Genomic DNA, 56632 nt, shown 5'->3' on the forward strand with positions numbered 1-56632 from the left:
CACGCGACGCCCCCCGCCTCCGGCGACGAGACCCGGCCGCCGTCCGGGCGCCTCGTCAGGGCCGGCTCCGCGCACGTCACGCCCGACGTCGCGCCGCGGGGCGCCCCGCGCGGGCGCGCTCCGCCCGCCTCCACAGGGATCTGAGCTCTCTGTCCCCGGTGCCGCACGTCGACGTGCGGCACCGAAACCCCTGTGTGGAGGTTCCCCTTGACTCGCGCCAACGTGGTGCGGGCGGTACTGGCGTTCGCCGTGCTCGCCACATCGTTCTACTTCGCCTGGTCCAAACCCGCCCGCCTCGGCCTCGACCTCCGCGGCGGCACCCAGATCGTCCTGGAGACGCAGGACTCCCCGGCCGTGATGGCCGACCGGGAGTCCACCGACCGCGCCCGCGAGGTGCTGCAACGGCGCGTCGACGCGCTCGGGGTCGCCGAGTCGTCCATCACCCGCTCCGGCGACCGGCGCCTGATCGTCGAACTGCCGGACGTCCAGGACCCGACCCGCGCCGCCGCCGCCATCGGCAAGACCGCGCAGCTCACGGCGCACCCGGTGCTGCCCGCCGCCGGCACGCCCGCGGCGGGGCAGCAGCTGATCCCCGATGAGAGCGGTCAGCAGATCCTGATCGGCCCCGCGGCGCTCACCGGTGCCGGGATCGGGTCGGCGAGCGCCTCCTACGACCCGCAGAACCTCGGCGGCTGGGCCGTCGACGTCCGGTTCAAGGGCGGCGGGGGCGCCACCTGGGAGCGGCTGACCGCCAAGGCCGCCTGCGCGGCGGGGGACGAGCGCCGCGTCGCCATCGTGCTGGACGGCAAGGTGATCTCCTCTCCGCAGGTCACCGAGAGCGTCGCCTGCGGCGTCGGCATCACCGGCGGCTCCACCCAGATCACCGGGGACTTCAGCCCTACCGAGGCCAAGGACCTCGCGGCCCTCATCCAGGGCGGCTCGCTGCCCGTCCCCGTGAAGATCATCGAGCAGCGGGTGGTCGGCCCGACGCTCGGCGACGAGGCGATCGACGCCAGCGCCCGCGCCGCCGTCATCGGCATCGTCCTCACCGGCCTGTTCATCGTGGCCGTCTACCGGCTGGCGGGCCTGCTCGCCACGGTCGCGCTCGCCGGGTACGCGCTCATCTCCTACGGGGCTCTCGTCGCGGTCGGCGCCACCCTGACGCTGCCGGGGCTCGCCGGGTTCGTCCTGGCCATCGGCATGGCGATCGACGCCAACGTGCTGGCCTTCGAGCGCGCGAGAGAGGAGCGCGCCGCCGCGCCGGGGCGCAGCGCGCGGACGGCGCTGGCCGTCGGGTTCACCAAGGCGTGGTCGGCGATCGCCGACTCCGCCGCCACCACCGTGCTGGCCGCGGGCCTGCTGTTCTTCCTGGCCTCCGGGCCGGTCAGGGGCTTCGGCGTCACGCTGACCATCGGCGTGCTGGGCTCCCTCGTCTCGGCGATGCTGCTGAGCCGGGTCCTCACCGACGCCGCCGCCGCGCGCATGCCCCGGCTCAGCAAGGGCAGGGCGGGCGGCATCGGCGGCGCCGGCCGCATCCGGCGGTGGCTGGAGGACAGCGGCCCCGACCTGATGAAGCGCAGCCGCCTGTGGCTCGGCGTCTCCGCGCTCGCCGTCGTCCTCGCCGTCACGGGGATCTTCGCCCGCGGCCTGAACTACGGCGTGGAGTTCACCGGCGGCCGCCTGGTCGAGTACTCCACCTCCAGGCACGTCGACATCGACGCCGCCCGCGCTGCCGTCGCCGAGGCCGGATTCCCGCGCGCCGTCGTCCAGACCTCGGGGAAGGACGACATCTCGGTCCGGACGGCCGACCTCGGCAACGCGGAGGAGAAGCGCATCCGGGACGCCCTCGCGAAGGAGGGCGGCGGCGCCGTCAAGCAGCGCGACGAGCTGATCGGCCCCAGCCTGGGGGAGGAGTTGCGGACCAAGGCCCTCATCGCCCTCGGCGTGGCCCTGCTGGCCCAGCTCGCCTACCTGACGATCCGGTTCCGCTGGACGTTCGCGGCGGGCTCGGTGCTCGCCATGTTCCACGACATCGCGATCGTCACCGGGATCTTCGCCTGGCTGGGCAAGCCGATCGACGGCGTCTTCCTCGCCGCACTGCTCACGATCATCGGCTACTCGGTGAACGACTCGGTCGTCGTGTTCGACCGGGTCCGGGAGATGTGGGCGGCGAACCCCAGGGGGAGGTTCGCCGACATCGCCAACCGCGGCACGCTGCAGACGGTCCCGCGGACGATCAACACCGGCGTGGGCGCCCTGTTCATCCTGGCGGCGCTGGCCGTCCTCGGCGGCGACTCCCTGACCGACTTCGCCGTCGCGCTCCTGATCGGCATCGTCGTCGGCACGTACTCCAGCGTCTTCACGGCGACGCCGCTGGCCGTCGTCCTGGAGCGCCACGCCAAGACCCCGCCGCCCCAGAGCAAGCAGAAGTCCAGGCCGGTCCGCCGGACCCCGGGCAGCTCGGGCGCGGTCGTCTGACGCCCCCCGGGCCGCCGCCCTCCCCGGCGGCGGCCCGGAGGGGGACGTCACTTCTTCGGCACGAACGACCGCTTGAGCGGCCCGTTATTGCCGCCCGTGATCAGGCAGTACACGTCCCGATAGCCGAGTCTCCACTGCTGCTTGGTCGGCGTGGCGAACGTGGCGGAGACGCGGTCGGGCGGCGGATCGCCCTTCCAGATGTCCGCCGCCCGCCTCGCGCAGCCCTCCGAGGCCATCTTTTCGAGTTTCTTTATGCCCGGGTACTCCTTGCCCTGGAGCTTGTACGTCGCCAGCACCTGGAACTGATGCGGCAGATCGCAGTCCACGACCGGAGGGGTCATGCTCTCGTCCCACTTCTCCAGGCATTCGCCCTGCTCGAACATCGCCTCGTGCCGGGGAGTGATCACGGCGCGGCTGAGCGGTGCGGTGAGCGACTTGTCCTCGCCGACGTAGACGAGCGTGCACGTCACAGTCCGCTTCCCGCTCTCCCAGTCCTTGCGCTTGGGGAGCTCGGTCCGCGCGTCGAAATCGTCGTCCACGATCTTCTTGACGTTGTCCGGGGTGCGTTCCTCGCACAGCGCCGCCGCCTGGGCGGCGAGCCGTTGGACTCCGGGGAAGGGGCCGGCGGGGAGCGTCGCCTTGGCGACCACCTCACCGTTATGGGGGCTGGCGCAGGGGCTGGGATACACGTTCGGATCGGCCGGGTCATGGGTCTGCGCCGTGAAGCAGTCACCCACCTTCAGGGTCGACGACAGCACGTAGCCGTCCCGCTGACGCGGATCGGCCTCTGCTTCTCCGGCCGAGAACAGCGAGTCGCCGAACAGCGTCGCGATGATCGCCGCCGCCGCGAGCCAGGCCGCCGAGGCGCCGAGCCCGCCGAGCGCGAGACCCCTGCCGCCGCCTCCCCGGCGGCGGATCTGCACCAGGGCGGCGACGGCGAAGGCGATCGCGAACAGGACCAGGCCCACGGCACCGGTGACCAGGGCGGCGATGGCTAAGCCGTTCGTCCGCGCCCGGCCGGGCCGCTCGCCCGCGGTGGGCGAGGGCTCCGGATCGTCCGCGGGCGAGGTCTCGTCCGGTGGGGCGGCCGGGGCTTCGGCGGCGGGTGCGCGCGTGTCGGGGAGCGCCCAGGCGGGAGGCGGTTCGGGGACGGCCGGGTCGTCGTCAGGAGATGGTGGCGTGGTCACGGCGAAACGGTAGGCCGGACAATTCGGTAAAAACCGGTGTTCTGGGTGGTCGTCGCCGAGTCGTGATGAAGGAATCCCGTGGCCGGGGACCGGCCCGGCCACGGGTCCGGGGGTCAGGCGAGGGGCGGCTGGTCCGAGGGATTCTCCGCCCTGATCACCTGCATGACGGCGTTGATCAGCGCCAGGTGGGTGAAGGCCTGCGGGAAGTTGCCGAGGTGGCGGCCGGTGTGCGGGTCGATCTCCTCGGCGTACAGCTGCAGGGGGCTCGCGTAGGACAGCAGCTTCTCGCACAGGGCGCGGGCCCGCTCCAGCTCGCCGACCATCACCAGGGTGCTGACCAGCCAGAAGGAGCAGATCGTGAAGGTGCCCTCGTCCGATTCGAACCCGTCGTCGGTCTCCGACGCGCGGTAGCGCAGGACGAGGTCGTCCTCCGACAGCTCGTCGGCGATGGCGAGGACGGTCTCCCGGACGCGCTTGTCGTCGGCGGGCAGGAAGCCGAGCAGCGGGATCAGCAGCGCCGAGGCGTCCAGGGCCGTCGCGCCGTAGTGGGCGGTGAAGACGCCGCGCTCGTCCAGCGCGTTGGCGAGCACGTCGGCGTGGATCTCGTCGGCCGCGGCCTGCCAGCGCAGCGCCCGCTCCTGGTCGCCGCGGATGCGGGCGAGCCGCGCCCCGCGGTCGGCCGCGACCCAGCAGAACACCTTGGAGGAGGTGAAGTGCTGCGGTTCGCCGCGCACCTCCCACATGCCGCAGTCGGGCGTCCGCCAGTTGGCGAGGGCGTCCTCGACCTGCTTGACGACGATCTTCCACAGCCGGTCGTCGAGCCGGTCCCGCTTGCGCACGAACAGGTAGATGGAGCCGATGATCGCGCCCCACACGTCGTGCTGCGCCTGCATGTACGCCTCGTTGCCGATGCGCACCGGGCGGGCGTTGTCGTAGCCGGTGAGGTGGTCGAGCGTGGACTCGGGCAGCTCCTCGCGCCCGTCCAGCCCGTACATGATCTGCAGCTTGCCCTCGGCGGCCTCGGCGACGTCGGTGATGAAGTAGAAGAAGTCGTTGGCCTCCCAGTCGTAGCCGAGCGTGTAGAACGCCCAGAGGGCCATCGTGGAGTCGCGGATCCAGGTGTAGCGGTAGTCCCAGTTCCGGTCGCCGCCCGGCGTCTCCGGCAGCGACGTCGTCGCCGCGGCCGCGACCGCGCCGGACGGGGCGAACGTCAGCCCCTTCAGCGTCAGCGCGCTGCGCTGCAGGTGGCTGCGCCACGGGTGGTCGGGGAACCGGCCCCGGTCAAGCCAGTGCTGCCAGTGGTGGACGGTCCAGACGAGCCGCTCCTGCGCCTCCTCCCACGAGGAGGGCGCCGCGTGCTCGCTCCAGGACAGCGCCACGAAACGGGACTCGCCCTGCTTCAGCAGCGTCCGGGACGTGGCGAGCGACCCCTCGAACCCGACGTTCATGTCGGTGGTGAGCCGCAGGCCGACGCCGTTGCCGCGCGCGGCGGCCTCGTGGTAGCCGGAGCCGGTGTGCTCCCAGCGCGCCGGCGTCTGCCCGTAGTCGAACACCGGCATGCAGTCGAGGCGGACCTGCACCTGCCCGTTCACGCAACGCACCATCCGCAGCAGGACGTGGTCGGCGTCGTAGTCGGTCGGCGCCCTGCGGTGCGTGTGGGACCGTTCCGTCTCGTGGTGCCACGGGCCCATGAGCAGCGCGTCCGTCACGACCAGCCAGCCGCCGTGCACCCACCAGGTGGTCTCCATCACCATGGTCCCCGGGATGTAGCGCTGCGCGGCGGGCACCTCCACGCCCGCGGGGCCGACCCGGAAGTATCCGGCGTCCCGGTCCAGGATGGAGCCGAACACGCTGGGCGAGTCCATCCTGGGCAGGCACATCCACTCGATGTTGCCGCTGGGCGCGACCAGGGCGGTCGTCTCGCAGTCGGACAGGAACCCGAAATCGGCGATGGGGGCGAACGGATCTCCCGCCCGGCCGCCGGCGACCTTCGGCCTCACAACGTCACCTCCTTGATTCATCATTCCCTCTCCCACGCGATGGGCGTGTCTTGGGTACGGGCCGCCCCCCGGGACGGGGCGCCCGGGCGGTGCGGTTGGAGCGGTGTGTCCCTGGTCTCCCTATTGGAATAGACCATTATCCGCGGTCTGAGCTGGGATAACTCCCCTCGGCGCACCGGGCGCCGAGCAAGTCTCGGGTTCGCGGGTACAGTCCCGGCAAACAGGGCAGCGGACCCGCCGCCGCCTGGGGTGACGCGACGCCGCGCGCCCCGCGGAGGCGGGCCCGGAACTGCCACTGGGTGGAACCGGAGCGAGAAGGAGCTCCCCGTGCGGAAGTTCGTGTACGACTTCACTGAGGGAAACAAGGACCTCAAGGACCTCCTGGGGGGCAAGGGCGCCAACCTGGCCGAGATGACCAATCTCGGCCTGCCCGTGCCGCCGGGGTTCACGATCACCGCGGAGGCCTGCCGGCACTACCTCGAGCACGGGAGCCTGCCCGACGGCCTGGCGGACGAGGTGAACCGGCACCTGGCCGACCTGGAGTCCGCGATGGGCAAGAAGCTCGGCCAGAGCGACGACCCTCTCCTGGTCAGCGTGCGGTCCGGCGCCAAGTTCAGCATGCCGGGCATGATGGAGACCGTCCTCAACGTCGGGTTGAACGACGAGTCCGTCCACGGCCTCGCCTCGCAGGCGGGCGACGAGCGGTTCGCGTGGGACTCCTACCGCCGGCTGATCCAGATGTTCGGCAAGACCGTCATGGACATCGACGGCGACCTGTTCGAGGACGCCGTCGAGGACGTCAAGCGGGCCAGGGGCAGCGACGACGACGGCGACCTGACCGCCGGGGACCTCAGGGAGCTCGTCGACCGGTTCAAGGTCATCGTACGGGAGAAGACGGGCCGCGAGTTCCCGACCGATCCGCGCGAGCAGATGGACCTGGCCATCGAGGCGGTGTTCAACTCCTGGAACGCGCCCCGCGCCATCCTCTACCGGCGGCAGGAGCGCATTCCCGTCGACCTCGGCACGGCCGTCAACATCTGCTCGATGGTCTTCGGCAACATGGGCCTGGACTCGGGGACGGGTGTCGCCTTCACCCGGGACCCCGCGTCCGGGCAGCAGGGCATCTACGGCGACTACCTCCAGAACGCCCAGGGCGAGGACGTCGTCGCGGGCATCCGCAACACCGTCCCGCTGAAGGAACTGGAGCGCATCGACAAGGCGTCCTACGACCGGCTGCTCGAGATCATGGAGACGCTGGAGAACCACTACCGCGACATGTGCGACATCGAGTTCACGATCGAGCGCGGGAAGCTGTGGATGCTGCAGACCCGGGTCGGCAAGCGGACCGCCGGCGCGGCGTTCCGGATCGCCTGCCAGCTGCTCGACCAGGGCCTCATCGACCTGGACGAGGCCGCCCGCCGCGTCACCGGCGACCAGCTCGCCCAGCTGATGTTCCCCCGCTTCACCGACCGGGTGGACGGGGTCAAGAAGATCACCAAGGGCATGAACGCCTCGCCCGGCGCGGCCGTCGGCAAGGCCGTGTTCACCTCCGAACGCGCGGTGGAGCTGGCCGAGCGGGGCGAGGACGTGATCCTCGTCCGCCGCGAGACCAACCCCGACGACCTCGCCGGCATGGTCGCCGCCAAGGGCGTCCTGACCTCCCGCGGCGGCAAGACCTCGCACGCCGCGGTCGTCGCGCGCGGCATGGGCAAGACGTGCGTCTGCGGCGCCGAGGAGCTCGACGTCGACGTCAAGGGCGGCCACTTCACCGCGCCCGGCGGCGTCACGGTCCGGGAGGGCGACGTCATCTCGATCGACGGGTCGTCCGGCGAGGTCTACCTCGGGGAGGTGGCGGTCGAGGACTCGCCCGTCGTCCGCTACTTCGAGGGGCAGCTGGCGGTCGAGGACGGCGACGACCTCGTCAAGGCCGTGGACCGGGTCATGCGGCACGCCGACGCGCGGGCCGCGCTGAAGGTCCGCGCGAACTCCGACAACCCGGAGGACTCCGCCCGGGCCCGCCGGTTCGGCGCCGCCGGCATCGGGCTGTGCCGCACCGAGCACATGTTCCTCGGCGACCGGCGGCAGCTCGTCGAGCAGCTCATCCTCGCCGAGGACGACGACGAGCGGCAGGCCGCGCTGGACGCCCTGGAGCCGCTCCAGAAGAGCGACTTCGAGGGCATCTTCGAGGCGATGGACGGACTGCCCGTCACCATCCGGCTCATCGACCCGCCGCTGCACGAGTTCCTCCCCGACATCACCGAGCTGTCGGTCAGGGTCGCGCTCGCGGGCGACGAAGCGGACGCCAAGGACCGGAGACTGCTCGAAGCAGTCAACCGACTGCACGAGCAGAACCCTATGCTGGGCCTGCGCGGCGTGCGGCTGGGTTTGGTGATTCCCGGTCTGTTCGCGATGCAGGTGCGCGCGATCGCCGAGGCCGCGGCGGCGCGCAGGCGGGCCGGCGGCGACCCGCGCCCGGAGATCATGATCCCGCTGGTCGGGGCGGTCCAGGAGCTGGAGGCCGTGCGCGACGAGGCGCGCGACATCCTCGCCGCGGTCAGGGAGTCGAGCGGGGTCGACGTCCCGGCGCTGATCGGCACGATGATCGAGCTGCCCCGGGCGGCGCTGACCGCCGGGCAGATCGCCGAGGCCGCCGAGTTCTTCTCCTTCGGCACCAACGACCTCACCCAGACGACCTGGGGCTTCTCCCGCGACGACGTGGAGGCGGCGTTCTTCTCGCGCTACCTGGAGCTCGGGATCTTCGGGGTGTCGCCGTTCGAGACCCTCGACCGCGAGGGGGTCGGCAGGCTCGTGCGCATCGCCGCCGAGGAGGGCCGCCGGGCGCGGCCCGGTCTCAAGCTCGGCATCTGCGGCGAGCACGGCGGCGACCCCGACTCGGTGCACTTCTGCCACGAGGTGGGCCTCGACTACGTGTCCTGCTCGCCGTTCCGCATCCCCGTGGCGCGGCTGGAGGCGGGCCGCGCGGCCATCGAGGCCGCCGACGCCTCCGGGGGCAGCGACAGCCGCTGACGTCCCGCCCGGCGGCCGGGGCCACCGCGCCCGGCCGCCGGGACCGATGTGGGACGGATGACACGCCGTCCTGGCGAACCTGGCGCGCATGCCGGAACATCTCACTAACGTGTCCGATGCGATGACGTTGGAAGCGGAGTTGCCGGAGTTCACGCCGGAAGACGATGAGACGGACGGTCCCGACGAGCGGGCGGACGGGCCGCGGCGGCGCCGTGGGCGCGGCCGGTGGCGCCGGTCGCCCTGGTTCGCGATCCCGGCCGGGATCCTTACCGGGCTGCTGGCGATCGCGGTGCTGACGCCGCTCGCCGTCGGCGCGCGGATCTGGCACCAGGCCCGCCAGGACGAGCGGCCCCGCTCGGACGCGATCATCGTGCTGGGCGCCGCGCAGTACAACGGGGTGCCGTCCCCGACGCTGAAATGGCGGCTCCAGCACGCCCTGGACCTGTACCGCCACGGGGTCGCGCCGGCCATCGTGACGGTGGGGGGCAAGGCCCCCGGCGACAACTACACCGAGGCGGGGGCCGGCCGGAACTGGCTGATCACCAAGGGCGGCGTGCCCGCCTCCCGGGTCTTCGAGGTGCCCGTCGGTCGCGACACGCTGGAGAGCATGAAGGCCGTCGGCAAGGAGTTCGACCGGCACCACTGGTCCTCGGGCGTGATCGTCACCGACCCGTGGCACGGGCTGCGGTCCAAGAAGATGGCCGAGGACAGCGGCATCAAGGCCGCCGCGTCGCCGACCCGCAGCGGCCCCAGCGTGCAGACCCGCGACACCCAGTTCCACTACATCGTTCGCGAGACCGGCGGGTACCTGTCGTACGTGCTGCTGGGCAAGAGCGTCCAGGTGCCGGACGAGACCATCAAGCGGATCCACATCGACCCGTCCGCGACGCCCTCGTCGTCCGCGCCCTCGTCGTCGTCCCCGCCCCCGTCCTCGCCGTCGCCGGGCCGCTGAGGACCCTCGCGGCCCTCTACCCTGGATAGGGACATGACGATCAACGTGACCACGGGCTACCACGGCCGTGACAAGGAACGCTGGGCGCCCGAGCCCCCCAAGCGGCGCGACCGCACGGCGTTCGAACGCGACCGGGCCCGGGTGCTGCACAGCGCCGCCCTCCGCCGGCTGGCCGCCAAGACGCAGGTCGCCTCGCCCGGCGCCGACGCCGTGGCCGACACCGTGCAGAGCCTGCGCACCCGCCTCACCCACTCGCTGGAGTGCGCGCAGGTCGGCCGCGAACTGGGCAAGTCGCTCGGCTGCGACCCCGACCTGGTGGAGACGGCCTGCCTGTCGCACGACATCGGGCATCCGCCGTTCGGGCACAACGGCGAGTACGCGCTCGACATCGTCGCCCGCGACTGCGGCGGGTTCGAGGGCAACGCGCAGAGCCTGCGCGTCCTGACCAGGCTGGAGCCGAAGTCCTTCGCCGCCGACGGCCCGCCCCTGCACGGACGCAGCGTCGGCCTCAACCTGACCCGCGCCGCGCTGGACGCCGCGATGAAGTACCCGTGGTCGCAGGCCGAGGCCGTGAACGGCAAGTTCGGCGTCTACGACGACGACGCGGACGTGGCGCGCTGGGTGCGCGACGGCGCCGAGCCGGGCCGCGCCTGCTTCGAGGCCCAGGTCATGGACTGGAGCGACGACGTCGCCTACTCCGTCCACGACCTGGAGGACGCGCTGGTCGCCGGGCACGTCGACTTCAACCGCCTCGCCGACCCCGCCGAGCGCCGCCTCGTCGCCGCCACGGCGGCGAAGCTGTACTGCCCCGACGCCGGCCAGGCCGAGCTGGAGGAGCGCTTCGCCGCGCTGCTCGCCGAGCCCTGCTGGCCCGACCGCTACGACGGCACCCCGCGCAGCCACGCCGCCCTCAAGAACCTGACCAGCACCCTGATCGGGCGGTTCTGCCTGGCCGCCGAGACCGCCACGCGGGAGGCCTACGGCGACCGCCCGCTCACCCGCTACGCGGCGGAACTGATCGTGCCGCGGCGGCAGCGGCTGGAGAACGCCCTGCTCAAGGGCATCACGGCGCACTACGTGTGGATCAGCCACGAGGAGGTCAGGGCCCGCCAGCGGACGCTGATCACCGAACTCGCGGAGATGATGCTCGCGGGCGCGCCGGAGACCCTCGACCCGGGCTTCCGCGACGCGTTCACGGACGCCTCCGACGACGCCGCCCGGCTGCGCGCCGTGATCGACCAGATCGCCTCCCTGACCGACCTGTCGGCGATGGCCCGCCACCGCATGCTGGGCGGACGCGGGTACTGACCCGGGGGACGGCCCGGCGCGGGCGGGGGACACGCCTCGACGCGCCAGCCGACGGACCCTTGTCTCGTGGCAGGCGCCGCTGTAGGGATAGCTACAGGTCCACTACAGGAGGTCACCATGCCCGAGGAGACGTTCGTCATCGCCGGCGCCGGCCTGGCCGGGGCCAAGGCGGCCGAGACGCTCCGTGAGGAGGGCTTCGCGGGAAGGGTGCTGCTGGTCGGGGAGGAGATCGAGCGGCCGTACGAGCGGCCTCCGCTGTCCAAGGGGTTCCTGCTGGACAAGGAGCCCCGGGACAAGGCCCACGTCCACGAGGCGGACTGGTACGACAAGCACGATGTGGAACTGCGGGCCGGCACGTCCGTCGCGGCCGTCGACCGGGGGGCGCACCAGGTCCGGCTGTCCACCGACGAGCCGGTCGCCTACGACAAGCTGCTGCTGGCGACGGGCGCGTCCCCGCGCCGGCTGGACGTGCCGGGCTCCAAGCTCCAGGGCATCCACTACCTGCGGACGATGGCCGACTCGGCCGCGCTGAAGCAGGCGCTGGCGCCCGGCGGCCGCCGGGTCGTGGTGGCCGGGGCGGGCTGGATCGGGCTGGAGACGGCGGCCGCCGCCCGCGCGCACGGCAACGAGGTGACGGTGATCGAGCCGGAGCCGGTGCCGCTGCACGCCGCGATGGGGCCCGAGCTCGGCGGCATGTTCGCCGACCTGCACCGCGAGCACGGAGTGGTCCTGCGGATGGACGAGGGCGTGGCCGGGTTCTGGGGCGCCGGCCAGGTCTCGGCGGTGGTGACCTCGGGCGGCGCGGAGGTGCCCGCGGACGTCGTGATCGTCGGCATCGGGGTGCGGCCCAACAGCGGGCTCGCCGAGGCGGCCGGGCTGGAGGTGTCCGACGGGATCCTCGTCGACCAGTCGCTGCGCACGTCCGATCCCGACATCTACGCGGCCGGGGACGTCGCCAACGCCTACCACCCGCTGCTCGGCCGCCGGATCCGCGTGGAGCACTGGGCGAACGCGCTGAACGGAGGTCCCGCCGCGGCCCGCGCGATGCTCGGCCGGGACGTCGTCCACGACCAGCTCCCCTACTTCTTCAGCGACCAGTACGACCTCGGCATGGAGATGTCGGGCGTCGCGGCGCCGGGGGAGTACGACGAGGTCGTGTACCGCGGGGACGTCCCGGGACGGGAGTTCATCGCGTTCTGGCTGTCGGGCGGGCGGGTCGTCGCCGGCATGAACGTCAACGTGTGGGACGTCACCGGGGACGTCCAGGCACTGATCCGCTCCGAGCGCCCCGTGGACGCCGCCCGCCTCGCCGACCCGGGGGTGCCGCTCGCGGACCTGGCGTGAGGCGGCCGGGCCGGCCCGGCCGCGCCGGCGACGTACAGTCTGCCGAGTGGTTACCGACAAGATCACGACGCTGTCCCGGGCGCGCGCCGCGGTGACGCTGGCGTTCGCCGCGCACGGCCTGCTCGGCGCCGCCTGGGTCGCCCGCATCCCCCAGATCAAGGAGCATCTCGGGCTGGGCGAGGGCGCGATGGGCGTGGCGCTGCTCGGCGCGCCCGTGGGCGTCGTCGCGGCGGTCCGGTTCGCGGGGCGGATCGTCGGCCGGTGGGGCAGCCGCGCGACGACGATCGCGGCGGGGGCCGCGGGCGCGCTGGCGCTGGTCCCGCTCGGCCTGGCCTGGAACCTCGGCGCGCTGATCCTCTCGCTGCTGCTGATGGGCGCCTCGCTCGGCCTCATGGACGTGGCGATGAACGCGCAGGGCGTCGCCGTGGAGCGCGGCTACGGCCGTCCCCTGATGTCCGGGCTGCACGGCTCCTACAGCATCGGGACGCTGCTGGCGGCGCTGGCCGGGTCGGCGGCCGCGCACGCGGGCGTCCCCGTCCCGCTGCATCTGGCGGTCGCGGCGGCGGCGCTGATCGCCTTGCTGGCCCTCGGCTGCCGCGGCCTGCTGGACCGCTCCGCCGACGAGCTCCCCGAACCGGGCGGGGACGCCCCGGCCCCCGCCCGCTCCCCGCGCCGGCCGCTGATCATGCTCGGCGTCATCGGGCTGTGCTCGTTCGTCGGGGAGGGCGCCATGGCCGACTGGAGCGCGATCTACCTGAGGGAGAACCTCGGCACGGGCCCCGGCGTGGCCGGGCTCGGCTACGCCGGGTGCGCGGTGGCGATGACCGTGGGCCGGCTCACCGGCGACCAGGTCGTCGCGCGCTTCGGGCCCGTCCCGGTGCTGCGGGGCGGCTCGCTGGCCGCCGCCCTCGGACTCGGCCTCGGGCTCGCGGCGGGCGACCCCACGGCGGCGGTGGCCGGATTCACGCTGTTCGGCCTCGGCGTGGCGGTCGTGGCGCCCGTCACCTTCAGCGCGGCGGGCAACGTGCCCGGCGTGCCGGCCGCGGCCGGGATCTCCCGGGTGACCGGCGTCGGCTACCTCGGCCTGCTCGGCGGCCCGCCCGTCATCGGGTTCATCGCGCAGGGCGTGGGGCTGACGTGGGCGCTGGCCGTCCCGGTCGCGCTGGTCGGGCTGATCGTCCTGCTGGCCCCGGCGGCGGTGACGGCCGAGCGGTGAGGCGGCGCCTGTTGATCTTTTGCGGGGGTTGCGACCTTCGTATATGTCCTACTCAGGTAAGGTCTGGGCGAGTGAGCACCATCCAGCGGTCGGGACCGGCCGAAACGGTCGCGTCCGCCCCGGCGCTGCGGACATTCCTCGGCGAACTGCTCAGTTTCGGTTTCGTGGGGTGCCTCGGCACGCTGATCATGATCTTCGGCGCCAACCTGATGCGCGCGTGGCTCGGCGGCAGCCCGGTCACGAGCGTCGTCGTGCCGACCGTGGTGTCCACGCTGTCCTCCTACCTGCTCAACCGGTTCTGGACGTTCCGGCACCGCGACAGCGACGGCTCCGGCCGGGAGGTCGCGATCTTCTTCGCGCTGAACGGCGTCGGGCTGCTGATCCAGGTGCTGTGCACCGGCTTCACCTACTACACCCTCGGGCTGCACGGCGGGGTCGCCTACAACCTGGGGCTCCTCGCGGGCGTCGGCCTCGGGTCGGCGTTCCGCTACTGGTCGTACAAGAAGTGGGTGTTCACCCCCGCCGCGGCATGAAACGCGGGGGCGCGGGGGTTGTCTCCTCACGCAGGCACAGCCGAGGCACGGAGCGGGCGTGAGCCGACTCGACGATGAATGGGCCGAGCACCGGCCGGCGGTGTTCGGCGCCGCGTACCGGATCACCGGGAGCGTCGCCGACGCCGAGGACATCACCCAGGACGTGTGGCTGCGCGCCTCCGCCCGGGAACCGCTGGACGACGTCCGCGACCTGCGCGCCTGGCTCCTCACGGTGGCCGCGCGCCGCGCGTACGACGTGCTGGGCTCGGCCCGCGCGCGGCGCGTGGAGTACGTGGGGCCGTGGCTGCCCGAGCCGCTGCTGACCGGGCCGGACGCCGCCGAGCCGGTGCTGATGGACGAGACGGCCGGGACCGCGATGCTGCTGGTCATGGAGGAGCTGTCGCCGCCGGAGCGCGTGGCGTTCGTCCTGCACCAGGCGTTCGAGGTGCCCTACGAGCAGATCGCCGGCGTGCTCGGCAGGTCGGCCGCCGCGTGCCGGCAGCTCGCGTCCCGCGCCCGCCGCAAGATCGCAGCTGCGCTGCCGTCCCGCCCGGCCCCGGCGGCCGAGCGCGACCGGGTGCTCGCGGCCTTCCGGTCCGCCTACGAGCGCGGCGACGAGGCCGCGCTGCTCGCGCTGCTGGACCCGGACGCCGTCTACACCACCGACGGCGGCGGGCAGGTCTTCGCCGCCCGCAAGGTCATCGCCGGGGCGGAGCGGGTGGCGACCGTGCTGCTGCGCGTCGGCGCCCGCAACCTGCTGCGGCTGGAGTTCGCGGAGGTCAACGGGCGCCGCGAGCTGCTGGTGCGGCGGGACGGCCGGGCGGCCGGGGTCGACACCGTGGAGGTCGAGGGCGGCCGCGTCACCGCCGTCCGCCGTGTCCTCAACCCCGCGAAGCTCACGTCCCTGCGCGGGATCTGAGCCGGGCCTCACCGCCCCGCTGGGACGATCTTCTCGGTCTGGGCCAGGGCCTCGGCGAGGATGCCCGCCAGGTCCTGGCCGGTGCCCTGCGAGAAGATCACCTGGTCGACGCCCCGCTCGGCGAGCCGCCCGACGGTGTCGACGGCGGCGCCGACCGAGGGTGTCCCGGTGAAGAAGGTCAGCGAGGTCTTCTCGATCTCGGCGTAGTCGCGGCCCTCGCGCTCGCAGTGCTCCTTCAGGACCTCCAGCTTGCGGGGCAGCTCGTCGCCGTCGAAGAGGTTGCAGGCGTCGGCGTACTTCGCGACGAACCGCAGCGTCTTCTTCTCCCCGCCCCCGCCGACGAGGATCGGCGGGTGGGGGCGCCGCAGCGCGGGCGGCGAGTTGAGCGGGCGCTCCAGCCTGTAGTGCTCGCCCTCGAACGGCGACTCGTCGCCGTCCCACATCCGGTGGGCGATCCGCAGCGTCTCCTCCAGCCGCTCGAACCGCTCCGCGGTCGGCGGGAACGGGATGCCGAGGCCGCGCGACTCCTCGTCGTTCCAGGCCGCGCCGACGCCGAGCCACGCGCGCCCGCCCGACAGGACGTCCAGCGTGGTCACGGTCTTGACCAGCACGCCGGGGTGCCGGTAGGTGACGCCGGTGACCATCGTCCCGAGCGTGATCCGCTCCGTCAGCGCCGCCGCGTACGCGAGCGCGGAGTAGCCCTCCAGCATGGGCTCCTCCGGCCGTCCCACGGCGCCGATCTGGAAGAAGTGGTCCATCACCCAGAGCGAGTGCAGCCCGCCCTGGTCCGCCTCGCGGGCGACGCGGCCGAACGTGGGGCCGATCTGCTCCGGCCCTCCGGGAAAGGTGAAGCTCGGAACCTGGAGTCCAATGCGCATGGCGAGTCCTTCGCGTGCCTCGTGGTGTAAGCCTCTCCTTCCCACTCTGCGACCTGGAGCGCACTCCAGGTCAAGCGCGCGGACCGGCCGGACGTTGACCTGGAGTGCGCTCCAGGTGCGATCCTGGAGTGCGTGAGCTCCTACTCTCCCGCCGAGACCGCCGAGAAGAGCGGTTTCAGCATCGACACGCTGCGTTACTACGAGAAGATCGGGCTGCTGTCCGGGATCGCGCGGAACGCGTCGGGACGGCGCGTGTTCTCCGACGACGACCTGCAGTGGCTCGGGATGCTGCGCTGCCTGCGCGGCACCGGCATGCCGATCGCCGAGATGCTGCGCTACTCCGAGCTGGCCCGCGGCGGCGGCGAGACCGTCCAGGAGCGGCTCGACCTGCTGCAGGAGCACGACCGCCGGGTCGAGGAGCAGATCGCCATCCTGCGCGCGCAGCAGCGGCAGATCAAGGTGAAGATCGGCTTCTACCGGGAGGCGTCGCTGACCTGCGAGGCCGCTCCCGCCCCGGCCTGAGCGAGGACGCGCTCCGCGCGCGCCCACGTCTCGGCCGGCTCGAAGGCGTCCGCCCACCAGGTGTCGGCGCGGATCGTCCCGCGCCGCCGGAACCTGCGCATGACGGCGACGTGCGGCGGCCAGGCAACGAAGCCGCGCAGCGCGGCGTCGCCGGTCCAGACCGAGACGGAGCCGCACCTGCGCCGGCGGAGGTCGGTCCACAGCCACAGGCCGACGGCCCCCTCCAGGTCGGGCCACGACCGGCGCAGCGCCATGCCCGCGTGGAAGGCCCTCGGCAGGTCGAGCGGACGCGCGCAGGTGAAATCGGTGACGCTGACGAGGACCGGGCCCGTCGCCCGGACCGGCCCGCCGCGCCACGCGGTCCTCAGGAGCGCCATGAGGGGTCCCGGCCGAGGAGGGTGAGCAGGCGGTCCCGCGACTCCGCGCCGGCCGGGGAGGGGACGGCCGGGGCGAACGAGTCGCCGGGCCCCCGGCCGTCCTCGGGGACGATGGCGGCCACCTTGAGGGACGCCTCCACGAGGTCGCCGGAGGGCTCCCAGGCGGCTCCGATCGAGGCGGCGACGTCCCAGGCGTGCACGACGAGGTCGACGAAGTGGAAGCTGATCGCCAGCGCCGCGGGGAAGGCGCCGCCGTCGCGGATCTCGGGGAGGACGAGTTCGGCGTCCGGGGCCGCCTCCGCGAACGCCCTCGTCACGAGGTCGGCGGAGGCCCGCGCCGCGGCGAGGGGGTCGTCGCCGAGGTCGCCGCCGCGCCACGCGGACAGCCGCGCGCCCTCGCCCCGGGCGGCGGCCGCGAAGCCCTCGTCCTGGCTCACCTGGTGGCGCAGCAGGCCGTGCAGCGTCCAGTCGGGGCACGGCGTCGGCAGCCGCAGCGCGTCCGGCTTCACCTGCGCGACGAGGGACAGGTAGAGATCGGCCGCTTTCCGGTCGAGTGGCCGGAAATCGGTGGTGAGGAGTTCGTTGAGCAGGTCCATACCGCCACGCTAGGGACGCGCAGAGGCCCAGGTACAGGTCCAAAATTGCGCATAATGACTGAGCCGATTTAGGCTCGGCGCCGTGGACCTCCACGTGAGCCTGGTGGGGCGCCGCGACCTCGCCGGGCAGATCTACGGCCAGCTGCGCGCCGCGATCCTGGACGGCCGGCTGCGCGCGGGGGAGGCGCTGCCGCCGACGCGCGAGCTGGCCCGGCGCCTGGCGATCTCCCGCAACACGGTCGGCGTCGCCTACGACCGGCTCGCGGCCGAGGGGTTCCTGACGAGCCGGGTCGGCGCGGGGACGTTCGTCCGGGAGACCGGGTCCGCCGCGCGGGGCGCGCCCGCCGCCTCGCCGCTGCGCCCGCGCGGCGTGTGGGCCGGGGTGTCCGCCTGGCCGGCGCCGATGCCCGGGATCCGGTGGGACTTCCGCGCTGGGCTGCCCGACGTGCGGCTGTTCCCCTACGAGGCATGGCGGCGGATCATGTCGGGGCTGCTGCGGCCGTCGGCGCTGGCCGATCCCGCCTCGGCGGCCGACCCGGCGGGGCTGCCCGCCCTGCGCGAGGCCGTCGCCCGCCACGTGGGCGTCTCGCGGTCGGTGCGGGCGAGCGGGGCCGACGTCGTCGTCACGTCCGGCGTCCAGCAGGCCCTCGACCTCATCGTCCGGGTCCTGCTGGAACCGGGCGACGTGGTCGCCGTGGAGGACCCCGGGTACCCGCCCGTGCGGATGCTCCTCGCCGCGGCCGGGATGCGGGTGCGCGGCGTGCCGGTCGACGCCGAGGGGCTCCGGGTGGACGCGCTGCCCGGCGACGCGCGGGCCGTCTACGTCACGCCCTCGCACCAGTTCCCGCTCGGCATGCCGATGTCGCTGCCGCGCCGCAGGGCGCTGCTCGACTGGGCGCGGCGGCGGGACGTGGTGATCGTCGAGGACGACTACGACACCGAGTACCGGTACGGCGGGCGGCCCGTCGAGCCGCTGCAGAGCCTCGACGAGGACGGCCGCGTCCTGTACACCGGCACCTTCTCCAAGATCATGCGGCCGGTGCTGCGCCTGGGGTTCCTGGTGGCGCCGCCGTCGCTGCACCACGCGTTCCGCATGGCGCGCTACGTCTCGTCCTGGCATGCCGAACTGCCCGCGCAGGCGGCCCTCGCCCGGTTCATCGACGAGGGCCTGCTCGCCCGCCACATCCGCAGGTCCCGCCGCGAGTACCGGGCGCGGCACGAGCGCGTCGCCGAGCGGGTGGCCGGGCTGCCGGGGGACCGGCTCGACCTCGTCCCGTCCGAGGCGGGGCTGCATCTGAGCGCGGTGTTCCGGGACGGCGCGGACGACGCCGCCGTCGCCGCGAGGGCGCTCACCGAGGGCGTCGGGCTGTTCGCGCTGTCGGAGTTCGCCGTGACCGGGCCGCCCGGCGCGGGCCTGGTCTTCGGGTACGGCGCCGTGACGCCGCCCGAGATCGACGAGGGGATGCGCCGGCTCGCCGGCGTCCTGCGCGGCCGCTCGTGACTAGCGGTGGACGGGCGTGATGCGCCGGCCGTCCGCGCCGAAGAACAGGATCCGGTCCAGGTCGACCGCCAGCGCGACGCGGTCGCCCCGGTCGGGCCGCCCGCCGGGCGCGATGCGGAAGACGAGGTCGGACCGCCGGTGGTGGCCCGCGTGCTCCTCGACCGGCTCCTGCGCCTCGGCCGGCCTGCCGAACAGCGCCCGGACCCGATCGCGCAGCCCGGGCCGCTCCGCCGCGGGGGCCTGCGGCCGCTCGGGCCGGCCGACCTCGTTCGCGTCCACCGTGGGGATGCCGGCCTCGGCGTAGGCGAGCCACTCGTGGCCGTGGAACTCCAGCGCGCGGACCTGCCCGGACAGGACGGTCCCGGCCGGGGCGGGCGAGCCCGGGGCGATCGGCATCATCGTGTCGGGGCGGATCCCGACGATCACGGGCCGGCCCTGGTGGCTGATCAGCGCGGACGCCCGCGGGTCGTTCCAGGGCAGCGTGAGCCGCTGCGGTCCGAGGTCGAGCATCAGCCCCTGGCCCTCGACCGCCCACAGGGTGGCCTGCAGCAGGTTGATCGGAGGGGAGCTGAGGAACGCGGCCACGAACACGGTCGCCGGGTCCTCGTAGATCTGCTCGGGGGTGCCGACGTCCTCCAGGACGCCGTCGCGCAGCACGGCCATCCGGTCGGCCATCGTCATGGCCTCGACCTGGTCGTGCGTGACGTAGACGGTGGTGGTGCGGCTGGAGCGCACCAGCGCGGCGATCTCCACGCGCAGCTCCGCGCGCAGGCCCGCGTCCAGGCTCGACAGCGGCTCGTCCATCAGGAACAGCGACGGCTCGCGGATCAGCGCCCGGCCGATCGCGGCCCGCTGCCGCTGGCCCCCCGACAGCGTGCGCGGCAGCCGGTCGATCATCGTGTTGATGCCGAGCGCGCGCGCCAGCTCGACGACCTTCGCGGACGCCTCGGCGCGGTCGTCCCCGGACACCTCCAGCGGGAACATCATGTTGCCCTTGACCGTGCGGTGCGGGTAGAGCGCGCCCTCCTGGAAGACCATCGCCACGTTCCGTTCGCGCGGCGGCAGGTCGTTGGCGACGGTGCCGTTCAGCCACAGGTCCCCGCCGGTGATCTCCTCCAGCCCGGCGATCATGCGCAGGATGGTCGACTTGCCGCAGCCGGACGGTCCGAGCAGGACGAAGAGCTCCCCGTCGCTGATGCGCAGGCGGACGTCGCGGACCGCCACCTGCCCGCCGGGATACACCTTGTCGACGCCGTCCAGCACAACATCCGTCATCGAGTCCGCCTGGGGGTGGGCAAATCTACGGTGGGCCATCTCATCGCGGCGCGGTCCACATTGTCCAGAGTAAAACCAGGGTTACCCGCCGTTAATCCGTCCGAGTCCGGCCACCGGATCGTATATTCCCGGCATTGCTGGATGTTCCCGACTTCGACCTGTTCGGCGCCGTGCCGGGGGTCCGGCGGGCCGCCGCCCTGGAGATCGGCGGCCCGCCGTGTCACCTTTGATCACGAAGCCCGTCCAGGGTTCGAAGGAGGAGCTCCCATGCCCGACTCCCCACCCCCCGTCACCCGCCGAACCTTCCTGCACCGCACCGGCGCGGGCGCCGTCCTGCTCGCGGGCGGCGTGCTCGCCGGCGGCACCGCCGCCGCGGCGCCGGCCGGCCGGTCCGCCCTCGCCGGCCCCGCCCGCAGGCCCGCGCCCGCCGACCTCGACCCGCTGGCCCTGCTGAAGAAGATGCTGTCGTTCGACACCCAGAACTTCGGGGAGGGCGGCGTCACCCGGCCCCACGCCGAGATGCTCAAGGCCGTCTGGGACTCCGCGGGGGTCCCCGCGGAGATCATCCCCACGCCGAAGAAGGACAACGTCCACCTCGTCGCCCGGATCGAGGGCGGCACCGCGGCGCCGCCGCTGCTCCTGCTCGGACATTCCGACGTAGTCCCGGTGGAACGTGACAAATGGTCGGTCGACCCGTTCGCCGGGACCGTCCGCGACGGCGAGGTCTACGGCCGCGGCGCCCTGGACATGAAGGGCGCCAACTCCGCCAACATCAGCGCCCTGCTCCGGCACGTCAAGGAGGGCGCGAGGTTCGACCGCGACATCATCGTCCTCACCGACTGCGACGAGGAGGCCGGGCAGTACGGCTCCCACTGGCTCGCCGAGCACCACTGGGACAAGGTCAACGCCGGCATGGTGCTCACCGAGGGCGGCTGGTTCCTCGCCCAGAAGGACCGGCGGACGCCGATGCTCATCACGGTGACGCGCCAGGACAAGGTCTACTTCAACCTCGACCTCGCCGCCGGCGGCACCGCCACCCACTCCTCCAAGCCCAATCCCGACTCGGCCATCGCCCGGCTCTCCCGCGCCGTCGCCGACCTCGACGCCTGGCTCGCGCCGGTCGCGCTCACCCCCGTGACGCGGGAGTACTTCGGCGCGCTCGCCAAGGCCACCGACGACCGCCCGTTCGAACGGGCGCTGCGGCTGCTGCTGTCCGCGCGGTCCCAGCAGGCCCGTGAGCGGGCGGCCGCGCTCGTCGTCAAGCGCAGCTCCTACCCGTGGCTGCACCAGGCCCTCCTCCGCACGACGCACGCCTTCGTGATCGAGGACGCGGGCTACAAGGAGAACGTCATCCCGTCCAAGGCCACGCTGCGCGTCAACTGCCGGGGCGTCCCCGGCGGCCAGCGGCCGCGCGACTTCCTGGCCGCGATCCGGCGGCGCCTCGCCGGCCGCGAGGTGACCGTCACGCTCGCGGGCAACCCGGGGGAGTCGGAGGAGGACGCCCTCAGGAGGCTGGACGAGACCTGGGCCAAGCCGCCGTCCAGGCTGGACTCGCCGCTGTACGAGGCCATCGGCGCCGCGGCCGCCGCGACCTATCCGGACGCGGTCTTCGCGCCCGCCCTCTTCGAGGCCGGGACGAGCCTGGCGCCGTGGACCTCCAAGGGCGTCCCCGGTTACGGCGTCTACCCCTACGTCGTCGACAACGACCAATTGATCGCGATGCACGGCAACGACGAGCGCATCGCCGTCGAGGCCCTCAAGCAGGGCACGGAGTTCATGTACCGGCTCTTCGGCCGCTTCCGGATGGGCTGATCTACAGGCGCCCCCGGCCCCGCGGCCCGCGCGGGGCCGGGGGCGCACCCATGCCCGTCGCGGCGCGATGCTCTCGATGTCGCAAGCCCGCCGTAGACTCCTTGGTCGTGGCAGGCCGGATTCGCAATGAGGACATCGCACTCGTACGGGAGCGCTCGTCCATCGCCGACGTGATCGGCGAGTACCTGCAGCTGCGCAGCGCGGGCGGCGGCAATCTCAAGGGCCTGTGCCCCTTCCACGACGAGAAGTCCCCGTCGTTCAACGTGACGCCCTCGCGCGGGCTGTACTTCTGCTTCGGCTGCGAGGCGGGCGGCGACGTCATCAAGTTCGTCCAGGAGATCGAGCACCTGACCTTCACCGAGTCGGTGGAGCGGCTCGCCGCCCAGGCCGGGATCCAGCTGCGCTACGAGGAGGGCGGCGGGCGCGGCCCCCGCCAGGACGGCGGGCAGCGCGCCCGGCTGGTCGAGGCCCACCGGGCGGCCGCCGAGTACTACGCCGAGCAGCTGAACTCCGCCGCCGGCGCGCCCGGCCGCACGTTCCTGTCCGAGCGCGGCTTCGAGGCCGCCGACGCCGAGCGCTTCGGGGTCGGCTTCGCGCCCCGCGAGTGGGAGGGCCTCGTCAGGCACCTGCGCGGGCGCGGCTTCGCCGACCGCGACATCGTCGCCGGCGGCCTGGCCAAGGAGGGGCGGCGCGGCCCGATGGACCGGTTCCGCGGCCGGCTGATGTGGCCGATCCGCGACCTGTCCGGCGACGTCATCGGGTTCGGCGCGCGGCGGCTCTTCGAGGACGACGACGGCCCCAAGTACCTGAACACCCCCGAGTCGCCGCTGTTCCACAAGAGCTCGGTGCTGTACGGGGCCGACCTCGCCAAGAAGGAGATCGCCCGGCGGCGGCAGGCCGTGGTGGTCGAGGGCTACACCGACGTGATGGCCTGCCACCTGGCGGGCGTCCCGACGGCCATCGCCACCTGCGGCACGGCGTTCGGCGACGAGCACATCAAGGTCCTGCGCCGCCTGCTGATGGACCAGGACGAGTTCCGCGGCGAGGTGATCTTCACCTTCGACGGCGACGCGGCCGGGCGCAAGGCGGCGCTGCGCGCCTTCGACGACGAGCAGAAGTTCGTGTCCCAGACGTTCGTGGCCGTCCAGCCCGACGGCCTCGACCCGTGCGACCTGCGCATCCGGCACGGCGACGCGGCGGTGCGCGACCTCGTGGCGTCCCGGCTGCCCCTGTTCGAGTTCGCCGTGCGCAGCGCGATCGAGCAGCACGACCTCGACACGGTCGAGGGGCGGCTCGGCGCCCTGGACGCGGCCGCCCCCGTCGTCGCCGCCATCAAGGACCGCTCCCGCCGCCACATGTACGCGGTCAACCTGGACCGCTGGCTCGGCATCATGGACGAGCAGTTCGTGCTGCGCCGCGTCCGCGAGCTGGCGAACCGGCAGCACGGCCGCGCGCAGGCGGGGAACGGCCGCAACCAGAACGGGCGCGGCCAGAACGGGCACGGGCGCCCCCAGAACGGCGACGGCCGGGCGAACGGCCCCGCCGCGGAGAACGGGCGCCGCGGCGACGCGGAGCCGCAGGCGCCGCGGCGGCCCGCCTTCGACCCCGCCGACCCCGAGGTCCAGCGCGAGCGCGAGCTGCTGAAACTGGCGGTCCAGCGCCCGGCGCTGCTCGGCCCGGCGTTCGACGAGCTCCCGGTCGAGGCGTTCCTCGCGCCCCCGCACACGGCGGTGCGCGCGGTGATCGCGGATGCGGGCGGCGTCACCGCGGCGGGGAGCGTGCCGGAGTGGGTCGCCCGCCTTCTGGAGCGGGCGCCGAACGACCAGGTCAGGGATCTGCTCACCAAGCTCGGGGTGGAGCCGGTCCGGTCCGCCCAGGAATCGGACGACCGCTATGCCGCGGAATTGCTCGCCCGAATTCAGGAGCGCCAGCTCACCCGCATGATCGCGAGCGTGAAATCTAAACTCGGGCGGCTGAATCCGGTCGAGGCGGCCGAGGAGTACAACCGGCTCTTCGGTGATCTTGTCGCGCTTGAGCAGCAGAGACGGGTGTTGCGGGATCGGGGGCTTGGGTCGCAATAGGCGTCCGTCCCGCGAAAATGGGTCCTGTGATCTAGGCCCCATTTGACGCAGACTGTCTGCGTGGGCCCTTCGGTGCTGCCAAGCGAGGCGCCATCGGTTGATCAGGTGGCGGACCTCGTCGCACGCGGCAGAGAGCGCGGCGGTGTGACCGTCGAGGACGTCGCTGCCGCGCTCGATCGCTCGGACTTGCCGGACGACTCGCTGGAGCGGGTCGTCCGGATGCTCGCAGAGCAGGGGGTGGACGTCCTCGACTCTCAGCAGGAGACCGAGGACGTCACGCGAGCGGATGAGGGAGACCTCGGCAAGCGGGCGCCGACGAGCGACCTGGTTCGGATCTACCTGAGAGAGATCGGTCGCGTACCGCTGCTCACGGCAGAAGATGAGGTAGAACTCGCGAAATCGATCGAGGCGGGACTGTTCGCCGAGGAGAAGATGGCGCGCACCGCCGTCCTCGCCCGCGGCGAACTGCTCGACCTCGAACTGCTCTCCCGCGAAGGGGCGCGGGCGAAGCAACGGCTGATCGAGGCCAATCTCCGGCTCGTCGTCTCGATCGCCAAACGCTACGTCGGCAGGGGAATGCTGTTCCTCGACCTGATCCAGGAGGGAAATCTCGGACTGATCCGCGCGGTCGAGAAATTCGACTACACCAAGGGGTTCAAGTTCTCGACCTACGCCACCTGGTGGATCCGGCAGGCGATCACCCGGGCGATCGCCGACCAGGCCCGGACGATCCGCATCCCGGTGCACATGGTGGAGACGATCAACAAGCTGGTCCGCGTGCAGCGCCAGATGCACCAGGACCTCGGCCGGGAGCCGAGCCCCGAGGAGATCGGCCTGGAGATGGGCCTGTCGCCCGTCCGGGTCGTGGAGATCCAGCGCATCGCGCAGGAACCGGTCTCGCTGCAGTCGCCGATCGGCGAGGAGGACTCCGACCTCGGCGACTTCATCGAGGACGCCGACGCGGTCGTGCCGATGGAGGCGGCGGCCTTCCTCCTGCTGCAGGACCAGCTGGAGGACATCCTCGCCACGCTGTCGGAACGGGAGCAGCGCATCATCCAGCTGCGCTTCGGCCTGGTCGACGGCCACCCGCGCACCCTGGAGGAGGTGGGGCGCGAGTTCGGCGTGACGAGGGAGCGGATCCGCCAGATCGAGTCCAAGACGCTGGCGAAGCTGCGCCACCCGTCCCGGGCCCAGATGCTCCGCGAGTACCTGGACTGAGGCGCGGCCCGGACGGCGGGCCGTCCTCCCGGCCGTCCGCCGGGAGGACGGCCGCCGCAGGGCCGGCGCGCTGCGCCCGGCGCGGCGTCCGGCGGTGCGAAGAGATACGCGTTACCGCCGTTACGTCGCATTTCGTCCGGATGGTGTCCTACCGTGGTGACCATGCTGATCGTGACGACTGATGGCGTGGCGGGGTACGAGATCAGGAGCGTGCTCGGAGAGGTCCTCGGGCTGGCCGTCCGGGCCGATCAGGGCGCGGTCCACGCGCCCGGGCAGGGCGGGAGCAGCGCGACGTTCCGGGTGACGGGGGAGCAGCCGGGCGCGGGCCTGGCCGCGGCGCGCCGCGAGGCGGTGGACCGGCTCGGCGAGGAGGCCCGCCGCAAGGGCGCGAACACGGTGGTGGGCATGCGTTTCGACACCGCCCTGATCGGCGGCGGCGTCGAGGTGTGCGCGTACGGGACGGCCGTCTGGGCGGAGCCGGCGGCGCAGCAGCGCGAGCAGGCGCCCCAGCACCAGCAGCGCCCGCAGCACCCGGGGCACCTGCCCCCGTACGGCGACCCGCAGGCCGGCGGCCCGCCGATGGCCGCCCGCAACCTCACGATGGGGCTGCACGACCGGCCGCGCTGAGCGGCTCCGCCGGTCCGCCCGGAACGAGGCGGCGCGGCGTGGGATGACTCACTGTCTCCGACCCCACTTGACGTGCTGAGGTTAGCTTTCGCTAATTTAGGTAAGCCTAACCATTTGCACGCTCCTGGAGACCCTGATGCGTCCTGTGTCCGTCCTCGCGCTCGCCGGCGCCGCCGCGGTGTCGATGTCCCTTCTGACGGCGTGCGGCGGTGACGGGGACGAGGCGGGCGCGGCGGGCGCCGTGGCCGTGACGGCCACCGACGACGCCTGCGAGGTCGCCAAGACCGACCTCCCCGCGGGCAAGACCACCTTCAAGGTCGCCAACAAGGGCTCCAAGGTCAACGAGTTCGAGGTGCTCAAGCCGGACGGCAAGATCCTCGCCGAGCGGGAGAACATCGGCCCCGGCACCAGCGTCGACTTCGTCGTGAACCTGCCCGCGGGCACGTACAAGCTGCTGTGCAGCGCCGGGCAGACCGGCAAGGGGCCGTCCCAGGACGTCACGGTCACCGGCGGCGCCGCCGCCGGCGGCGCGGACCCGCGCCTGAGCAAGGCCGCGGCCGACTACAAGGCCTTCGTCATCGTCCAGACCGACGACACGATCGCCAAGACGCGGAAGTTCGTGGACGCGGTGAAGGCCGGCGACGTCGAGAAGGCCAAGGAGCTGTACGCGCCGTCCCGCGTCGGCTGGGAGACGATCGAGCCCGTCGCCGAGAAGTTCGGCGACCTCGACCCCAAGGTCGACGCGCGCGAGGCCGACCTCAAGCCGGAGGAGAAGAAGGACTGGTCCGGCTGGCACCTGCTGGAGAAGGCCCTCTGGAAGGACGGCTCGGTCAAGGGCAAGGAGAAGTACGGCGACCAGCTGCTGGCCGACCTCGGCACGCTGAAGTCGCGGCTGCCCGGCCTCACGCTGGACCCCGTCAACGACATGGCGGGCGGCGCGAAGGAGCTGCTGGACGAGGTCGCCACCGGCAAGGTCACCGGCGAGGAGGAGGCGTTCAGCCACACCGACCTCGTCGACTTCAAGGCCAACGTGGACGGCGCCAGGAAGATCTACGAGCTGCTCAAGCCGGTCGTCCAGGAGCACGACGCGCAGCTCGCCAAGGACCTCGACGACAACTTCGCGGGCGTCGAGGCGCTGCTGAAGAAGCACGAGAAGGGCGACGGCTACGTGTCCTACGACAAGGTCGGCGAGGACGAGCGCAAGGAGCTGGCCGACGCGGTGAACGCGCTGGGCGAGCCCCTGTCCAAGCTCGCCGCCGCCGTCGCCAAGTGATCCGGACGAGAGGAACGGCAGCGGCATGACGGGCGAAGGGACGCAGGAGCGGCCGGGCATGTCCCGGCGGCGGATGCTGGGGTTCTCCGGCGCGAGCCTGCTCGTCGGGGCCGCCGCCGGGGCCGGTCTGGACCGGGTCGCCTCCGCGGAGGAGGACGACGACGCGGGTGACGCGATCGCCTTCCACGGCGCGCACCAGGCGGGCATCGCCACCCCCGTGCAGGACCGGCTGCACTTCGCGGCCTTCGACGTGACGACGGGCGACCGCGACCGGCTCGTGCGGATGCTGAAGGAGTGGACGGCCGCGGCCGCCGCCATGACCGCCGGCCGGCCGGTCGGCGACGGCGCGGTCGGCGGCCCCTCGGTCGCGCCGCCCGACGACACCGGCGAGGCGCTCGGGCTGCCGCCGTCCCGGCTCACGCTGACGATCGGCTTCGGCCCGTCGCTGTTCGAGAAGGACGGCAAGGACCGGTTCGGCCTCAGGGCGCGCCGTCCCGCCGCGCTGGTCGACCTGCCGCACTTCCCCGGCGACAACCTCGACCCGGCCCGCAGCGGCGGCGACATCGCCGTCCAGGCCTGCGCGGACGACCCGCAGGTCGCGGTGCACGCCGTCCGGAACCTGGCGCGCATCGGGTTCGGGGTGGTCGCGGTCCGGTGGTCCCAGCTCGGCTTCGGCAAGACGTCCTCGACGACGCCGGACGCGCAGACCCCGCGCAACCTGTTCGGGTTCAAGGACGGCACCGAGAACATCGCCGGAACCGAGGCGGACCTGCTCGACCGCCACGTGTGGGCGGCCGGGGGCGACGGGGCCGACTGGATGGCGGGCGGCTCCTACCTCGTCGCCCGCCGCATCCGGATGCACATCGAGACCTGGGACCGCACGTCACTGCGCGAGCAGGAGGACGTCTTCGGGCGGAACAAGGGCGAGGGCGCGCCGGCCGGGCTGCGGAAGGAGCGCGACAAGCCCGTCCTGTCCCAGATGAAGCCGGACGCGCACGTGCGGCTCGCCCACCCCGACTCCAACCAGGGGACGCGCATCCTGCGGCGGGGCTACTCGTTCACCGACGGGTCGGACGGCCTCGGCCGGCTGGACGCGGGCCTGTTCTTCATCGCGTTCCAGCGCGACCCGCGGACGGGGTTCATCCGCGTGCAGAACTCGCTGGCCACCGACGCTCTGAACGAGTACATCCAGCACGTCGGGTCGGGCGTCTACGCGTGCCCGCCCGGCGTCCGCAAGGGCGGTTACTGGGGCGACACCCTCTTCGCCTGACGGGCCGCGGGCTAGCCCTGCCCGGCCCGCTCCGAGCGGATCCGCGCCACCACGTCGCCGGCGGCCGTCCTGATGGACTCCAGCTCCTGCAGGTAGGCCCAGTAGTCGGGGTGGGCGCCCGTGAGCCGCTGCGGCGCCCTTTCCAGCCGCTCGACGAGGGAGTCGAGCACGCGGGCATGCTGGGGCGGGGCGCCGCCCGGCTGCGCCATGGCGAGCCGCTGGGCGTCGCGCACCGCGAACCGGACGCCCTCGACGGGCCCGGCCGGGTCCTCGGCGACCGCTCTCAGCTCCTCCACCCGCCCGGTGACCTGCCCGGCGCGGCGGTCGGCCGCGTTCAGCTCGGTGCGCGCGGCGGTGAGCGCCTGCTGCGCCCGCTTCCACTCGGAGCGGCCCGCGTGCGCGGACGCCTCGTTCAGCCGCTCGCGGGCCCGGGTGACGGCCGCCTCGATCGACTCGGGGGCGCCCTTGAGGTCCTGCCAGCACGCCTGCGAGTAGCCGCGCACGAGGACGCGCATCGCCTCCCGGACGCCCGCCGCGCGGTTCGCGACGGCGTCGGCGCGCGTCCGGACGGAGGAGAGCGAGTCGCGGACCTTCTGCGCCTGCCGGGGCAGCTCCGCGGCCGCCTCCCGCGCCCGCTCGGCGATCTCGCGGACCTCGTCGGCCGCGCGGATGGCGCCGTCGAGGCCGAACCCGCCGAGCCCCTGGGAACCGAGCTGCGCCAGGACCTGCTTGGCGCGGTCCAGCTCCTGCTCCGGGTCGGCGGCGTCCATCCCGGCGGCCCTGGCCGCGGACACGGCGGCGTCCGCGGCGGCCACGGCGTCGCGGGCGGCGGTGAGGCGGGGCGGGAGCTGGTCGAGCGCGGACTCCAGCCGGGCCATCCGCGGGGCGAGGCGCTCGGCGAAGCCGTTGAGGTCCCCGGTGATCTTCTGGAGCCGCTCGGTGGAGGCGACGAACGCGCGCCGCGCGGCGTCGTACTCGGCCGGTGACCGGTCCCGGTCATCGAGGTCGTGGGCGTCCAGGACGGAGATGTAGGCCACCGAGGCGGCGTCGGCGGCCTCGGCGAGCCGGGTGAACTCCCGGCGGGCGGGCTCGGCCGCCTTGGCGTCCAGGTCCTCGAACACGGTGACGCGGCCGTCGATGTACTTCTGCGCCTGGTCCATGTCGTAGAAGGCGGCCGCGGCCGCCTCCCGCGCCTCGACGGCCCCGGCCGCCGCCTGTGCCCCGCGGCCGCCCCGGCGGCGCTGGTCGCCCGGTCCCCGCAACGCAGCCTCCCTTCGTCCGCCCCCCAGTCTGGCGCAACCGGCCCGGGTTTCGTCCACGCGGGAAGGCGGGCGGGTGCGCGGCGACGGCGGGGTGGCGACCGAATCACAAAGATTGTCGCCATCCCTTCATAAAGGATGGAACGGATAGCATCGCTGCAACGTCGATAAGGCTGGGCGCCCGTTCGGCGTCCGATCCGGCATGCGATCTTGGAGGCTCATCGTGCCCGTCAGCCTGAGCAAAGGCGGCAACGTCTCGCTCACCAAGCAGGCCCCCGGCCTGTCCGCGGTGACCGTCGGTCTCGGCTGGGACCTGCGCACGACGACCGGGACCGATTTCGACCTCGACGCCTCCGCCATGGTCCTGGACGCCTCCGGAAAGATCATTACGGACCAGCACTTCGTCTTCTTCAACAATCTGCGCACGCCGGACGGCGCGGTCGAGCACACCGGCGACAACACCACCGGCGCGGGCGAGGGCGACGACGAGCAGCTCAAGGTCAACTTCGGCGCGATGCCCGCCACGGCCGAACGGGTCGCGTTCGCCGTGTCGATCTACGACGCCGACAGCCGCGGGCAGAACTTCGGGCAGGTCCGCAACGCCTTCATCCGGGTGCTGAACCAGGCCGACGGTGCGGAGATGGCGCGCTACGACCTGACCGAGGACGCGTCCATGGAGACCGCCATGGTCTTCGGTGAGCTGTACCGCAACGGGACGGAATGGAAGTTCAGGGCGGTGGGCCAGGGGTACGCGTCGGGACTGGCCGGCATCGCGGCCGACTTCGGCGTCAACATCTGAACAGTCCGAGCAGTCTGGACAGGAAGGGAGCAGCCCGCACATGGGGGTCTCACTCGCCAAGGGCGGCAACGTCTCGCTGACGAAGGCCGCGCCGAACCTCACCGCGGTCACCGTCGGCCTCGGCTGGGACGTGCGCGCCACCACCGGCGCCGACTTCGACCTGGACGCCTCCGCGCTGATGCTGGCGAGCACCGGCAAGGTCATGTCGGACCAGCACTTCGTCTTCTTCAACAACCTGCGCAGCCCGGACGGCTCGGTGGAGCACACCGGCGACAACCTGACCGGCGAGGGCGAGGGCGACGACGAGTCGATCAACGTCGACCTCACCTCGGTGCCGGCCGAGTGCGAGCGCATCGTGTTCCCGGTCTCGATCTACGACGCCGACAACCGGCAGCAGAGCTTCGGGCAGGTCCGCAACGCCTTCATCCGGATCGTCAACCGGAACGACGGCAACGAGCTCGCGCGCTTCGACCTCACCGAGGACGCCTCCACCGAGACGGCCATGGTCTTCGGTGAGCTTTACCGCCACAACGGCGAATGGAAGTTCAGGGCCGTCGGCCAGGGGTACGCCTCCGGTCTGGCGGGCATCGCGATGGACTTCGGCGTCAACGTCGGCTGACCGCCGGCGCCCCCGCACCCCGGCCGCTCCGCCCGGCCGCCCTTCCTAGCAGAAATACGCGCATGATTCTTCGCACCTTCGGGTGGTCCTTCGGCGTCACGGTCGTCGGCCTGCTCCTCGCCCTGCTCTACGACGGGCCGACCGGGCTCGCCCTGGTCGCCGTACTGGCCGTCCTCGAGGTCTCGCTGTCGTTCGACAACGCCGTCGTGAACGCCAAGGTGCTCGACCGCATGAGCGCCTTCTGGCAGAAGATCTTCCTCACCGTCGGCATCGCGATCGCGGTGTTCGGCATGCGGCTGGTCTTCCCCCTGCTGATCGTGGGGATCACGGCCAAGCTGAGCCCGGTCGAGGCGTTCGACCTCGCCCTCAACGACTCGCACCGCTACCACCAGCTGATGAACGACGCCTACCCGATGATCGCGGCGTTCGGCGGCATGTTCCTGATGATGCTGTTCCTGGACTTCGTGTTCGAGGAGCGCGCCGACAAGTGGCTGCCGTGGCTGGAGCGGCCGCTCGCCCGCATCGGCAAGCTGGACCAGCTGTCGGTCGTCGTGGCGGGCGGCTCGCTGGCGCTCGTGGCGTGGCTGTCGGCCTCCGACCCGGGCAGCGTCATGATCGCCGGCGTGCTCGGGATGGTGACCTACATCCTGGTCAACGGGCTCGGGGAGCTGTTCTCCGAGGCGAGCGAGGACGACGACGAGGACGAGGAGGACGGCGCGGAAGCCGGGAAGAGCGGCGGGCGGAGCGGGCCGAGCTCCCTGGCCCTCGCCACCGGCAAGGCGGGCTTCTTCCTCTTCCTGTACCTGGAGGTGCTGGACGCCTCGTTCAGCTTCGACGGCGTCATCGGCGCCTTCGCGATCAGCACCGACCCGATCGTCATCGCGCTGGGCCTCGGCATCGGCGCCATGTACATCCGGTCGCTGACAGTGTTCCTGGTCCGCAAGGGCACGCTGCACGAGTACGTCTACCTGGAGCACGGCGCGCACTGGGCGATCGGCGCCCTCGCGGTCTGCATGCTGGTGAGCATCGGCCACCACGTCCCCGAGTGGATCACCGGCGGGCTCGGCGCCGGGCTGATCATCGCCGCGTTCGCCAGCTCCGTCGTCCGCAACCGCAACCAGGGCGGGGACTCTCCCGACTCGGCGGCGGGCGGCGGGCGGCCGCTGCACTCCAGCCAGGTCTGACCCGCGCCACGCGTACCCGGAACCCCGCGACACACATCGATCACTGGAGGAGCCGAACGATGTCCATATCGCTGCAGAAGGGGCAGAAGGTCTCGCTGGCCAAGCCGGGCGGCGGCACCCTGACGAGGGTCAGGATGGGCCTCGGCTGGGACGCCGTGGTCAAGAAGGGGCTGTTCGGCAAGGGCAAGGCGCAGTCCATCGACCTGGACGCCTCGTGCCTGCTGTTCGACGCGTCCGGCGACCTCGCCGACCAGGTGTGGTTCCGGCAGCTGCGCAGCAAGGACGGCTCCGTCCAGCACACCGGCGACAACCTCACCGGCGAGGGCGAGGGAGACGACGAGGTCATCAACGTCGACCTGCAGAGCGTTCCGGCGGGCGTCGCCCAGCTGGTGTTCACGGTGAACTCGTTCACCGGCCAGGACTTCTCCCAGATCGCGGGCGCGTTCTGCCGGCTGGTGGACGAGAGCACCGGCGAGGAGATCGCGCGCTACGAGCTGAGCGGCGCCGGGCAGCACAACGCGCAGATCATGGCCAAGGTGTCGCGGGACGGGCAGGGCTGGTCGATGACGGCGATCGGGGCGACCGCCACCGGCCGCACGTTCCAGCAGCTGCTCCCGGCCGTGGCGACCCACCTGTGACCCGGACACCTGTGCTCCGGACACCAGTGATCCGGCGCGGCCAGTCCGCCCGGGGGCGGCCCCCCTCGCCCCCTGTCGAGAGCACCGTCTGACGAGGGGTAAATGCGGCATTTCGACCATATTGACGCCGCGCGTCGCAAGCACCTGTTCTACCGGCACCCGCGCCCGTTCGGCCGGCACGACGATCCGGACGTGCTGGCGGTCGCGCTCGGCGCGACCCTGTACTGCCCGGCCACCCGCCCGGCCCTCGCCGCCGACGTCGAGCGCGCGGCGGGGCGCGGCGTGATGAGCATGGTGGTGTGCCTGGAGGACGCGATCGCCGACGACGAGGTCGAGGCCGGGGAGGCCAACCTCGTGGCGCACCTGCGGGCTCTGCACGCCCGCTCCGCACCGGACGGCGCGGAGGTCCCCCTGCTGTTCGTCCGCGTCCGCGACCCCCGGCAGATCGGCGACCTGGTCGGCCGGCTCGGCGACGCGGCGGAGCTCGTCACCGGGTTCGTCCTGCCGAAGTTCACCGCGTCCGGCGGTGGAGCGTTCCTGGACGCGCTGGAGGACGCGGCCGACCGCTCCGGGCGCCGGCTGCTCGCCATGCCGGTGATCGAGAGCCCGGAGGCCGTCTACGCCGAGACGCGCGCGGAGATGCTGCACGACGTGGCGCGGCTCCTCGCCAAGCACCGGTCCCGGGTCCTCGCCGTCCGGCTGGGGGCGACCGACATGTCCGCCGCGTACGGGCTGCGGCGCCCGCCCGACCTGACGATCTACGACATCCGGCCCGTCGCGGGCGTGATCTGCGACGTGGTCAACATCCTCGGCCGCGCCGACGGCACCGGCCACGTGGTGACCGGCCCCGTGTGGGAGTACTTCTCGCAGGGGGAGCGGATGTTCAAGCCGCAGCTGCGGCAGTCGCCGTTCGAACGGCAGAGCGCCGCCCCGCTGCGGCAGCGGCTCATCACCTCCGATCTGGACGGGCTGATCCGTGAGGTGCACCTGGACAAGGCCAACGGGCTCACCGGCAAGACCGTCATCCATCCGAGCCATGTGGCCGCCGTCCACGCCCTGTCGGTGGTGACGCACGAGGAGTACAGCGACGCGGCCGACATCCTGGGCGTCACCGGGGGCGGCGCGATGGCCAGCTCGTACGCGAACAAGATGAACGAGGCCAAGCCGCACCGCGCGTGGGCACAGCGGCTGATGCTGCGCGCCCAGGTGTTCGGGGTGGCCGCGGAAGGCGTCACGTTCGTCGAGCTTCTCGAAGCGGCGGACAGCCGGTGACGGGTTCCTGGGTGGGTTCGCGTCTGGGCGTCCGCCTCGTGGACGGCGCGCGGCCGGCGGGTGCCGGGCTCTCGTCGCTCGTGGGGCTCGCCGTGCGCCGCAATCCGAAGCGCGCGCATCTGCTGGTGTCCGCAGTGCTGGGCAAGCACGTGCCGACCGATCCGCGCCTGGTGTACGGGTCGGGGCTGCTGCTGGGCGAGCTTGTGCGCGCGCGCCTGCGGGGCGGCGAGCCGTCCCGCCCTGGTTCGCTCCTCCTGGACGGGCTGCGGGGCGAGCCGAACGCCGCCGCCGGGCTACGTGACCTCGTGCGCACTCCCCAGAACCCTGTGGACGCGATCGTGCTGGGTTACGCCGAGACCGCCACGGCCCTGGGGCATTCGGTGGCGGACGCTCTGGGCGGCGCGTACTACCTGCACTCCACACGGCGTCCCGTCGAGGGGTTCGCCACCTACGGCGGATTCGAAGAAGAGCACAGCCACGCCACGAGCCATCTGCTGCTCCCCGCCGACACCGCCCCGCTCGATCGCGACGTACCGATGGTTCTGGTGGACGACGAGCTCTCGACGGGCCGGACGGTGCTGAACACCATCGAGGCCCTGCATGCCGTCCGTCCCAGGAGCCACTACGTACTGGCGGCCCTGGTCGACTTGCGAGACCCCGACGACCGGGCCCGGATGGACGATCTCGCCGTCCGGCTGGGTGCCCGCATAGACGCGGTGGCTCTGGCCGAGGGACGGGTCGGGCTTCCGGAGGGCGTCCTTGAGGCGGGCAAGGCACTCGTCGCCGGGATACCGTCACCGCCCTTCATCCCCGAGGGAGGATCGGCGTTCGGAGTCTCCCGGGTCGAGCTGGAATGGCCTGCCGCACTGCCGGACGGCGGACGCCACGGTTTCCTGCCCGAGCACCGGACGCGGCTGGAGAAGGAACTGGCCCGGATGGGCGACGTCCTCTGGGGCAACCTCGGCGAAGAAGCCTCCCGTGTCCTCGTCCTTGGATTCGAGGAGCTGATGTACGCGCCGCTGCGCCTCGCGGAGGCGCTCGCCGATGCCCGGCCGGACGTGGACGTCCGCTACTCCACGACGACGCGTTCCCCTGTCCTGGCCGTCGATGACCCCGGTTACGCCATCAGGACCCGCCTGGTGTTCCCCTCCCATGACGACCCCGCCGACGGGCCGGGGGAGCGGTACGCCTACAACGTCGCCCCTGGGGCCGGTCAACGCCGCTTCGACAGGATCGTGTTCGTGGTGGACGACGTCGGCGACACCCCGGCGCTCGCCAGCGGCCTGCTGGAACGGCTTCGCGCGCTAGCCCCCGTGACGGTCGCCACCGTCCCGTCCTACAGGAGAGCGTCGTGAAGCCGCTTTACGGGCCCGAGTTCGGCAGCTACCCCAGGGAAGACGTCGCCTGGCTGCTCAAAGACCTGTCCGGCGCACGGCTCGAAGCGCCCACCGAGGAACGTGAGGCGGCGATCCAGTCGGGACGGGCGCACTACGCCGAGTCGCTTCCGGTCGAGTACCAGCCGGGCCCTGAGTACCGGCGCCTGTTCCACGACGCGCTGGAGGCGTCCGCCGAGCGGCTCGCCTACGCCACCGGGCTGGTCACCGAGATGATCCTCGCCGAGCGCGGCCCGGACGCCGTCCTGGTGTCGCTGGCGCGGGCCGGGACGCCCGTCGGCATCCTGATGCGCCGCTGGGCCCGGTACGCGCACGGCCTGGACGTCCCGCACTACGCGGTCAGCATCGTCCGCGGCCGGGGCATCGACACGGTCGCGCTGCGGTATCTCGCCGAGCACCACGACCCGGCGTCCGTGATGTTCGTGGACGGCTGGACGGGCAAGGGCGCCATCACCAAGGAACTGACCGCCGCCCTGGCGGAGCACCCGTCCCCCTCCGATCTCGCCGTCCTGGCGGACCCGGGCCGGTGCACGTCCCTGTACGGCACCCGGGACGACTTCCTGATCCCGTCCGCCTGCCTCAACTCGACCGTGTCGGGCCTGGTGAGCCGGACGGTCCTGAACGACTCCCTCATCGGGCCCGGCGACTTCCACGGCGCGAAGTTCTACGCCGAACTGGCCGGCGACGACGTGTCGCGCGTCTTCCTCGACGCGGTCTGCGCGCGCTTCGGGCACGTGGCCGAACGCGTCGCGAAGGACCTGCCGGAGCTCCGCGCCGCCGACCGCGCGCCCGACTGGTCGGGATGGGAGGCCGTCCGGCGCAGCGCCGAGGCGGAGGGCATCGACGACCTGAACCTCGTCAAACCGGGGATCGGCGAGACCACGCGAGTGCTGCTGCGCCGCGTCCCGTGGAAGGTGCTCGTGCGGGCCGACGCTGGGCCGGAAGTCACCCACATCAGGCTGCTCGCCCGCGAACGCGGCGTGCCCGTCCATGAGGTCGAGCCCGGACGGTTCCCCTACGCGTGCATGGGTTTCATCCATCCCCGGTTCGGCAAGGGGGCCGTGCAGTGACCGTCCTGGTGTGCTCCGACCTGGACCGCACGCTCATCTACTCGACTGCGGCCTTCGCCTTGGAGGGCCCAGACGAGACCATGCCGCGCCTACTGTGCGTGGAGTTCTACCAGGGCGCGCCGCTCTCCTACATGACCGAGACGACCGCGCGCACCCTGGAGGCACTCGCGACGGCCTCCACGTTCGTCCCGACGACGACGCGCACCCCCGAGCAGTATCGACGCGTCCACCTCCTGGAGAAGCCGCCCCCGTACGCCATCTGCGCGAACGGCGGCCACATCCTGGTGGACGGCGAGGACGACCCGGATTGGGCGGCGTCCGTCCGGACCCGGATCGCCGACGGATGCGCCCCGCTCGCGGACGTCCAGCGGCGCCTCGCGACCAACGGCGGCGACTTCGTCCTCAAGCGGCGCACCGCGTCCGACCTGTTCGCCTACACGGTCGTGGACAAGGCCGCGCTGCCGTCCGGCTGGGTCGAGGACCTCACCGGATGGTGCGCCGAACGCGGCTGGCGGACGTCCCTCCAGGGCCGCAAGGTCTACTGCCTGCCCGCGGGCCTGACCAAGGCCGCCGCCGCCGAGGAGGTCGCCCGCCGCGCCGGCGCCTCCACCATGCTCGCCGCCGGCGACGCGCTCCTGGACGCCGAGCTGCTGGAGGCCGCCGACCTGTCGATCCGCCCCGCCCACGGGGAACTGCACGAAACCGGCTGGACGGCCCCCGCCACCGCCGTCACCGCAGCGCGGGGCGTCGCCGCCGGCGAGGAGATCGCGCACTGGCTCCTGGCCCGGGCCGCGGCGCCGCAAATGTTCACAGACCGACCTCCCGGCCGGTAGACAACCGTCGCCGCCCCAGGGGTCGCCGTGACGGCGATCTAGGGCCACAATCAAGGGTGCACCCTTCTCTCGCCCAGGAGGAGGTCACCTGGACCACATGAGCTCCCGTCTCACCGGCGACGAGACCGCGCTGTGGAAGGCCGCGGCCCGGGTCCTCGACGCGAACTGGACGGGCAACGCCACCGCCGCCTCGCCCGGCCTCTACCCGCACCAGTGGAGCTGGGACTCGGCCTTCATCAGCATGGGCCTGGCCCGCCACCGCCGCGACCGCGCCGAAGCCGAGCTGATCTCCCTGTTCCGGGGCCAGTGGGCGGACGGGATGCTGCCCCACATCGTGTTCAACACGCGGCTCGACCGGCGCGCCTTCTTCCCCGGCCCCGAACTGTGGCGCAGCGACCGGCAGCCCGACGCCCCGCACGGCGTGCACACCTCCGCCCTCACCCAGCCGCCGCTGCACGCACTCAGCGCCCTGCGCCTGCACGAGTGCGCCGTCGACGGGGAGAGCAGCCGGGCGTTCCTGGCCCGCCTGTACCCGATGCTGACCGCCCAGCACCGCTACCTGGCCCGCTGCCGCGACCTGGACTCCAGCGGCCTCATCGCCATCTGCCACCCCTGGGAGTCGGGCCTCGACAACAGCCCCGCCTGGGACCGCCCCCTCGGCGCGCTCCCGCTGCCCCCGTCCTCCTACGCCCCCGGCCTGCGCTCCCACGGCCTGCCGACCGGCGAGGACTACGACCGCTACGTGCGGCTCGTCGCGCTCATGCGGGAGGCCGCCTACCGGCCCGGCTACCTCCGCGACGCGCACCCGTTCGCGGTCGAGGACCCCCTCGTCAACGCCGTCTACCTGGCCTCCACGCACGCCCTCGCCGCCATCGCCGAGATCATCGGCGCCGACCCCGTCCCGCACCGCGAACGCGCCGAGCGCGTCCACGAGGCCGTCCTGCACCGCCTCTGGGACGCCGACACCGGCTGCTTCCGCGCCCGCGACCTGCGCGACGACCGCCTGCTCCCCGTCATCACCGCCGGCTCCTTCGGCCCCCTCCTGGACCCCGAACTCCCGGCCCCGATCGTCCGCAACCTCGTCGACCTGCTGCTGTCGGCCCGCTTCGCCGGCGCCGCCGGCTACCCCATCCCCACCTGCGACATCCAGGCGCCCGCCTTCGACCGCGCCGGCTACTGGCGCGGCCCCACCTGGATCAGCACCAACTGGCTCGTCTGGTACGGCGCCCTCGGCCACGACCTGCCCGTCGTCGCCGACCTGCTCTACGGCTCCACCATGCGGCTCGTCCGCCAGTCCGGCTTCCGCGAGTTCTTCGACCCGTTCGACGGCACCGGCCGCGGCAGCCACGACTTCGCCTGGTCCGCGGCCCTCGTCCTGGACCTCCTCGGGGCCCGCCGCGCCCCCCAGGCGGCCTGATCGCCTACCGTGGGGGCATGCGCCTGAACCGGGGTCCCCTGCCCGCCGCGGTCCGCGACGAACTCGCGCTGGAACGCGGCGAACGCGTCCTCGCGGCGGCCCCCACCCGCGGCGGCTCGTACGTCACCGCCACCCTCCTCGCCCTGCACGTGCCGACCCCCTCGGGCGGCTTCACCCGCATCCCCTGGGAGCGCGTCGACCACGCCACCTGGAAGGACGGCTGGCTGCACGTCAAGGAGACCTCCGGCGGCGCCGAGCACCACGTCCGCCTCACCGACCCCGGCTCGGTGCCCGAGACCGTCCGGGAGCGCGTCACCGCCACCATCGCCGTCACCCACCACGCGACCCTCCCCGGAGGCGGGAAGGTGCGCATCGCCGGCCGGCGCCCCGCAGCCGGCGGCGATGTACGCTGGACGTTCGTCTTCGACGCCGGGCTGGACCCGTCCGACCCGGGCCTGCGGGCCCAGGCCGAACAGGTCCTCGAAGACCTGCGCCGTCAGACCGGCCTCTAGCCGGGGTACGGCTGCTCCTCCTTGCGGCCGCCCGTGACCTGCTCGGGCACCCGGTCCTTCAGGTGCCCCGCCTTGTCCCGCGCGGCCCCGGCGAACGTCTCACCCTTCGACCGGATCTTCCCGGCCGCCTCCTGCACGTTCGGGTTCTCCGACACCTGCTTGGAGAGCTGCTTGATCTGCTCGTACCGCTCGCGCCCGGCCTTCGTCCCGAAGACGTAGCCGACCGCGGCGCCTGCTATGAACATCGTGCGAGCCTTCATGTCCAACTCCTACTGACGGCGGAATCGTGACACCCCCTATACCCGCCCTCGCCGCCTCAATCCCCGCGCGTGCGCGAACAGCCCCGGACATGCGCTAACCTAGACCCGCCGCCAGGGGCCGCCAGGCACCGGCGGACGCACGATCCCGCGTAGCTCAATCGGCAGAGCAGCCGGCTGTTAACCGGCAGGTTATTGGTTCGAGTCCAATCGCGGGAGCCGAGGCGGCTTCGCCTGCTCGCCGACCTTTGGTCGGCTTCGCCGGGGCCCGCTGTGCCAGTCCGGGGGGCGACCCCCCGGAACCCCCCGGTGGGGAGCTTCGCTCCCCGGCTCCCGGTTGCGGTCTCTGATTCTGTTCAGGTGTACTGCCGGTTGCCGCCTTTGAAGCTCTTCGGATGCGCCGTTAGATTTTCCTTCCCTCTCGGAGATACCCAGGTCGGACGCCATTCCACCTTGTCATTGGTGAGGTTTGGTCAGCATAGGGAGGCGGCCAGGGCCAGGAGGTCCGCTTGTTCGCCGCGGGGGCTGATGAGGAGGTCGGTGACGCCTGCTTCGGCGAAGCGGCGTAGTTCGCGGGTGATCGTTCTCTCGTCTCCGGCGATGACCGTCTCGTGGACGCCGGACAGGCCCTGACGGTCGAGGACCGCGCGGTAGGCGGGGAAGTCCGACACGGCGCCAAGCTGGTCGGCCAGGTCGCGGCGGACGGCGTCCGGGTCATCGGTGAGGGCCACTATGGTGCCCGCCAGTACGCGTGGCGCGGGGCGTCCTGCGGCCTCGGCGGCCTTGGTGATGGACGGGACGATGTGGTCGGCGATCGCGTCCGCGCCCACCCAGGTCGTCACGGTGCCGTCGGCCAGTTCGCCCGCGATGCGCAGCATGGCCGGACCAAGGGCTGACACCAGCACGGGCGGCGGGGTCACGCCGGGTGCGTCCAGTGTGCCTACCGCGGTCAGCGTCTCGCCGCGGTAGTCGACTTCCTCGCCGCGCAGCAGAGGGCGCAGGGCCGACAGGTACTCGCGGACGTGTCGCGCTGGGCGTTCGTAGGCGATGCCGTGCGATCCCTCGATGACCTGCGGGTGGCTCGGGCCGATGCCGAGAGTGAAGCGACCGCCCGTCATGGCCTGTGCGGTGAGCGCCTGGCTGGCCAGCGCGAGGGGGTGGCGCGGGTAGGTCGGGACGATCGCCGTGCCCACCTCGATGCCGGGGACCTCGCGGCCGGCGAGCGCGGCGGTCATGAGTGCGTCCCAGGAGCCCGCGTGCCCGAAGAAGACGCTGTCGAGCCCGGTGTCCCGGGCCAGGCGGACCTGCGTCACCAGGTCGTCCAAGGGGGCCAGTCCGGCGATGGTGAACAGTCCGATGCGCATGAGCCGCTCCAAGGTGAATCGGATCTTCCGGTTCTGGTTGTGCAGGATAACCTGAATCCTCTGTTCCGGTTACTTCGGGAGGAGGACGATGCGGGCCGACGCCAAGCGCAACCGCGAGCGGATCGTCTCCTGTGCCCTCGACCTGTTCGCCGAGCGGGGGCCCGGCGTCAGCATGGAGGAGATCGCGCGGGCGGCGGGCCTCGGCGTGGGGACCCTCTACCGGCATTTCCCCGACCGGCGAGCACTGGTCGAGGAGATCGCGACCAGTTCGCTCCGGTGCCTGGGAGCGGAGATCCGGCGGCTTCGCGGGCAGGAGCTTCCGCGCTGGGAGGCGCTGACCCGGGTCGTCGCCTTCTGCGCCGGTCAGCCGTTCGCGCTCGTGAAGGCCGTCGCGGACGGGGATTCGCCGCCGGAGGAGCGGCTTGCCCTGCAGGACGAGGTAGACGGCCTCCTCCGGGAGCTCATGCGAGAGGTGCAGGAGGAAGGCGCGATGCGCGATGACATCAGCCCGGTGGAGGCCGTCGAGATCCTCAGCACCGCCGTCTGCCGTCCTGGAGCCCGGGAGGACGACGCCGTCACCCGCGTGATGCTGGACGGGCTCCGGGCGAAGGCGTCGGGCCGATGACGGACCGGGTTTGCACGGTGCTCCGAATGATCTGATATGTCAGGCGGGGCGCGGCCGGTCGGCAGTTGGGCGCCAATTCGATCTCATTTCCCCGTGAAAACTCTGGCGGTGTTTTCCCCGTATCGCGCGCTCGGGCCGGTGGATCTTATGGCCGGAGGCGGACGTCGTCCGCCCGGTGCGCGCGGGCTTCGCGCGAGTAGCGTGTTTCGCAGGCTTCTATGAGTCCCTCGGTCAAGTGGCTTGCGGGGTGCGGGTGGCTATGGGGAGTAAAGAAGATCAAGAAATGCGGCGGAAGGTTCTCGCGGAACTCCAGGAGGAGCTCCGGCAGAAGCCGCTGACAATCGGCGTGGTCGGTGTTTCCGGGGTCGGGAAATCCACTCTGGTGAACACCCTGTGCGACACCGAGCTGCCGACGAGCCCTACCGTGGCCTGTACGAGGGAATTCGAGAGCCAGGACGTCAGCATCACCGTGCGGGGCGGGATCGTCGACGGCCACCGGACGAAACTGAGGGTCGTCGACGCGCCGGGGCTCGGGGAGAGCGTCGAGCAGGATCCCGGCTACCTGGAGATGTACCGGAGCGAGCTTCCGAAGTGCGACGTCGTGCTCTGGCTCAGCGCCGCCCGGAACCGGGCGATCGCCCTGGAGCAGCAGTACATCGCGGAACTCCTCGGAGTGAACGACCGGATCGTCTTCGGTCTCAGCCAGGTCGACCTGATCGACCCCCTCGACTGGAACACCGAGGTGAACCTCCCTTCCGGCGAGCAGCTGAAGAACATGCGGGAGATCTGTCGCGACAGGGCGGACCGTTTCTCGCGGACGATCGGGGCGCCCGTCGAGTTCGTGCCCGTCTCCGCCGGCAGGCGGTACAACCTCCAGCCGCTCTTCTCGGCTCTTCTGGAAAAGGTTCCCGACGAGCGCGCCTGGATATTCTCGGGCGTCAAGGCGTTCACCGCGGGGGACTGGGTCCCGGAGAAGTACCGGGGAAAGGTCATGAGGGGTGCGGACGGGGTCGGAACTTCCAGGAAGGGGGCGGGGCTGCTGAAGTTCCTCCGCGGTGAGTGACGGGGCGAGACTTCGGCGGTTTTTCTCTGGTGCGGTGGTGGCGGAGGCTCCCCGATGGAGATCCGTCGCTGACGGAGTTGCAAGGGGTGAACAATGGCGGGCTCCGAAGAGAACATGATCCGCAATGAGCTGGATCGCTACAGCGCGAGCGAGCAGCTGGAGATCGCGCGCACGCGGTCCTCGCTTGAGGAATGGGCCAGGAGGATCAAGATGCTCAAGGACATCGCGATGTCGGTCGCGGACATCGTGAAGGTGGCCAAAGAGCTGCTGGACTGGTGGAACAACCGGAGGTGACGGGGTACTCCACCACCGTCTCCTGACGCCCCGGGCGGACGTCCCGGTTGCGGCGCTCATGCCAGGCTGTGATCTCGCAGCCTGGCATGGCGGTTCTCCAGGCGACGACGGCGAACCGGACGTGTCACGGCGGGCCGGACAGGTCGGGTCCGCAGGAGTCCAGGTCGGGCACGACACCGAGCCAGGCGCGTACCTCCGCCGCCAGTCCGGTGTCCGCGATGAGGTCGACGATGGGTGCGAGGCCGGTCAGTGCTCGCTGCATGTCGATGAGCCGATGCGTGTCGCGGTACTCGTCGGTTTGGGCCAGGGCCCGCAACATGGCGCCGATGTCCTCGCCGGGGCGGGCGAAGTCGTCCTCGGTCAGCGGGATCGAGCGGAGATGCGCGGCGCGGTCGACCGCCTCCTGTCGGCTCATCGTGAAGCCGCCGAGGACCCGCCGGGCGATGCCGTCCGGCCGGAGGACCTCCGGCAGACCCGCGATCTCGTCGCCGGCCTCCAGGGCCGCCAGCGACAGCCAGACGAGGTCCTCGACGGCGTGCGCCAGCGGGAACCCCTGTTCCAGTGCCCACTCGATGAGCGAGGCGGCGAGTTCCGCATCGGCGGCCGGTCTCTGGAGCGGCCATCCCGCGCGCTGCCAGCGGACGTCCCGCACCCCTGCCTCGACCAGGCTCAGCCACCAGTAGAACGGGCTGATGTTCGGTGGCTGGTTGTCCAGCAGCCACTGCTTGCGCAGAGGCGGGTCGATGTCGAGAAGGCGGTAGAACACGAAGTCGGTCATGTCGCCAGCCGATCTTCCTGGGGGCCGCAGCGGTGAGGTCCCACGCATTATCCCCACGAATCGGATCCCTCGGCAGACCGTCGGGGGTTCGGGCGTTCCCTGGTCCGTGCCGTCGGGGCGCCTCGCGGTCCTCCCATACGGCGGGATGGTCGTTTCGGGGGTGATGATCGGGTAAGTGGGAGGCGACGTGCCATGCGGAGGGGGGCTGCGGCGGCATGCTCGCGCTGGTTCTCGCTTATGCCGTCGTCGCGGTCGCCGTGCCCTGGGCGCTCGGGCGTCGCCGGCGTGTGATGGCGTGCGCCGCGGCGGTGCTGCCGGCGGTGACGGCCGGGTGGGCCGCGGCGCGGGTCGGGAGGGGCGCGCTCACGGCGAGGCTGGACTGGGCGCCGGAGCTCGGGCTGGTGTTCGACTTCCGCCTGGACGCGCTGTCCATCGTGATGCTGCTGCTGATCGGCGGGGTGGGGGCCGTCGTCCTGTGCTACGCGGGCTGGTACTTCGACCGTCCCGAGAGGCTGATGATCGGGACGCTGGTCGCCTTCGCCGGGGCGATGACGGGCCTGGTGCTGGCCGACAACCTGCTCGTCCTGTACGTGTTCTGGGAGCTCACCACGGTCAGTTCGTTCGTGCTCATCGGCGCGACCCGGCCGGAGCGGGCGGAGGACCGCCGGGCGGCCGCGCAGGCGCTGCTGACGACCACCGCGTTCGGGCTGGTCATGCTCGCCGGGTTCGTGCTGCTCGGACAGACCGCCGGGACGTACCGGATCTCGGCGATGGCCGCCGATCCGCCGAGCGGTTCCCTGGCGACGGCCGGGCTGGTGCTGGTGCTGCTCGGGGCGTTCGCCAAGTCGGCGCAGGTGCCGTTGCACGCGTGGCTGCCCGCCGCGATGGTGGCGCCCACTCCGGTCAGCGCCTACCTGCACGCCGCGGCCATGGTGAAGGCCGGCGTCTACCTGGTGGCGCGGCTGACGCCCGCGTTCGCCGGCGCCGGGGTGTGGCGTCCGCTGGTGGTCGGGGTCGGGCTGCTGAGCCTGCTGACGGGCGGGGTCCTCGCGCTGCGGCAGCATGATCTGAAGCGCCTGCTCGCCTACGGGACGGTGAGCCAGCTCGGTCTGCTGATGGTCCTGCTGGGGGACGGGACGCGGACGGCCGCGCTGGCGGGCACGGCACTGCTGCTGGCCCACGGCCTGTTCAAGGCGCCGCTGTTCCTCACGGTCGGGACGGTCGAGCACGAGACGGGGACGCGGCGCGCCGATCGGCTCTCGGGGGCCTGGCGGCGGCTGCCGGTGCTGGCGGTCGCGGCGACGGCGGCCACGGCGTCGATGATCGGGCTGCCGCCCTTCCTCGGCTTCGTGGCCAAGGAGGCCGCTCTGGAGGCTTTCGCTCATGGCGGCGTGGACATCGCCGTCCTCATCGGGGTCGTGGCGGGATCTGCGCTGACCGTGGCCTACGGCTTGCGGTTCCTGTTCGGTGCGTTCGGCGGGCGGGCCGAGGTCACACCTGGAGGGCACTGGGGTCTGGTCGGGCCCGTCGTGGTCCTCGCTGGGGCCGGGTTCGCCCTGGGCGTTGCTCCTGGCGCGATGCAGAAGCTCGCCGGACCCTACGCGGACACGCTGCCCGGGGACGGCGAGTACGAGCTCGCCCTGTGGCACGGGCCCGGATCGGCGCTGTGGCTCTCCGTTGCCGCGCTTGTGGCGGGTGCCGCGGTGTTCGTCTTCTTCGGACGGACGTTCCCCGTCAGGCGGCCGCGGTGGCGGTTCCTGGACGCGCAGCGCGGCTACGACGGGACGGTGGAGGGGATCCTCGCCGGGGCGCACGGGGTCACCGCGCGCGTGCAGATCGGTTCGCTGCCCTTCTACCTCGGGGTGATCGGGGCGATGGCGCTGGTGGTGCCCGGCTCGGCGCTGGTGGCGGCTCTGGTCCGGGGGACGGGGCCGGACGTTCCGTGGGACCGGCTGCGGGCGTGGGACGACCCGGCGCAGGTCGTCCTCGCCGTGGTCGTGATCGGCTGCGCGCTCGCGGCGCTGCGGGCCCGCCGGAGGCTGACGGCCGCGCTGCTGCTCGCCGGGACGGGCTACGGGGTCGGCGGGCTGTTCGTGGTGCAGGGCGGTCCCGATCTCGCGCTGACGCTCTTCGTCGTGGAGACCCTCTCGCTGATCATGCTGGTGCTGGTGCTGCGGCGGCTGCCCGTCCGGTATCCGCCGAGGCGCCGCACGGGGTCGGCCAGGGCGGTCGCCGGGGCGGTCAGCGTGTGCCTGGGCGGATTCGTCGCGCTGTTCCTGGTGGTGGCGGCGCTGAGCCGGGACACCCGCCCGGTCGGGCCCGGATACGCCCGGCTCGCGAGCGAGACGGGGGCCAAGAACGTCGTGAACGCGATCCTCGTCGAGATGCGGGCGCTCGACACGCTCGGCGAGATCGCGGTGCTGGGCGTCGCGGCGATGGGCGTCGTCGGGCTGGTGACCAGCGGGCGGCGGCTGCCGAGCCCGTCCGGCGGCGAGCGCGGCCCGGGGGAGGCGGGGAGCCGCTGGCTGGCGACGCCGGGGCGGCCGCCGCTGGGCGGATCCTCGGTGGTGCTGGAGGCGGCGGCGCGGCTCCTCGGCCCGACGATCCTGGTGTTCTCCCTCTACCTGCTCGTCGCGGGGCACGGCTCCCCGGGAGGCGGGTTCGTGGGCGGGCTCGTGGCGGGCATGGCGTTCGTGCTGCGCTACCTTCCGGGCGGCCGGCGGGAGCTGGCGACCGCGCTGCCGGTGCGGCCGAGCGTCCTGATCGGCGGCGGCCTCGGGCTCGCGGTCGCCACGGGCGCGGCCGGCTGGACGGCGGGCGGGTTCCCGCACGGCGAGTTCCTCCAGGGCGAGGTCTGGCACGCGTCACCGCCCGTCCTCGGCGAGGTCGAGGTGCCGACCAGCCTGTTCTTCGACATCGGCGTGTACCTGGTGGTCCTCGGGCTGGTGCTGACGATCCTCACCACGCTCGGGGCGAGCCTGGAGGACGAGCCGGACGGGGAGGAGGCGTGACCGGGCCCGCGCTCGTCCTCGTGCTGACCGTCGCCGTGCTGTTCGCGGCCGGGTTCGACCTGCTGATGCAGCGGTCCCTGATCCGCGTCGTGGTCGGGTTCATGCTGCTCGGGCACGGGGCCAACCTCGTCCTGCTGCTGGCGGGCGGGGCCGCGGGCGCGCCGCCGCTGCTCGGCGGGAAGCGGGAGGGGGCGATGGCCGACCCGCTGCCGCAGGCCATGGCGCTCACCGCCATCGTGATCACGTTCGGCGTCACGGCGTTCCTGCTGGCGCTGGCCTACCGGAGCCGGCGGCTGCTCGGCGAGGACGAGGTGCAGGACGACGTCGAGGACCGCCGGATCTGCGCCGAGCGCCGCCGCGCGTCGTGGGACGCCCCGCCGGAGCGGCACGACCCGCTGGAGGAGGACGAGTGAACGTCCTGCTCCCCCTGCCGTTCGCGCTGCCGCTGCTGGGCGCGGCGCTCGCGATGATCAGCCGTCGCCGCCGGTCCTGGCTGCGGGTGCTCGCGCCGCTCGTCGGGGCGGGGGCCGTGGCGGCCTCCGTGGCGGTGCTGGTCGCCGTGGCGCGGGACGGCGTCGTCGCCGTCCAGGTCGGGGGATGGGCCGCCCCGCTCGGGATCACGCTCGTCGCCGACCGGCTGTCGGCGCTGCTGCTCGTGGTGGCCGGCACCGTGCTGCTGGCGATCATGCTGCACGCGGTGGCGGAGGGCGCGGGCGCGCTGGAGCGCCGGAGCGAGCCGGGGGTGTTCCATCCCGCGTACCTGGCGCTGACCGGCGGCGTCGGCCTGGTGTTCCTCGCCGGTGACCTGTTCAACCTGTTCGTCGCGTTCGAGGTGATGCTCGCGTCGAGCTACGTGCTGATGACCCTCCAGCCCACGGCCGAGCGCCTCCGGGCGGGCATGACCTATACGGTCGTCAGCCTCACGTCCTCGATCATGTTCCTCACCGCGCTCGGCCTGACCTACGCGGCGGCCGGGACGGTGAACCTCGCCGACCTGTCCGAGCGCGTCCCGGCGCTCCCGGCGGGCACCCGCACGGCGCTCGGGCTGCTGTTCCTCGTGGTGTTCGGCATCAAGGGCGCGATCGTGCCGATGCACCTGTGGCTGCCCGACGCCTACCCGGCCGCCCTCACCAAGGTCACCGCCGTGTTCGCCGCGCTGCTGACCAAGGCCGCGGTGTACGCGCTCATCCGCGTCGAGACGCTGGTGTTCCCCCGCGAGCACGGGTCGTGGGTGATGCTCGTCCTCGCCGCCGGGACGATGGTCGTGGGCACCCTCGGCGCGCTGGCGAACGAGGACATCCACCGGGTGTTCTCGTTCACCCTCGTCGGCCACATCGGCTACATGCTCTTCGGCCTGGCGCTGTTCAGCGTCGCCGGGCTCACCGGGGCGATCCTCTACCTCGTCCACCACATCGTCGTGCAGGCGACGCTGTTCCTCGTCAGCGACCTCATCCAGGCCCGCACGGGGGAGACGTCGCTGCACCGGCTCGGCGGCCTCGCCCGGCTGTCGGCCCTCATCGCGGTGCTGTTCTTCATCCCCGCGATGAGCGTGAGCGGGGTGCCGCCGACGTCCGGTTTCGTCGCGAAGCTCGCGCTGTTCCAGGCGGGGCTCGGGTCGGGGCGTCCGCTGGCGTACGCCGTCACGGGCGTCGCGGTGCTCGCGAGCCTGCTCACGCTCATGGCGATGGCGCGGATCTGGGTGCTCGGGTTCTGGCGCCCCCGCCCGGAGGAGGCGGGCGAGCCGCCGGCCGCCGAGCCCTACACGCGGGGCGGGGTGCGGGTCATGCAGGCCGTGACCGCCGTGATGGTCGCCGGGGGCCTGCTCATCGCCCTGTTCGCCGGGCCGCTGTCGGCGTGGAGCGCGCGGGCCGCGGCCGACCTGGTGGATCCGTCGGCCTACCGGCGGGCCGTGCTGGACGGGAGGACGCCGTGAGGAGCACGCTCCGCAGGATCGGGGCCCGACTGGGCATGGCGGCGTGGCTGCTCGCGGTCTGGGTGCTGCTGTGGGGGCGGGTCGACGCCCTCGTCGTCGCGGGCGGCGTCGTCGCCGTGGTCATCGCCTACGCGGTGAGCCGGCTGCCCGCCGTCCCGCTCGTCAACAGGATCCGGCCGCTGCGCCTCGCCGAGGCCGCCGCGGAACTCGCGTGGGACCTGTTCGCGTCGAGCGTGGTCATCGGCTGGCACGCGCTGCGCGCACCGCGCCGGGTCAGGGGCGCCGTCATCGAGGTGAGCGCCCGGACGCGTTCGGAGCTCGTCCTGCTCGTGGTCACGACGAGCATCTCGCTGCGTCCCGGCACCCTGCTCGTCGACCTCGACTGGGACCGGTCGATCCTGCGCATCCACGGCATGCCGGTCCGGGACCGCCGGGAGGCCGACGCCGCGCGCGAGGACGTGCTGCGCACGGAGCGCAGGCTGATGCGGGCCCTCGTGACCCCCGAGGACACAGCGAAGAGAGAGGAACAGGGATGACCGTCGTCTACACCGTCACCATGACCCTGCTGGGCGCGGCGATCCTGATGACCGCCGCGCGGCTCGTCCGCGGCCCGACCTCCTTCGACCGGATCATGGCCGTGGACGTCCTGGCGGTCCTGCTGGTCAGCGGCATCGCGGTGCACTCGGCCGTCCGGGGCGAGCCCGCGCTGTCGACGATCCTGGTGGCCGTCGTGCTGCTCGGGTTCGTCGGGTCGGTCACCGCCGCCCGCCTCGCGGCGCGGCGGGAGGAGGGCCGGTGACCGCCGGCGACGTCGTCACCGCCGTCCTGCTTCCCGCGGGCGCCGCGTTCTGCGCGGTGGGCGCGCTCGGCGTGCTGCGGTTCCCCGACCTGCTCACCCGGCTGCACGCCGCGACCAAGCCGCAGACGATCGGGCTCGTGCTCGTCCTCGCGGGCGCCGCGCCCCAGGCGGGCTCCGTCGCGGCCGCCGCCCCGCTGCTGCTGGTCGCGGTCTTCCAGCTGATCACCGCGCCCGTCGCGGCCCAGACGATCGGCGCCGCCGCCTACCGCGCCGGCGTCCTCGACCGGTCCGTCCTCACCATCGACGAGACGGGCCGCGAGCCCTGACCGCGCTCACTCCTCGGTGGCGGGGCTGCCGCCGGCGACGACCTCGGCGAGCAGGTCCTCCTCGGTGGCGCCGCGCCGCCAGTAGCCGGTGAAGGTGACGGCGCGGCGGTCCAGGCCGCGCTCGTTCACCAGGTGCCGCCGCAGCGCCTTGACCACGGCGGACTCGCCCGCGATCCACGCGTAGGCGCCGTCCGGGACCGCCGCCGCGCGCACGGCGTCGAGCAGGCCGCCGGGGGAGACCCAGGAGATCCGCGCCTCGGAGGCGGTCGGCAGGTCCTGCCGGTCGCCGGGATCCGGGACGTCGATCCAGACCTGCGCGGGCGTCCCGGCGGGCAGCCAGGCGAGGTTGCCGGCGATGGCGGGCAGCGCGGTCAGGTCGCCCGCCATGACGACGGGGGCGCCGGGCGGCGGCCGGAAGTCGTAGCCGCCGTTGTCGGGGCCGGTCGGGCCGAGGACGGTGACGCGGTCGCCGGGGCCCGCCGCCGCGGCCCAGCGGGCGGCCGGGCCGGACGCGCCGTCCATGTGCAGCGCGAAGTCGACGTCCAGCTCGCCGGGGCGCTTGTCGCGGACGGTGTAGGACCGCATGATGCCGCGCACGGCCGGGTCGAGCGCCCGCCAGTCGGCGAACCACGTGTCGCCGCCGCTGTCGCGCGGCATCACGGGGGCGTCCTGGTGGGGGTGCGGAAGGAAGATCTTGAACCGCTGGTCGCGCCCGCCGGTGACGAAGCCGTCCACGGACGCGCCGCCGAAGGTGATGCGGGCCATGGACGGGCCGAGCCGCTCGGACCGCAGCACGTGCAGGTCGAAGAAGGCGTACGGGTGCGCCGGGGTCTTCGGCATCGCGGCCTCAGCCCGTCTTCTTCGCCGACCGGAGGGACGCGGCGAGCGCTTCGAGGATCGGCGCGCAGCCCTCGTAGGAGAAGCGGGGCTCGGGCTGCCACGCGATGACCTGGTTCGCCTTCACGGCGGGCAGGTCCTTCCACGACGGCTTCGACCCGAGGTCCTTGGGCTGGAGCGCCTGCGTGCGGGAGTCGAGCATGATGACGTCCGCCGTGTACTTGTCGGCGTTCTCCCAGCTCAGCTCCTCGAAGTAGCCGTCCTTGCCCGGCTTCTCCGGGACGATCAGGTCGACGCCGAGCTCCTTGAAGTAGATGAGGTCGGTGTTCTTCCCCGGGCTGGAGGCGTAGAAGAGGTCGGGGCTCGCGGACGCCGCCAGCACCTTCAGCCCCGGCTTCGCCTTGGCCGCCGCGCGCAACGCCTCGGCGGCCTTGTCGAACCTGGCCTTGGCGGCGGTCACCTTCGCCGACTTCGGGTCGGCGCCGAGCGCGGCGGCGAGGGCGGCGGTGCGCTCGATCGGCTTCGGCAGCGCGACGGCGCCGGTGGAGATGGCGACCGAGTCCGCCAGCGCGAAGATCTTGTCCTTGCTCTCGGCCGGGACGTAGAACAGGTCGCCCGGCACGAACATGTTGTCGACGAGGAGCTCGGGGCGCAGCGCCGCGTACTTCTCGATGTTGAACTCGCCGTAGGCGTTGCCGATGATCTCCAGGCGGTCGACGGGCAGGTTCCCGGCCTGGGGGTCGGGCCTGCCGTCCTTGAGCTTCGTCGGGCCGAACACGCCGACGATCTGGCGGTCCACGCCGAAGTCGTAGAGGGCGGCGGCGGTGCCGACGTAGCCGACGACGCGCTGCGGGCGCGCCTTGAGCCGCACGCGGGTGCCGCGGTCGTCGGTGAACGTCCAGGCGCCGCCGCCCGGCGAGGCCGTGCCGCTCGCGTCGTCACCGCCTCCGCACGCGCTGACGAGCGCCCCGAGGGCGAGGGCGCCGCCCGCGCCGAGCAGGCCGCGGCGGGTGAGGTGCTGTGCCCCGATGTTCGACATCTCCGACGTTCTCCCAAATCAAGTTGCATGGCCGGATGGTCGGCCGATGGGAGCTTAGGTTAACCTAACCTAAGATCTTGTCCAGAGTGGGGACCGTCACGTGGTCCCCGGCCGTCCCCCGGAGCCCCCCACGTGTTGACGACGAAGTCGCCGCCGGTCACACCGCCCGCGGAGCCGGCGGCAGCCCGGCGACCGCAGGGCGCGCGATGGGCCGCCGGACTCGTCGGCGCGCTGCTGCTCCTCCTCGCCGCCGTCGTGCTGAGCCTCGGCGTCGGGGCGAAGCCGCTGCCGCCCGGACAGGTGTGGGACGGGCTGTTCCACGCTGATTCGGCGGCGTACACGCTCGTCCACGAGATGCGCCTGCCGCGCACCCTGCTCGGGCTCCTCGCGGGGACGGCGCTCGGTCTCGCCGGCGCGGTGATGCAGTCGCTCACCCGCAACCCGCTCGCCGAGCCCGGCCTTCTCGGCATCAACGCGGGCGCCGCCGCCGCGGTCGTGTCGGCCATCTCCTTCCTCGGCGTCACCTCGTTCACCGGGTTCGTGTGGTTCGCGTTCGCCGGAGCGGGCGCCGTCGCGGTGCTGCTCTACGCGGTCGGGGGCGGGCGCGCCGCCACCCCGGCCCGGCTCGCCCTCGCGGGCTCCGCGCTGAACGCCGCCCTCTTCTCCTACGTGAGCGCGGTGCAGCTGCTCGACACCGCGTCCCTCGACCGGATGCGCTTCTGGACGGTCGGGTCGCTCGCCTCCGCGCAGGGCTACACCGTCGTCCGCGTCGCGCCGTTCGTCCTGGTCGGGCTGGTCGCCGCGCTGCTGCTGGCGCGCCCGCTGAACGCGATGGCGATGGGCGAGGACGCCGCCCGCGCGCTCGGCGCCGACCCGGGACGCGTCCGGATCACCGCGATCGTCACCGTCACCCTGCTGTGCGGCGCGGCGACGGCGGCGTGCGGGCCGATCATCTTCGTGGGGCTGATGGTGCCGCACCTCGTCAGCGCCCTGACCGGGCCCGACCTGCGCCGGCTGATCCCGTTCTGCGCGGTCCTGTCGCCCGCCCTGATGCTCGCGGCGGACGTCTTCGGGCGCGTCGTGGTGCGCCCGTCCGAACTCCAGGTCGGCGTGGTGATGGTCGTGGCCGGGGGGCCGGTCTTCCTCTACTTCGTCCGCCGGGCCGGGAGGTCGCGCTCATGAGCAGGGGGCCGCGTTTCGCCGTCGTCCGGACGCCCGCGGTGTCGTTCCGGTTCCGGCCGCGCGCTCTCGCCGTCGCGGCGCTCTGCCTCGCCGTCGCGCTCGGGACGGGCGTGCTCCTCATCGGCAGCGGCGACTTCCCGATCAGCCCCGCCGACGTCGTGCGGACGCTGGCGGGCCGGGGATCGCCCGCCGACTCGGTCATCGTGAACGAGATCCGGCTGCCGCGCGTGGCGGCCGGGCTCGCGGTCGGCGCCGCGCTCGGGCTGGCGGGCGCGATCTTCCAGTCGCTGGTCCGCAACCCCCTCGGCAGCCCCGACATCCTCGGCTTCAGCCAGGGCGCCGCGACCGGCGTCCTCGCCGTGATCGTGCTGACCGGCGCCGGCAGCGTCGCGGTCGCGGCCGGCGCGGCCGGCGGGGGCCTGCTCACCGGCCTGGTCGTGTACCTGGTGGCCGGACGGCACGGCGCGCACGGGCAGCGGCTCATCCTCGTCGGCATCGGCGTCGCCGCGATCCTCACCGGCGTCAACGGCTACCTGATCACCCAGGCGGAGATCACCGACGCGGCCCGCGCCGTGCTGTGGCTGACCGGCAGCCTGGACGGCCGCGACTGGGCGGACGCCGCGCCGGTCATCGCGGCGCTCGCCGTGCTCGGGCCGCTCGTCCTCGCCGGCTGCGGGCGGGCGCTGCGGATGCTGGAGATGGGCGACGACGCGGCGCACGGGCTCGGCGTGCCCATCGAGCGGGTCCGGGTGCTGCTGCTGGCCGCGGCCGTGCTGCTGACGGCGCTCGCCGCGGCGGCGGCCGGGCCGGTGTCGTTCGTCGCGCTGACCGCACCGCAGCTCGCCCGCCGCCTCACCCGGACGGCGGGCCCCAACCTGCTGCCGGCGGCGTGCATGGGCGCGGCGCTGATGGCGGCCGCCGACTGGGCGGCGCAGCGCGGCTTCCCCGGCCACCAGCTCCCGGTCGGCGTGGTGACCGGGCTGCTCGGCGGCGGGTACCTGGTCTGGCTCCTCGTGACCGAACGCAAGACGGGACGGATGTGATGAAGGACGCGACCGCGCGGCTCGCCGGCGCCGGGCTCACCCTGGCCTACGACAAGCGCACCATCGCCGAGGACCTCGACGTGGCGGTCCCGGAGGGCTCGTTCACGGTGATCGTGGGGCCGAACGCGTGCGGCAAGTCGACGCTGCTGCGCGCGCTGGCGCGGATCCTCAGGCCCTCCGCCGGGACGGTCGTGCTGGACGGCCGCCCCATCGCCGACTGGCCCGCCAAGAAGCTCGCGCGCACGCTCGGGCTGCTGCCGCAGTCGTCCATCGCGCCGGAGGGGATCACGGTCGCCGACCTGGTCTCGCGCGGCCGGTACCCGCACCAGAGCCTGCTGCGGCAGTGGTCCAGGGAGGACGAGCGGGTCGTCGCCGAGTCGATGGCCGCGACCGGCGTCGGGGACCTCGCCGACCGGCATGTGGACGAGCTGTCGGGCGGACAGCGGCAGCGGGTCTGGATCGCCATGGTGCTCGCCCAGCAGACGCCGCTGCTGCTGCTGGACGAGCCGACGACCTACCTGGACATCGCGCACCAGATCGAGGTGCTCGACCTGTGCGCGCGGCTGCACGAGGAGGGCCGGACGGTCGTCGCCGTCCTGCATGATCTCAATCACGCCGCCCGCTACGCCACGCACATGATCGCGATGCGGGACGGCCGGATCGCGGCGGAGGGCGACCCGTCCGCCGTCGTCACCGCCGACCTGGTGGAGCAGGTCTTCCGGCTGCCGTGCCGGGTGATCGACTGCCCGGAGACCGGGACCCCGCTGGTCGTCCCGGCGGCCCGCGCCCGCATCGCCGCCCCGCGCTAGCGCCCGCCGCCCGGCGGGGGCACGCCCGGAATCGTTGTAGCCTTCTAATGGTTGTAGGGCTATAACGATTGGAGGCGGCGTGCCCGAACTCAGTCCCCGGCGCCGGCTGGCGGTACTGGCCATCTGCTGCCTGAGCCTGCTCATCGTCAGCCTGGACAACACGATCCTGAACGTCGCGCTCCCGTCCCTGCAGCGCGACTTCCACAGCTCGCTGTCGGGCCTCCAGTGGACGATCGACGCGTACCTGATCGTCCTGGCGTCCCTGCTGCTGCTCTCCGGCTCGACCGCCGACAGGATCGGGCGGCGCCGCGTGTTCCAGACGGGGCTCGCGCTCTTCTCCGTCGGGTCGGTGCTGTGCAGCCTCGCGCCGTCGCTCGGCTGGCTCGTCGCCGCCCGGGTGGTGCAGGCGGTCGGCGGGTCGATGCTCAACCCCGTCGCGATGTCGATCATCACGAACGTGTTCACCGGGCCGCGCGAGCGGGCCCGCGCCATCGGCGTCTGGGGCGCCGTCGTCGGGCTCAGCATGGCGATGGGACCGCTGGTCGGGGGAGTGCTGGTCGACTCGGTCGGCTGGCGGTCGATCTTCTGGTTGAACGTGCCGATCGGGCTCGCCGCGCTGGTGCTGACCGCGCTGTTCGTCCCCGAGTCGCGCGCCCCGCGCCCCCGCCGCCCCGATCCGCTCGGCCAGGCGTTCATGATCCTGCTGCTCGGGACGCTGACCTACGCGATCATCGAGGCGCCCGGCCGCGGCCTGGCCGACCCCGCCGTCTCCGGCGCCGCGATCGTCGCCGCGGCGTCCCTCGCCGGGTTCGTCGTCCACGCGCTGCGCACCCCCGAGCCGCTGATCGACCTGCGCTTCTTCCGCAGCGTCCCGTTCTCGGGCGCGACGGTCATCGCGGTCAGCGGGTTCGCCGCGCTCGGCGGATTTCTCTTCCTCAACACCCTCTACCTGCAGAACGTGCGCGGGCTGTCGGCGCTGCACGCGGGGCTGTTCCTGCTGCCCATGGCGGCGATGACCGCCGCGTCCGCCCCGCTGTCGGGACGGCTCGTCGGAGGCCGCGGCCCGCGGCTCCCGCTCCAGATCGCGGGGGCGGCGATGCTCGCCAGCGGCCTGCTGTTCGCCGCGTTCGACGCCGAGACCAGCGACGTCACGCTCTTCGCCGCGTACGTGCTGTTCGGTCTCGGGTTCGGCATGCTGAACTCGCCCATCACGAACACCGCCGTGTCGGGCATGCCGCGCGCCCAGGCGGGCGTCGCCGCGGCGGTCGCCTCCACCAGCCGGCAGATCGGGCAGGCGCTCGGCGTCGCGGTGATCGGAGCCGTGCTCGCCGCCGGGACGTCCGCGGCGCACCCCGCCGCGGACGCCTTCGTGTCGGCCGCCCGACCGGCATACTGGATCCTCGCCGGATGCGCCGGCGCCGTCCTGGTGCTCGGCACGGCCACCACGGGCCGGCGGGCCGCCCGCAGCGCGGCGCGCACGGCCGGCCTGTTCGGCGGCGACGAGACGGCGCCGGACGCACGCGATGTGACGGGAGCGAGTGCGCGATGACCGAGCCCGCAGTCCAGCACGCCGACGCCGCCGCGCGGGCGTGGCACAACCTGCGGGTCCTGCTGCACGAGCGCGGCGACCGGCGGCGGGAGGTCACCGACGCGCTCGGCATGAGCTTCTTCCGGGTCAAGGCGCTGCGGTACGTCGCCGCGGCGAGTGCGCCGCTGACGCTGCGCGACCTCGCCGAGAGGCTCCTCACCGACCGCCCCTACGTCACCCTCGTGGTGGACGACCTGGTCGGGCGGGGCCTGGTCGAGCGGACCGAGAACCCCGCCGACCGCCGATCCAAGATCGTGACCGCGACGGCGGCGGGGCGGGCCGCGGCGGCCGAG

General features: G+C 72.8%; 52 protein-coding genes and 1 tRNA gene (1 of these 53 cut by a window edge). 41 read left to right on the forward strand and 12 right to left on the reverse strand.

The genetic code is table 11. The features are described from left to right. Nucleotides 1-207 precede the first annotated feature (207 nt). Nucleotides 208-2478, forward strand: a complete 2271-nt coding sequence (secD, locus tag ABWI04_RS11470; RefSeq protein WP_353832346.1) for a protein translocase subunit SecD — start codon at nucleotides 208-210, stop codon at nucleotides 2476-2478. Nucleotides 2479-2525: 47 nt separating this feature from the next. Here the strand turns inward: secD and ABWI04_RS11475 are convergent, their stop codons facing one another. Then, entirely contained in the window at nucleotides 2526-3665 is a 1140-nt protein-coding gene (locus ABWI04_RS11475) for a septum formation family protein (protein ID WP_353832347.1), read from the reverse strand. A gap of 113 nt (nucleotides 3666-3778) precedes the next feature. Continuing rightward, entirely contained in the window at nucleotides 3779-5665 is a 1887-nt protein-coding gene (locus tag ABWI04_RS11480) for a glycoside hydrolase family 15 protein (RefSeq protein WP_345174468.1), read from the reverse strand. Nucleotides 5666-5992: 327 nt separating this feature from the next. Here ABWI04_RS11480 and ppdK point away from each other — a divergent pair, with 327 nt between their 5' ends. The 7 genes from ppdK to sigJ all read left to right on the forward strand — a co-directional run bounded on the left by ppdK (nucleotide 5993) and on the right by sigJ (nucleotide 14964). Further along, nucleotides 5993-8692 carry a pyruvate, phosphate dikinase gene (gene ppdK / locus ABWI04_RS11485; protein WP_353832348.1) on the forward strand — a complete coding sequence of 900 codons (2700 nt, stop codon included), beginning with the start codon at nucleotides 5993-5995 and terminating at the stop codon, nucleotides 8690-8692. A gap of 121 nt (nucleotides 8693-8813) precedes the next feature. Next, on the forward strand, nucleotides 8814-9644 hold the full coding sequence (locus tag ABWI04_RS11490; protein WP_353832349.1) for a YdcF family protein: 831 nt from the start codon (nucleotides 8814-8816) through the stop codon (nucleotides 9642-9644). A 33-nt stretch (nucleotides 9645-9677) separates the two neighbouring features. Then, nucleotides 9678-10952 carry a deoxyguanosinetriphosphate triphosphohydrolase gene (locus ABWI04_RS11495; RefSeq protein WP_353832350.1) on the forward strand — a complete coding sequence of 425 codons (1275 nt, stop codon included), beginning with the start codon at nucleotides 9678-9680 and terminating at the stop codon, nucleotides 10950-10952. Nucleotides 10953-11069: 117 nt separating this feature from the next. Continuing rightward, the gene (locus ABWI04_RS11500; protein WP_353832351.1) at nucleotides 11070-12296 is read left to right on the forward strand and encodes an NAD(P)/FAD-dependent oxidoreductase; all 1227 of its coding nucleotides are present in this window, start codon (nucleotides 11070-11072) and stop codon (nucleotides 12294-12296) included. A gap of 46 nt (nucleotides 12297-12342) precedes the next feature. Continuing rightward, nucleotides 12343-13512: an MFS transporter gene (locus ABWI04_RS11505; RefSeq protein ID WP_353832352.1), complete on the forward strand. Its 1170-nt coding sequence runs from the start codon at nucleotides 12343-12345 to the stop codon at nucleotides 13510-13512. Between the two features lie 71 nt (nucleotides 13513-13583). Beyond that, nucleotides 13584-14045 carry a GtrA family protein gene (locus ABWI04_RS11510; RefSeq protein WP_345174484.1) on the forward strand — a complete coding sequence of 154 codons (462 nt, stop codon included), beginning with the start codon at nucleotides 13584-13586 and terminating at the stop codon, nucleotides 14043-14045. Nucleotides 14046-14103: 58 nt separating this feature from the next. Beyond that, entirely contained in the window at nucleotides 14104-14964 is an 861-nt protein-coding gene (gene sigJ, locus ABWI04_RS11515; RefSeq protein WP_353832353.1) for an RNA polymerase sigma factor SigJ, read from the forward strand. A gap of 8 nt (nucleotides 14965-14972) precedes the next feature. Here sigJ and ABWI04_RS11520 read toward each other — a convergent pair whose 3' ends face one another. Continuing rightward, nucleotides 14973-15842: an LLM class F420-dependent oxidoreductase gene (locus tag ABWI04_RS11520; RefSeq protein WP_353832354.1), complete on the reverse strand. Its 870-nt coding sequence runs from the start codon at nucleotides 15840-15842 to the stop codon at nucleotides 14973-14975. A 132-nt stretch (nucleotides 15843-15974) separates the two neighbouring features. On the opposite strand from ABWI04_RS11520, the gene ABWI04_RS11525 reads away from it, so the two are divergent. Further along, a complete protein-coding gene (locus ABWI04_RS11525) occupies nucleotides 15975-16364 on the forward strand; it encodes a MerR family transcriptional regulator (protein WP_345174488.1) in 390 nt (129 codons plus the stop codon). Here ABWI04_RS11525 and ABWI04_RS11530 read toward each other — a convergent pair. Beyond that, nucleotides 16316-16741 (reverse strand): hypothetical protein, encoded by a 426-nt coding sequence (locus ABWI04_RS11530; RefSeq protein ID WP_345174491.1) that lies wholly within the window; start codon nucleotides 16739-16741, stop codon nucleotides 16316-16318. The genes ABWI04_RS11525 and ABWI04_RS11530 overlap by 49 nt on opposite strands. After that, nucleotides 16729-17337, reverse strand: coding sequence for a TIGR03086 family metal-binding protein (locus tag ABWI04_RS11535; RefSeq protein ID WP_353832355.1), 609 nt, complete (start codon nucleotides 17335-17337; stop codon nucleotides 16729-16731). Before ABWI04_RS11535 ends, ABWI04_RS11530 begins: the two co-directional genes overlap by 13 nt. An 82-nt stretch (nucleotides 17338-17419) precedes the next feature. Here ABWI04_RS11535 and pdxR point away from each other — a divergent pair, with 82 nt between their 5' ends. Further along, a complete protein-coding gene (gene pdxR / locus ABWI04_RS11540; protein WP_353832356.1) occupies nucleotides 17420-18838 on the forward strand; it encodes a MocR-like pyridoxine biosynthesis transcription factor PdxR in 1419 nt (472 codons plus the stop codon). Here pdxR and ABWI04_RS11545 read toward each other — a convergent pair whose 3' ends face one another. Next, the gene (locus tag ABWI04_RS11545; RefSeq protein ID WP_345174494.1) at nucleotides 18839-20113 is read right to left on the reverse strand and encodes an ABC transporter ATP-binding protein; all 1275 of its coding nucleotides are present in this window, start codon (nucleotides 20111-20113) and stop codon (nucleotides 18839-18841) included. A 267-nt stretch (nucleotides 20114-20380) separates the two neighbouring features. Between ABWI04_RS11545 and ABWI04_RS11550 the strand changes: the two genes are divergently transcribed. The 6 genes from ABWI04_RS11550 to efeB all read left to right on the forward strand — a co-directional run bounded on the left by ABWI04_RS11550 (nucleotide 20381) and on the right by efeB (nucleotide 28394). After that, the gene (locus tag ABWI04_RS11550; protein ID WP_353832357.1) at nucleotides 20381-21925 is read left to right on the forward strand and encodes a M20/M25/M40 family metallo-hydrolase; all 1545 of its coding nucleotides are present in this window, start codon (nucleotides 20381-20383) and stop codon (nucleotides 21923-21925) included. 107 nt (nucleotides 21926-22032) lie between these two features. Continuing rightward, nucleotides 22033-24006: a DNA primase gene (dnaG, locus tag ABWI04_RS11555; protein ID WP_353832358.1), complete on the forward strand. Its 1974-nt coding sequence runs from the start codon at nucleotides 22033-22035 to the stop codon at nucleotides 24004-24006. 72 nt (nucleotides 24007-24078) lie between these two features. Then, complete coding sequence (gene rpoD, locus ABWI04_RS11560) at nucleotides 24079-25224, forward strand: RNA polymerase sigma factor RpoD (RefSeq protein WP_360579442.1); 1146 nt, start codon at nucleotides 24079-24081, stop codon at nucleotides 25222-25224. Nucleotides 25225-25386: 162 nt separating this feature from the next. Then, nucleotides 25387-25851 carry a YbjQ family protein gene (locus ABWI04_RS11565; RefSeq protein WP_345174503.1) on the forward strand — a complete coding sequence of 155 codons (465 nt, stop codon included), beginning with the start codon at nucleotides 25387-25389 and terminating at the stop codon, nucleotides 25849-25851. A gap of 136 nt (nucleotides 25852-25987) precedes the next feature. Then, nucleotides 25988-27124: an iron uptake system protein EfeO gene (gene efeO / locus ABWI04_RS11570; RefSeq protein WP_353832359.1), complete on the forward strand. Its 1137-nt coding sequence runs from the start codon at nucleotides 25988-25990 to the stop codon at nucleotides 27122-27124. A 25-nt stretch (nucleotides 27125-27149) separates the two neighbouring features. Then, nucleotides 27150-28394: an iron uptake transporter deferrochelatase/peroxidase subunit gene (gene efeB / locus ABWI04_RS11575; protein ID WP_345174507.1), complete on the forward strand. Its 1245-nt coding sequence runs from the start codon at nucleotides 27150-27152 to the stop codon at nucleotides 28392-28394. Between the two features lie 11 nt (nucleotides 28395-28405). Here efeB and ABWI04_RS11580 read toward each other — a convergent pair whose 3' ends face one another. After that, nucleotides 28406-29656: a molecular chaperone DnaJ gene (locus ABWI04_RS11580; protein ID WP_345174509.1), complete on the reverse strand. Its 1251-nt coding sequence runs from the start codon at nucleotides 29654-29656 to the stop codon at nucleotides 28406-28408. A 220-nt stretch (nucleotides 29657-29876) separates the two neighbouring features. On the opposite strand from ABWI04_RS11580, the gene ABWI04_RS11585 reads away from it, so the two are divergent. The 10 genes from ABWI04_RS11585 to ABWI04_RS11630 all read left to right on the forward strand — a co-directional run bounded on the left by ABWI04_RS11585 (nucleotide 29877) and on the right by ABWI04_RS11630 (nucleotide 39391). Continuing rightward, nucleotides 29877-30452, forward strand: a complete 576-nt coding sequence (locus ABWI04_RS11585) for a TerD family protein (protein WP_149257552.1) — start codon at nucleotides 29877-29879, stop codon at nucleotides 30450-30452. Nucleotides 30453-30492: 40 nt separating this feature from the next. After that, nucleotides 30493-31071 carry a TerD family protein gene (locus ABWI04_RS11590; RefSeq protein ID WP_353832360.1) on the forward strand — a complete coding sequence of 193 codons (579 nt, stop codon included), beginning with the start codon at nucleotides 30493-30495 and terminating at the stop codon, nucleotides 31069-31071. Between the two features lie 62 nt (nucleotides 31072-31133). Beyond that, a complete protein-coding gene (locus ABWI04_RS11595; protein WP_345174512.1) occupies nucleotides 31134-32255 on the forward strand; it encodes a DUF475 domain-containing protein in 1122 nt (373 codons plus the stop codon). A gap of 59 nt (nucleotides 32256-32314) precedes the next feature. Further along, the gene (locus ABWI04_RS11600) at nucleotides 32315-32893 is read left to right on the forward strand and encodes a TerD family protein (RefSeq protein ID WP_345174513.1); all 579 of its coding nucleotides are present in this window, start codon (nucleotides 32315-32317) and stop codon (nucleotides 32891-32893) included. 102 nt (nucleotides 32894-32995) lie between these two features. Beyond that, nucleotides 32996-34165, forward strand: coding sequence for an HpcH/HpaI aldolase/citrate lyase family protein (locus ABWI04_RS11605; RefSeq protein ID WP_345174516.1), 1170 nt, complete (start codon nucleotides 32996-32998; stop codon nucleotides 34163-34165). A gap of 11 nt (nucleotides 34166-34176) precedes the next feature. Continuing rightward, nucleotides 34177-35520 carry a phosphoribosyltransferase family protein gene (locus ABWI04_RS11610; RefSeq protein WP_345174518.1) on the forward strand — a complete coding sequence of 448 codons (1344 nt, stop codon included), beginning with the start codon at nucleotides 34177-34179 and terminating at the stop codon, nucleotides 35518-35520. Further along, nucleotides 35517-36629 (forward strand): cysteine protease StiP family protein, encoded by a 1113-nt coding sequence (locus tag ABWI04_RS11615; RefSeq protein WP_353832361.1) that lies wholly within the window; start codon nucleotides 35517-35519, stop codon nucleotides 36627-36629. Before ABWI04_RS11610 ends, ABWI04_RS11615 begins: the two co-directional genes overlap by 4 nt. Next, nucleotides 36626-37462: an HAD family hydrolase gene (locus ABWI04_RS11620; protein ID WP_353832362.1), complete on the forward strand. Its 837-nt coding sequence runs from the start codon at nucleotides 36626-36628 to the stop codon at nucleotides 37460-37462. The genes ABWI04_RS11615 and ABWI04_RS11620 overlap by 4 nt, the downstream gene beginning before the upstream one ends. Nucleotides 37463-37559: 97 nt before the next feature. Then, the gene (locus ABWI04_RS11625) at nucleotides 37560-38879 is read left to right on the forward strand and encodes an MGH1-like glycoside hydrolase domain-containing protein (protein ID WP_353832363.1); all 1320 of its coding nucleotides are present in this window, start codon (nucleotides 37560-37562) and stop codon (nucleotides 38877-38879) included. A 17-nt stretch (nucleotides 38880-38896) separates the two neighbouring features. Next, nucleotides 38897-39391, forward strand: a complete 495-nt coding sequence (locus ABWI04_RS11630; RefSeq protein ID WP_345174526.1) for a hypothetical protein — start codon at nucleotides 38897-38899, stop codon at nucleotides 39389-39391. On the opposite strand, the gene ABWI04_RS11635 is transcribed toward ABWI04_RS11630, so the two are convergent. After that, on the reverse strand, nucleotides 39388-39651 hold the full coding sequence (locus ABWI04_RS11635) for a YtxH domain-containing protein (protein WP_353832364.1): 264 nt from the start codon (nucleotides 39649-39651) through the stop codon (nucleotides 39388-39390). The two genes, ABWI04_RS11630 and ABWI04_RS11635, sit on opposite strands and share 4 nt — an antisense overlap. A gap of 143 nt (nucleotides 39652-39794) precedes the next feature. Here ABWI04_RS11635 and ABWI04_RS11640 point away from each other — a divergent pair. Beyond that, nucleotides 39795-39867: transfer RNA gene (locus ABWI04_RS11640), tRNA-Asn, on the forward strand. Between the two features lie 254 nt (nucleotides 39868-40121). On the opposite strand, the gene ABWI04_RS11645 is transcribed toward ABWI04_RS11640, so the two are convergent. Further along, nucleotides 40122-41012 (reverse strand): LLM class F420-dependent oxidoreductase, encoded by an 891-nt coding sequence (locus ABWI04_RS11645; protein ID WP_353832365.1) that lies wholly within the window; start codon nucleotides 41010-41012, stop codon nucleotides 40122-40124. A gap of 88 nt (nucleotides 41013-41100) precedes the next feature. On the opposite strand from ABWI04_RS11645, the gene ABWI04_RS11650 reads away from it, so the two are divergent. From ABWI04_RS11650 to ABWI04_RS11660, 3 genes are all read left to right on the forward strand, one after another. Beyond that, a complete protein-coding gene (locus ABWI04_RS11650) occupies nucleotides 41101-41637 on the forward strand; it encodes a TetR/AcrR family transcriptional regulator (RefSeq protein WP_353832366.1) in 537 nt (178 codons plus the stop codon). A 283-nt stretch (nucleotides 41638-41920) separates the two neighbouring features. Further along, nucleotides 41921-42700 carry a GTPase family protein gene (locus ABWI04_RS11655; protein ID WP_353832367.1) on the forward strand — a complete coding sequence of 260 codons (780 nt, stop codon included), beginning with the start codon at nucleotides 41921-41923 and terminating at the stop codon, nucleotides 42698-42700. 93 nt (nucleotides 42701-42793) lie between these two features. Then, on the forward strand, nucleotides 42794-42994 hold the full coding sequence (locus tag ABWI04_RS11660; RefSeq protein WP_345174533.1) for a hypothetical protein: 201 nt from the start codon (nucleotides 42794-42796) through the stop codon (nucleotides 42992-42994). A 124-nt stretch (nucleotides 42995-43118) separates the two neighbouring features. Here the strand turns inward: ABWI04_RS11660 and ABWI04_RS11665 are convergent, their stop codons facing one another. Beyond that, complete coding sequence (locus tag ABWI04_RS11665) at nucleotides 43119-43772, reverse strand: hypothetical protein (RefSeq protein WP_353832368.1); 654 nt, start codon at nucleotides 43770-43772, stop codon at nucleotides 43119-43121. 215 nt (nucleotides 43773-43987) lie between these two features. On the opposite strand from ABWI04_RS11665, the gene mbhE reads away from it, so the two are divergent. From mbhE to mnhG, 6 genes are read left to right on the forward strand one after another with little or no spacing between them, the layout of a single operon-like run. Continuing rightward, nucleotides 43988-46783 carry a hydrogen gas-evolving membrane-bound hydrogenase subunit E gene (mbhE, locus tag ABWI04_RS11670; RefSeq protein WP_353832369.1) on the forward strand — a complete coding sequence of 932 codons (2796 nt, stop codon included), beginning with the start codon at nucleotides 43988-43990 and terminating at the stop codon, nucleotides 46781-46783. Then, nucleotides 46780-47196 (forward strand): Na(+)/H(+) antiporter subunit C, encoded by a 417-nt coding sequence (locus ABWI04_RS11675; protein WP_345174538.1) that lies wholly within the window; start codon nucleotides 46780-46782, stop codon nucleotides 47194-47196. The genes mbhE and ABWI04_RS11675 overlap by 4 nt, the downstream gene beginning before the upstream one ends. Continuing rightward, on the forward strand, nucleotides 47193-48716 hold the full coding sequence (locus ABWI04_RS11680) for a Na+/H+ antiporter subunit D (RefSeq protein ID WP_345174540.1): 1524 nt from the start codon (nucleotides 47193-47195) through the stop codon (nucleotides 48714-48716). The genes ABWI04_RS11675 and ABWI04_RS11680 overlap by 4 nt, the downstream gene beginning before the upstream one ends. Further along, nucleotides 48713-49252: a Na+/H+ antiporter subunit E gene (locus ABWI04_RS11685; RefSeq protein WP_345174542.1), complete on the forward strand. Its 540-nt coding sequence runs from the start codon at nucleotides 48713-48715 to the stop codon at nucleotides 49250-49252. The genes ABWI04_RS11680 and ABWI04_RS11685 overlap by 4 nt, the downstream gene beginning before the upstream one ends. Beyond that, nucleotides 49249-49515 (forward strand): MrpF/PhaF family protein, encoded by a 267-nt coding sequence (locus tag ABWI04_RS11690; protein ID WP_345174543.1) that lies wholly within the window; start codon nucleotides 49249-49251, stop codon nucleotides 49513-49515. Before ABWI04_RS11685 ends, ABWI04_RS11690 begins: the two co-directional genes overlap by 4 nt. Further along, nucleotides 49512-49841: a monovalent cation/H(+) antiporter subunit G gene (gene mnhG / locus ABWI04_RS11695; RefSeq protein ID WP_345174544.1), complete on the forward strand. Its 330-nt coding sequence runs from the start codon at nucleotides 49512-49514 to the stop codon at nucleotides 49839-49841. The genes ABWI04_RS11690 and mnhG overlap by 4 nt, the downstream gene beginning before the upstream one ends. A 6-nt stretch (nucleotides 49842-49847) precedes the next feature. Here the strand turns inward: mnhG and ABWI04_RS11700 are convergent, their stop codons facing one another. Both ABWI04_RS11700 and ABWI04_RS11705 read right to left on the reverse strand, forming a co-directional pair. Then, nucleotides 49848-50681: a siderophore-interacting protein gene (locus ABWI04_RS11700; protein ID WP_345174546.1), complete on the reverse strand. Its 834-nt coding sequence runs from the start codon at nucleotides 50679-50681 to the stop codon at nucleotides 49848-49850. A gap of 7 nt (nucleotides 50682-50688) precedes the next feature. Next, complete coding sequence (locus tag ABWI04_RS11705; protein WP_345174548.1) at nucleotides 50689-51717, reverse strand: ABC transporter substrate-binding protein; 1029 nt, start codon at nucleotides 51715-51717, stop codon at nucleotides 50689-50691. Between the two features lie 132 nt (nucleotides 51718-51849). On the opposite strand from ABWI04_RS11705, the gene ABWI04_RS11710 reads away from it, so the two are divergent. From ABWI04_RS11710 to ABWI04_RS11730, 5 genes are all read left to right on the forward strand, one after another. Further along, nucleotides 51850-52899: a FecCD family ABC transporter permease gene (locus ABWI04_RS11710; RefSeq protein WP_353832370.1), complete on the forward strand. Its 1050-nt coding sequence runs from the start codon at nucleotides 51850-51852 to the stop codon at nucleotides 52897-52899. Next, nucleotides 52896-53942: a FecCD family ABC transporter permease gene (locus ABWI04_RS11715; RefSeq protein WP_353832371.1), complete on the forward strand. Its 1047-nt coding sequence runs from the start codon at nucleotides 52896-52898 to the stop codon at nucleotides 53940-53942. Before ABWI04_RS11710 ends, ABWI04_RS11715 begins: the two co-directional genes overlap by 4 nt. After that, complete coding sequence (locus tag ABWI04_RS11720) at nucleotides 53942-54751, forward strand: ABC transporter ATP-binding protein (protein ID WP_345174554.1); 810 nt, start codon at nucleotides 53942-53944, stop codon at nucleotides 54749-54751. The genes ABWI04_RS11715 and ABWI04_RS11720 overlap by 1 nt, the downstream gene beginning before the upstream one ends. 79 nt (nucleotides 54752-54830) lie before the next feature. Further along, nucleotides 54831-56300 (forward strand): MFS transporter, encoded by a 1470-nt coding sequence (locus ABWI04_RS11725; RefSeq protein WP_345174556.1) that lies wholly within the window; start codon nucleotides 54831-54833, stop codon nucleotides 56298-56300. Next, nucleotides 56297-56632, forward strand: partial view of a MarR family winged helix-turn-helix transcriptional regulator gene (locus ABWI04_RS11730; RefSeq protein WP_345174558.1) — the 5' portion only. Its footprint extends 105 nt past the window's final position; 336 of the gene's 441 nt are visible here — the first part of the coding sequence; its start codon is at nucleotides 56297-56299; the stop codon falls past the right edge of the window. Before ABWI04_RS11725 ends, ABWI04_RS11730 begins: the two co-directional genes overlap by 4 nt.

Origin of the sequence: Actinomadura sp. NPDC000929 (assembly GCF_040492065.1) — a bacterium.
Lineage (GTDB): Bacteria > Actinomycetota > Actinomycetes > Streptosporangiales > Streptosporangiaceae > Spirillospora > Spirillospora verrucosospora.

Bases quoted from the DNA above. Each gene is read 5' to 3' on its own strand.
- ABWI04_RS11490 (WP_353832349.1), top strand. From the start codon at position 8,814: ATGACGTTGGAAGCGGAGTTGCCGGAGTTCACGCCGGAAGACGATGAG.
- ABWI04_RS11495 (WP_353832350.1), top strand. From the start codon at position 9,678: ATGACGATCAACGTGACCACGGGCTACCACGGCCGTGACAAGGAACGC.
- ABWI04_RS11500 (WP_353832351.1), top strand. From the start codon at position 11,070: ATGCCCGAGGAGACGTTCGTCATCGCCGGCGCCGGCCTGGCCGGGGCC.
- ABWI04_RS11520 (WP_353832354.1), bottom strand. From the start codon at position 15,842: ATGCGCATTGGACTCCAGGTTCCGAGCTTCACCTTTCCCGGAGGGCCG.
- ABWI04_RS11530 (WP_345174491.1), bottom strand. From the start codon at position 16,741: ATGGCGCTCCTGAGGACCGCGTGGCGCGGCGGGCCGGTCCGGGCGACG.
- ABWI04_RS11535 (WP_353832355.1), bottom strand. From the start codon at position 17,337: ATGGACCTGCTCAACGAACTCCTCACCACCGATTTCCGGCCACTCGAC.
- ABWI04_RS11545 (WP_345174494.1), bottom strand. From the start codon at position 20,113: ATGACGGATGTTGTGCTGGACGGCGTCGACAAGGTGTATCCCGGCGGG.
- ABWI04_RS11550 (WP_353832357.1), top strand. From the start codon at position 20,381: ATGCCCGACTCCCCACCCCCCGTCACCCGCCGAACCTTCCTGCACCGC.
- ABWI04_RS11565 (WP_345174503.1), top strand. From the start codon at position 25,387: ATGCTGATCGTGACGACTGATGGCGTGGCGGGGTACGAGATCAGGAGC.
- efeO (WP_353832359.1), top strand. From the start codon at position 25,988: ATGCGTCCTGTGTCCGTCCTCGCGCTCGCCGGCGCCGCCGCGGTGTCG.
- efeB (WP_345174507.1), top strand. From the start codon at position 27,150: ATGACGGGCGAAGGGACGCAGGAGCGGCCGGGCATGTCCCGGCGGCGG.
- ABWI04_RS11590 (WP_353832360.1), top strand. From the start codon at position 30,493: ATGGGGGTCTCACTCGCCAAGGGCGGCAACGTCTCGCTGACGAAGGCC.
- ABWI04_RS11595 (WP_345174512.1), top strand. From the start codon at position 31,134: ATGATTCTTCGCACCTTCGGGTGGTCCTTCGGCGTCACGGTCGTCGGC.
- ABWI04_RS11600 (WP_345174513.1), top strand. From the start codon at position 32,315: ATGTCCATATCGCTGCAGAAGGGGCAGAAGGTCTCGCTGGCCAAGCCG.
- ABWI04_RS11605 (WP_345174516.1), top strand. From the start codon at position 32,996: ATGCGGCATTTCGACCATATTGACGCCGCGCGTCGCAAGCACCTGTTC.
- ABWI04_RS11625 (WP_353832363.1), top strand. From the start codon at position 37,560: ATGAGCTCCCGTCTCACCGGCGACGAGACCGCGCTGTGGAAGGCCGCG.
- ABWI04_RS11630 (WP_345174526.1), top strand. From the start codon at position 38,897: ATGCGCCTGAACCGGGGTCCCCTGCCCGCCGCGGTCCGCGACGAACTC.
- ABWI04_RS11635 (WP_353832364.1), bottom strand. From the start codon at position 39,651: ATGAAGGCTCGCACGATGTTCATAGCAGGCGCCGCGGTCGGCTACGTC.
- ABWI04_RS11645 (WP_353832365.1), bottom strand. From the start codon at position 41,012: ATGCGCATCGGACTGTTCACCATCGCCGGACTGGCCCCCTTGGACGAC.
- ABWI04_RS11650 (WP_353832366.1), top strand. From the start codon at position 41,101: ATGCGGGCCGACGCCAAGCGCAACCGCGAGCGGATCGTCTCCTGTGCC.
- ABWI04_RS11655 (WP_353832367.1), top strand. From the start codon at position 41,921: ATGCGGCGGAAGGTTCTCGCGGAACTCCAGGAGGAGCTCCGGCAGAAG.
- ABWI04_RS11660 (WP_345174533.1), top strand. From the start codon at position 42,794: ATGGCGGGCTCCGAAGAGAACATGATCCGCAATGAGCTGGATCGCTAC.
- ABWI04_RS11665 (WP_353832368.1), bottom strand. From the start codon at position 43,772: ATGACCGACTTCGTGTTCTACCGCCTTCTCGACATCGACCCGCCTCTG.
- mbhE (WP_353832369.1), top strand. From the start codon at position 43,988: ATGCTCGCGCTGGTTCTCGCTTATGCCGTCGTCGCGGTCGCCGTGCCC.
- ABWI04_RS11690 (WP_345174543.1), top strand. From the start codon at position 49,249: ATGACCGTCGTCTACACCGTCACCATGACCCTGCTGGGCGCGGCGATC.
- ABWI04_RS11700 (WP_345174546.1), bottom strand. From the start codon at position 50,681: ATGCCGAAGACCCCGGCGCACCCGTACGCCTTCTTCGACCTGCACGTG.
- ABWI04_RS11705 (WP_345174548.1), bottom strand. From the start codon at position 51,717: ATGTCGAACATCGGGGCACAGCACCTCACCCGCCGCGGCCTGCTCGGC.
- ABWI04_RS11715 (WP_353832371.1), top strand. From the start codon at position 52,896: ATGAGCAGGGGGCCGCGTTTCGCCGTCGTCCGGACGCCCGCGGTGTCG.
- ABWI04_RS11720 (WP_345174554.1), top strand. From the start codon at position 53,942: ATGAAGGACGCGACCGCGCGGCTCGCCGGCGCCGGGCTCACCCTGGCC.